At 41.7% G+C, this 57,671-nt stretch carries 53 protein-coding genes, 7 tRNA genes and 1 pseudogene (2 of these 61 cut by a window edge); 11 read left to right on the forward strand and 50 right to left on the reverse strand.

The annotated features are described in order from the left end of the window. The 3 genes from FTU80_RS04650 to FTU80_RS04660 form a co-directional block, all read right to left on the reverse strand. Positions 1 to 220 carry the 5' end (the start) of an OmpW family protein gene (locus FTU80_RS04650; RefSeq protein ID WP_180035020.1) on the reverse strand. Its footprint begins 389 nt before the window's first position, so the window shows 220 of its 609 coding nt (coding positions 1–220); its start codon is at positions 218 to 220; its stop codon lies off the left edge, out of view. A gap of 306 nt (positions 221 to 526) precedes the next feature. Then, entirely contained in the window at positions 527 to 1,894 is a 1,368-nt protein-coding gene (locus tag FTU80_RS04655) for a Na+/H+ antiporter family protein (RefSeq protein ID WP_180007047.1), read from the reverse strand. Between the two features lie 96 nt (positions 1,895 to 1,990). Next, the gene (locus tag FTU80_RS04660) at positions 1,991 to 2,866 is read right to left on the reverse strand and encodes an alpha/beta fold hydrolase (RefSeq protein WP_180084373.1); all 876 of its coding nucleotides are present in this window, start codon (positions 2,864 to 2,866) and stop codon (positions 1,991 to 1,993) included. A gap of 128 nt (positions 2,867 to 2,994) precedes the next feature. Between FTU80_RS04660 and FTU80_RS04665 the strand changes: the two genes are divergently transcribed. Beyond that, the gene (locus FTU80_RS04665; RefSeq protein ID WP_180054258.1) at positions 2,995 to 3,477 is read left to right on the forward strand and encodes a DUF4442 domain-containing protein; all 483 of its coding nucleotides are present in this window, start codon (positions 2,995 to 2,997) and stop codon (positions 3,475 to 3,477) included. 50 nt (positions 3,478 to 3,527) lie between these two features. On the opposite strand, the gene FTU80_RS04670 is transcribed toward FTU80_RS04665, so the two are convergent. The 30 genes and pseudogenes from FTU80_RS04670 to FTU80_RS04815 form a co-directional block, all read right to left on the reverse strand. Next, positions 3,528 to 3,884: a DNA transfer protein p32 gene (locus FTU80_RS04670; RefSeq protein ID WP_078192840.1), complete on the reverse strand. Its 357-nt coding sequence runs from the start codon at positions 3,882 to 3,884 to the stop codon at positions 3,528 to 3,530. Between the two features lie 130 nt (positions 3,885 to 4,014). Further along, on the reverse strand, positions 4,015 to 4,557 hold the full coding sequence (locus FTU80_RS04675; RefSeq protein ID WP_180084374.1) for a hypothetical protein: 543 nt from the start codon (positions 4,555 to 4,557) through the stop codon (positions 4,015 to 4,017). 159 nt (positions 4,558 to 4,716) lie between these two features. After that, positions 4,717 to 8,916, reverse strand: coding sequence for a DNA-directed RNA polymerase subunit beta' (gene rpoC, locus FTU80_RS04680; protein WP_078192842.1), 4,200 nt, complete (start codon positions 8,914 to 8,916; stop codon positions 4,717 to 4,719). A 155-nt stretch (positions 8,917 to 9,071) separates the two neighbouring features. After that, entirely contained in the window at positions 9,072 to 13,160 is a 4,089-nt protein-coding gene (rpoB, locus tag FTU80_RS04685; RefSeq protein ID WP_180024736.1) for a DNA-directed RNA polymerase subunit beta, read from the reverse strand. 303 nt (positions 13,161 to 13,463) lie between these two features. Next, the gene (rplL, locus tag FTU80_RS04690) at positions 13,464 to 13,835 is read right to left on the reverse strand and encodes a 50S ribosomal protein L7/L12 (protein WP_078189828.1); all 372 of its coding nucleotides are present in this window, start codon (positions 13,833 to 13,835) and stop codon (positions 13,464 to 13,466) included. 48 nt (positions 13,836 to 13,883) lie between these two features. Continuing rightward, a complete protein-coding gene (rplJ, locus tag FTU80_RS04695; protein WP_111885844.1) occupies positions 13,884 to 14,390 on the reverse strand; it encodes a 50S ribosomal protein L10 in 507 nt (168 codons plus the stop codon). A 301-nt stretch (positions 14,391 to 14,691) separates the two neighbouring features. Next, the gene (gene rplA / locus FTU80_RS04700; protein WP_078189830.1) at positions 14,692 to 15,387 is read right to left on the reverse strand and encodes a 50S ribosomal protein L1; all 696 of its coding nucleotides are present in this window, start codon (positions 15,385 to 15,387) and stop codon (positions 14,692 to 14,694) included. Between the two features lie 3 nt (positions 15,388 to 15,390). Next, on the reverse strand, positions 15,391 to 15,819 hold the full coding sequence (gene rplK, locus FTU80_RS04705; RefSeq protein ID WP_004868049.1) for a 50S ribosomal protein L11: 429 nt from the start codon (positions 15,817 to 15,819) through the stop codon (positions 15,391 to 15,393). 115 nt (positions 15,820 to 15,934) lie between these two features. Next, positions 15,935 to 16,468, reverse strand: a complete 534-nt coding sequence (nusG, locus tag FTU80_RS04710; protein ID WP_078189831.1) for a transcription termination/antitermination protein NusG — start codon at positions 16,466 to 16,468, stop codon at positions 15,935 to 15,937. A gap of 7 nt (positions 16,469 to 16,475) precedes the next feature. Beyond that, positions 16,476 to 16,916: a preprotein translocase subunit SecE gene (gene secE / locus FTU80_RS04715; RefSeq protein WP_078189832.1), complete on the reverse strand. Its 441-nt coding sequence runs from the start codon at positions 16,914 to 16,916 to the stop codon at positions 16,476 to 16,478. 76 nt (positions 16,917 to 16,992) lie between these two features. Then, positions 16,993 to 17,068, reverse strand: a tRNA-Trp gene (locus FTU80_RS04720). Positions 17,069 to 17,123: 55 nt separating this feature from the next. Continuing rightward, on the reverse strand, positions 17,124 to 18,314 hold the full coding sequence (gene tuf, locus FTU80_RS04725; protein ID WP_180084375.1) for an elongation factor Tu: 1,191 nt from the start codon (positions 18,312 to 18,314) through the stop codon (positions 17,124 to 17,126). Positions 18,315 to 18,468: 154 nt separating this feature from the next. Beyond that, positions 18,469 to 18,543: transfer RNA gene (locus FTU80_RS04730), tRNA-Thr, on the reverse strand. Between the two features lie 23 nt (positions 18,544 to 18,566). Beyond that, positions 18,567 to 18,642 (reverse strand) — tRNA-Gly (locus tag FTU80_RS04735). A gap of 38 nt (positions 18,643 to 18,680) precedes the next feature. Continuing rightward, positions 18,681 to 18,764 (reverse strand) — tRNA-Tyr (locus FTU80_RS04740). 54 nt (positions 18,765 to 18,818) lie between these two features. Then, positions 18,819 to 18,894: transfer RNA gene (locus FTU80_RS04745), tRNA-Thr, on the reverse strand. A gap of 98 nt (positions 18,895 to 18,992) precedes the next feature. After that, complete coding sequence (gene trpE / locus FTU80_RS04750) at positions 18,993 to 20,486, reverse strand: anthranilate synthase component I (protein ID WP_180084491.1); 1,494 nt, start codon at positions 20,484 to 20,486, stop codon at positions 18,993 to 18,995. 117 nt (positions 20,487 to 20,603) lie between these two features. Beyond that, on the reverse strand, positions 20,604 to 21,272 hold the full coding sequence (gene gph / locus FTU80_RS04755) for a phosphoglycolate phosphatase (RefSeq protein ID WP_111886013.1): 669 nt from the start codon (positions 21,270 to 21,272) through the stop codon (positions 20,604 to 20,606). Between the two features lie 77 nt (positions 21,273 to 21,349). Further along, positions 21,350 to 22,099 carry an FHA domain-containing protein gene (locus FTU80_RS04760; protein ID WP_180084376.1) on the reverse strand — a complete coding sequence of 250 codons (750 nt, stop codon included), beginning with the start codon at positions 22,097 to 22,099 and terminating at the stop codon, positions 21,350 to 21,352. Positions 22,100 to 22,176: 77 nt separating this feature from the next. Beyond that, on the reverse strand, positions 22,177 to 24,408 hold the full coding sequence (gene gspD, locus FTU80_RS04765; protein ID WP_180084377.1) for a type II secretion system secretin GspD: 2,232 nt from the start codon (positions 24,406 to 24,408) through the stop codon (positions 22,177 to 22,179). 42 nt (positions 24,409 to 24,450) lie between these two features. Then, positions 24,451 to 25,317 carry a type II secretion system protein N gene (locus FTU80_RS04770; RefSeq protein WP_180084378.1) on the reverse strand — a complete coding sequence of 289 codons (867 nt, stop codon included), beginning with the start codon at positions 25,315 to 25,317 and terminating at the stop codon, positions 24,451 to 24,453. Next, a complete protein-coding gene (gene gspN, locus FTU80_RS04775) occupies positions 25,317 to 26,060 on the reverse strand; it encodes a type II secretion system protein N (RefSeq protein ID WP_180078023.1) in 744 nt (247 codons plus the stop codon). Before gspN ends, FTU80_RS04770 begins: the two co-directional genes overlap by 1 nt. A 167-nt stretch (positions 26,061 to 26,227) precedes the next feature. Next, entirely contained in the window at positions 26,228 to 26,554 is a 327-nt protein-coding gene (locus FTU80_RS04780) for an H-NS family nucleoid-associated regulatory protein (protein ID WP_078190459.1), read from the reverse strand. Between the two features lie 142 nt (positions 26,555 to 26,696). Then, positions 26,697 to 27,128, reverse strand: coding sequence for a thioesterase family protein (locus FTU80_RS04785; protein WP_180036137.1), 432 nt, complete (start codon positions 27,126 to 27,128; stop codon positions 26,697 to 26,699). Positions 27,129 to 27,137: 9 nt separating this feature from the next. Then, positions 27,138 to 28,331, reverse strand: a complete 1,194-nt coding sequence (locus tag FTU80_RS04790; RefSeq protein ID WP_180084379.1) for a heme biosynthesis protein HemY — start codon at positions 28,329 to 28,331, stop codon at positions 27,138 to 27,140. Between the two features lie 6 nt (positions 28,332 to 28,337). After that, a complete protein-coding gene (locus tag FTU80_RS04795) occupies positions 28,338 to 29,180 on the reverse strand; it encodes a hypothetical protein (protein WP_180084380.1) in 843 nt (280 codons plus the stop codon). After that, positions 29,177 to 29,956: a uroporphyrinogen-III synthase gene (locus FTU80_RS04800; protein WP_180084381.1), complete on the reverse strand. Its 780-nt coding sequence runs from the start codon at positions 29,954 to 29,956 to the stop codon at positions 29,177 to 29,179. The genes FTU80_RS04795 and FTU80_RS04800 overlap by 4 nt, the downstream gene beginning before the upstream one ends. Positions 29,957 to 29,959: 3 nt before the next feature. After that, positions 29,960 to 30,877, reverse strand: coding sequence for a hydroxymethylbilane synthase (hemC, locus tag FTU80_RS04805; protein WP_078193127.1), 918 nt, complete (start codon positions 30,875 to 30,877; stop codon positions 29,960 to 29,962). 95 nt (positions 30,878 to 30,972) lie between these two features. Continuing rightward, on the reverse strand, positions 30,973 to 31,713 hold the full coding sequence (locus tag FTU80_RS04810) for a LytTR family DNA-binding domain-containing protein (protein WP_078190465.1): 741 nt from the start codon (positions 31,711 to 31,713) through the stop codon (positions 30,973 to 30,975). Between the two features lie 53 nt (positions 31,714 to 31,766). Next, positions 31,767 to 32,920 (reverse strand): annotated as a pseudogene (locus tag FTU80_RS04815) (sensor histidine kinase). On the opposite strand from FTU80_RS04815, the gene argH reads away from it, so the two are divergent. Both argH and FTU80_RS04825 read left to right on the forward strand, forming a co-directional pair. Next, positions 32,911 to 34,341, forward strand: a complete 1,431-nt coding sequence (argH, locus tag FTU80_RS04820) for an argininosuccinate lyase (protein WP_180084383.1) — start codon at positions 32,911 to 32,913, stop codon at positions 34,339 to 34,341. The pseudogene FTU80_RS04815 and the gene argH sit on opposite strands and share 10 nt — an antisense overlap. 27 nt (positions 34,342 to 34,368) lie before the next feature. After that, a complete protein-coding gene (locus FTU80_RS04825; RefSeq protein WP_180084384.1) occupies positions 34,369 to 34,641 on the forward strand; it encodes an oxidative damage protection protein in 273 nt (90 codons plus the stop codon). A gap of 911 nt (positions 34,642 to 35,552) precedes the next feature. Here the strand turns inward: FTU80_RS04825 and pgsA are convergent. The 3 genes from pgsA to uvrC all read right to left on the reverse strand — a co-directional run bounded on the left by pgsA (position 35,553) and on the right by uvrC (position 38,976). Further along, entirely contained in the window at positions 35,553 to 36,140 is a 588-nt protein-coding gene (pgsA, locus tag FTU80_RS04830) for a CDP-diacylglycerol--glycerol-3-phosphate 3-phosphatidyltransferase (protein ID WP_078190467.1), read from the reverse strand. 104 nt (positions 36,141 to 36,244) lie between these two features. Continuing rightward, complete coding sequence (locus FTU80_RS04835; RefSeq protein ID WP_180084492.1) at positions 36,245 to 37,039, reverse strand: thioesterase family protein; 795 nt, start codon at positions 37,037 to 37,039, stop codon at positions 36,245 to 36,247. Between the two features lie 137 nt (positions 37,040 to 37,176). Next, positions 37,177 to 38,976, reverse strand: a complete 1,800-nt coding sequence (gene uvrC / locus FTU80_RS04840; RefSeq protein ID WP_180084385.1) for an excinuclease ABC subunit UvrC — start codon at positions 38,974 to 38,976, stop codon at positions 37,177 to 37,179. Positions 38,977 to 39,154: 178 nt separating this feature from the next. On the opposite strand from uvrC, the gene FTU80_RS04845 reads away from it, so the two are divergent. Next, positions 39,155 to 40,201: an AAA family ATPase gene (locus FTU80_RS04845; RefSeq protein ID WP_180084386.1), complete on the forward strand. Its 1,047-nt coding sequence runs from the start codon at positions 39,155 to 39,157 to the stop codon at positions 40,199 to 40,201. Between the two features lie 53 nt (positions 40,202 to 40,254). On the opposite strand, the gene FTU80_RS04850 is transcribed toward FTU80_RS04845, so the two are convergent. Together FTU80_RS04850 and FTU80_RS04855 are read right to left on the reverse strand one after the other, a co-directional pair. Then, positions 40,255 to 40,668 (reverse strand): PH domain-containing protein, encoded by a 414-nt coding sequence (locus FTU80_RS04850; RefSeq protein ID WP_168379012.1) that lies wholly within the window; start codon positions 40,666 to 40,668, stop codon positions 40,255 to 40,257. Positions 40,669 to 40,848: 180 nt separating this feature from the next. Beyond that, positions 40,849 to 41,931 (reverse strand): diguanylate cyclase domain-containing protein, encoded by a 1,083-nt coding sequence (locus tag FTU80_RS04855; RefSeq protein ID WP_180084387.1) that lies wholly within the window; start codon positions 41,929 to 41,931, stop codon positions 40,849 to 40,851. Here FTU80_RS04855 and FTU80_RS04860 point away from each other — a divergent pair. Continuing rightward, on the forward strand, positions 41,930 to 42,229 hold the full coding sequence (locus tag FTU80_RS04860; RefSeq protein WP_180084388.1) for a hypothetical protein: 300 nt from the start codon (positions 41,930 to 41,932) through the stop codon (positions 42,227 to 42,229). The genes FTU80_RS04855 and FTU80_RS04860 overlap by 2 nt on opposite strands. Before the next feature lie 71 nt (positions 42,230 to 42,300). Here the strand turns inward: FTU80_RS04860 and lpxO are convergent, their stop codons facing one another. Next, on the reverse strand, positions 42,301 to 43,215 hold the full coding sequence (gene lpxO, locus FTU80_RS04865) for a lipid A hydroxylase LpxO (protein WP_078190472.1): 915 nt from the start codon (positions 43,213 to 43,215) through the stop codon (positions 42,301 to 42,303). 471 nt (positions 43,216 to 43,686) lie between these two features. On the opposite strand from lpxO, the gene fadB reads away from it, so the two are divergent. The 3 genes from fadB (at position 43,687) to FTU80_RS04880 (ending at position 48,000) form a co-directional block, all read left to right on the forward strand. Beyond that, the gene (gene fadB / locus FTU80_RS04870) at positions 43,687 to 45,840 is read left to right on the forward strand and encodes a fatty acid oxidation complex subunit alpha FadB (protein ID WP_180078002.1); all 2,154 of its coding nucleotides are present in this window, start codon (positions 43,687 to 43,689) and stop codon (positions 45,838 to 45,840) included. Between the two features lie 12 nt (positions 45,841 to 45,852). Continuing rightward, the gene (gene fadA / locus FTU80_RS04875; protein WP_180084389.1) at positions 45,853 to 47,025 is read left to right on the forward strand and encodes an acetyl-CoA C-acyltransferase FadA; all 1,173 of its coding nucleotides are present in this window, start codon (positions 45,853 to 45,855) and stop codon (positions 47,023 to 47,025) included. Positions 47,026 to 47,151: 126 nt separating this feature from the next. Further along, the gene (locus tag FTU80_RS04880; RefSeq protein ID WP_078193137.1) at positions 47,152 to 48,000 is read left to right on the forward strand and encodes a hypothetical protein; all 849 of its coding nucleotides are present in this window, start codon (positions 47,152 to 47,154) and stop codon (positions 47,998 to 48,000) included. Positions 48,001 to 48,337: 337 nt separating this feature from the next. Here FTU80_RS04880 and tehB read toward each other — a convergent pair whose 3' ends face one another. Continuing rightward, the gene (gene tehB / locus FTU80_RS04885; RefSeq protein ID WP_180084390.1) at positions 48,338 to 49,210 is read right to left on the reverse strand and encodes an SAM-dependent methyltransferase TehB; all 873 of its coding nucleotides are present in this window, start codon (positions 49,208 to 49,210) and stop codon (positions 48,338 to 48,340) included. Between the two features lie 297 nt (positions 49,211 to 49,507). Here tehB and FTU80_RS04890 point away from each other — a divergent pair, with 297 nt between their 5' ends. Continuing rightward, positions 49,508 to 50,101: a hypothetical protein gene (locus FTU80_RS04890; protein ID WP_180084391.1), complete on the forward strand. Its 594-nt coding sequence runs from the start codon at positions 49,508 to 49,510 to the stop codon at positions 50,099 to 50,101. Positions 50,102 to 50,153: 52 nt separating this feature from the next. Here FTU80_RS04890 and FTU80_RS04895 read toward each other — a convergent pair whose 3' ends face one another. From FTU80_RS04895 to FTU80_RS04940, 10 genes are all read right to left on the reverse strand, one after another. Continuing rightward, positions 50,154 to 51,515 carry a GGDEF domain-containing protein gene (locus tag FTU80_RS04895; protein ID WP_180084392.1) on the reverse strand — a complete coding sequence of 454 codons (1,362 nt, stop codon included), beginning with the start codon at positions 51,513 to 51,515 and terminating at the stop codon, positions 50,154 to 50,156. A 376-nt stretch (positions 51,516 to 51,891) separates the two neighbouring features. Continuing rightward, entirely contained in the window at positions 51,892 to 52,170 is a 279-nt protein-coding gene (locus FTU80_RS04900) for a hypothetical protein (RefSeq protein WP_078190480.1), read from the reverse strand. Positions 52,171 to 52,249: 79 nt separating this feature from the next. Then, entirely contained in the window at positions 52,250 to 52,999 is a 750-nt protein-coding gene (locus FTU80_RS04905) for a hypothetical protein (protein WP_180084393.1), read from the reverse strand. A 192-nt stretch (positions 53,000 to 53,191) separates the two neighbouring features. Beyond that, on the reverse strand, positions 53,192 to 53,719 hold the full coding sequence (locus tag FTU80_RS04910; RefSeq protein WP_257221434.1) for a hypothetical protein: 528 nt from the start codon (positions 53,717 to 53,719) through the stop codon (positions 53,192 to 53,194). 193 nt (positions 53,720 to 53,912) lie between these two features. Then, entirely contained in the window at positions 53,913 to 54,647 is a 735-nt protein-coding gene (locus tag FTU80_RS04915; protein ID WP_180084394.1) for a class I SAM-dependent methyltransferase, read from the reverse strand. A gap of 106 nt (positions 54,648 to 54,753) precedes the next feature. Then, complete coding sequence (locus FTU80_RS04920) at positions 54,754 to 55,479, reverse strand: hypothetical protein (RefSeq protein WP_180084395.1); 726 nt, start codon at positions 55,477 to 55,479, stop codon at positions 54,754 to 54,756. A 30-nt stretch (positions 55,480 to 55,509) separates the two neighbouring features. After that, positions 55,510 to 55,950 (reverse strand): hypothetical protein, encoded by a 441-nt coding sequence (locus FTU80_RS04925; protein ID WP_180084396.1) that lies wholly within the window; start codon positions 55,948 to 55,950, stop codon positions 55,510 to 55,512. A gap of 151 nt (positions 55,951 to 56,101) precedes the next feature. Next, positions 56,102 to 56,177: transfer RNA gene (locus FTU80_RS04930), tRNA-Phe, on the reverse strand. Between the two features lie 137 nt (positions 56,178 to 56,314). Next, positions 56,315 to 56,390: transfer RNA gene (locus tag FTU80_RS04935), tRNA-Phe, on the reverse strand. 193 nt (positions 56,391 to 56,583) lie between these two features. After that, positions 56,584 to 56,973, reverse strand: coding sequence for a GNAT family N-acetyltransferase (locus tag FTU80_RS04940; RefSeq protein ID WP_180084397.1), 390 nt, complete (start codon positions 56,971 to 56,973; stop codon positions 56,584 to 56,586). 97 nt (positions 56,974 to 57,070) lie between these two features. Here FTU80_RS04940 and hisB point away from each other — a divergent pair, with 97 nt between their 5' ends. Further along, positions 57,071 to 57,664 (forward strand): imidazoleglycerol-phosphate dehydratase HisB, encoded by a 594-nt coding sequence (hisB, locus tag FTU80_RS04945; protein WP_078190487.1) that lies wholly within the window; start codon positions 57,071 to 57,073, stop codon positions 57,662 to 57,664. Continuing rightward, a protein-coding gene (hisH, locus tag FTU80_RS04950) for an imidazole glycerol phosphate synthase subunit HisH (RefSeq protein ID WP_078193147.1) crosses the window boundary here: on the forward strand, positions 57,664 to 57,671 show its beginning. 610 nt of this gene lie beyond the right edge of the window; the window shows 8 of its 618 coding nt (coding positions 1–8); the start codon lies at positions 57,664 to 57,666; the stop codon falls past the right edge of the window. Before hisB ends, hisH begins: the two co-directional genes overlap by 1 nt.

Raw genomic sequence — 57,671 nt, forward strand, 5'->3', positions numbered from 1 at the left:
TTGCCAAAAGTAATTCAGCTGAAATGTTGTCATTAAAGAAATATTCAATTGATGGTGTAAATGCATATTCATGATCTGCTTCAACATTTACTGCGCCGTTTAAAATACTTGTGTCAGAAGTAGGGGCTACCACAGAACCACCAACTTTCACTTGCCATTGACCAGCCATCGCTGATGCAGACATACCCAATAATGCAATAAGAGCAGCTTGTTTTAACATTTTTAAACAACCTTCTAGAATGAATAATTAATATTAAACATTAGTATTAAAATTATGCAATAACATTATTTAATAATTCATTACATTATTATATAAGTTATTATTAATTAAATATATTTATTTTAATCATAGTGCAATGCTTGGTTTTATATTTTCACCGTTATAATTAATTTATTATTCATAATATACCAACCTTTTTAATCAGAATTAATAAAATGAATTATTTTAATCCAACCAAAATCCTCAGAATTAAATAACAAAAAAGGCGATTATATAATCGCCTTTTTATTTATCTTTGAAAATCTTTTAGAGTACCATTGCGGCAATCCAACCAAAGATCATTAATGGAATATTGTAGTGAATGAAGGTCGGTACCACACTATCTTTCATGTGGTCATGCTGACCATCCATATTAAGACCTGATGTTGGCCCTAAAGTTGAGTCTGATGCTGGAGAACCTGCATCTCCCAAAGCTGCTGCTGTACCAATAATGGCAATCGTTGCCGCTGGGCTAAAACCAAATTGAATACAAAGTGGTACATAAATAATGGCCAAAATTGGGATTGTTGAGAATGAAGAACCAATACCTAAGGTAATTAATAGCCCTATCAATAGCATCCAAAATGCAGCTAAACCTCGGCTGTTTCCAATCCATTCAACCGAAGCTTGTACCAGTATTGGTACTTGATTCGTAGCCTCAATCACAGATGCAAAGCCCTGCGCAGAAATCATAATGAAACCCACCAGTGCCATCATGCGCATACCACTGATAATGACATCATCGGCTTCTTTCCACTTAAAGATACCTGCACAGCTTAAGATCGCAACACCAACGAGACCGGCCAAAATCATCGACTCAGATATGACTTGAACAGAAAGCGTAGCAACCACTGCAACCGCAGCCATAATCAAAGTAAATTTAGCGACTTGTGGTTTACCATTTTCATCTGCTTTTACATCAGATGAGATGGTGTGCTGTGATTCCTTAACCTGAACGTCAGCATACTCTCGTGGTTTACGGTAGCTATAAAAAACAGCAATTAATAAGCCAACAAACATCCCAAATACTGGAATTGCCATAGCAGTTGGAATTTGATCATAGCTGATGTTGAAACCGTATGGCTTACCAAAGGTATTGATGTTTTGACCTAAAATATCATTAAGGAAAATAGCACCAAAACCAAAAGGTACCAGCATATAAGTCGCCACAAGACCAAAAGTCAGAACACAAGCAATCAAACGACGGTCAAGTTTTAAATGATTAAATACGCTGAGTAATGGTGGAATTAATACTGGAATAAACGCAATGTGCACTGGAATCACGTTTTGTGAACATACGGCGGCTAAAGCGATAGTAGCGAAAATTACGTATTTCACGCGATTCTGGGCTTTCACATTACTGTTACCTTTGAGTTTGGTAATGAGTTGATAAGCCAGTAAATCTGGCAAACCTGAACGCGCAAGTGCCAAAGCAAATGCCCCCAACACGCCATAAGCAAGTGCGATTTGAGCACCGTTGCCTAAGCCACTATTAAACGCTTCGATGGTACCATGAATACCAAGGCCAGCTAACAAGCCACCTGTTACTGCACCAATGATCAGCGCAAATACAACAGGCACGCGTGCCAGCGACAGTCCAAACATGACTGTAATTGCGGCAAGAATAGCAAACATAAGAAAAAAGGGAGTCTGACAAAAAACCGTATTTTATCAGAATTTGCTCGCTATTTAGCCCCCTATCGATGAAACTGCCACTGTTGAACGATTTACTTAAAGCTGCTGTGATTGCGCAAATTGAGCGATGTAACCTGCAATTTTTTCGGGTTGGCTCAGCACGGCCCAATGATTGGCATTGACTTCAACTACAGATAAATCTTCAACCCAATTAGGTAATTCTTTAATGTAATCTGGACTGACAAAATTATCATGTTTCAACACAATCGCTTGTACAGGACAGACGGCATGACGTTGTCTAGGCTGAGTTAAGCGGGGAATAAAATTAGCACGGTAAAGCGCAATACCGTGTTTACCATCATGCTGAATATTATGATTCAAAGGCAATTCTTGAGTACGTTCTAAATCATTCACAATTTTTCCCCAACGTTCAGCATTCAAAAAATGCCACGCGGTCGGTGCCAAAAATGGTAATTGGAATACCCCGATGTACCATGACTTACTTAATAATTTGAGTAATTTTTTCTGCTGATGCTTAAAGCTATTTCTGAGCAAAAATGCCGCATGATCCAAACATGGCCCAGAAATAGTTGAATAAGACAAAATACGTGAGCGAAATTTTGGCTCAGTCACCGATTCCCAAGATTGGATAGAGCCCCAATCATGCGCGGCCAAATGAAAACTACGTTCGCCTAATACCGCTTGCGTTACACTATCCAAATCAAGTGATAATTGCTCCAAACGATAATCTCGTACTTTACGGGGCACAGATGACTGCCCTGCACCTCGCACGTCATAGCTCACAATATAAAATTTAGAACCAAGATGTTCAATAACCGGTTCCCATACTTCCTGATTATCAGGATAACCATGAACCAAAACCAATGCTGGCTTTGTTTCATCACCCCATGTCTTCACATAGAGCCGTTGTTGATCTGTGGTATTCACCCATTGCGTATTTAGTGGTTGCATTCTTCTTGTCCTTTTATCGATACCATCGAATTGACGTTTTATTTGTGAACATGGGCAATGTGATCAATGCCACAGTTTTGAAACTCATTTAGTATGCAAAGTTCAGCATAAAAAAAAATTGACCCAGTATGAGCATAATCCAGAAAATAATGACAATGCCTATTGTCTCTAAATTCTTACTCAATCATTATGCCCCTTATAAAGGTGCTGGCATTTCGATTGATAAAATTGATCTCGCCAATTATCACATTCGCGTCAAAATGCCATTAACTCGTAAAAATCAAAATATCGTCGGTGTACATTTTGGCGGTAGTCTTTATTCAATGGTTGACCCATTTTATATGTTGATTTTGATGCATCACCTTGGCTCACGTTATATCGTGTGGGACAAAGCTGCAAATATCCAATTTTTATCTCCCGGGCGTGGAACGGTATACGCTGACATCCAGCTCGACCCAAATGAAATCAATCATATTAAAAACTTAGCAGATAACCACGCACCTGTTTTACGGAACTATAGCTTAAATATTTTTGATGAAGCAGGCTTACGTATCGCTGAAATTCAAAAAACGCTATACATTCGTCGCAAACAACCCCGTCCACGCAAATAAAAAAGGCGCTTATCTTTAAGCGCCTTTTCATTCAATTTTATCGGATTGGATTAGCGATTTTGCTCAATTGCAGCACCTGCACCACCACCGATTGCACCACCAATCGCAGCACCAGTGTTACCACCAAAGATACTTTTACCTACTGCAGAACCAATCGCACCACCTACACCACTATATGTAGCATTTCGGTTTGAACCGTTTTGAGTTTTACTACCTACAGCTGCACCAGCGCCACCACCAACGGCTGCACCTACACCACCACCGACATTATTACCCACACCACCACCAATGGCACCACCTAAAGCTGCAGCACCAATACGCTGTTCATTAGGTGACATGCTTTCACAACCAGCAAGCATTAGGGTCGACATCATTGCGACTGCGCATACGCTCATTACTTTTTTCATTGTGATGTTCCTTGTCTTCTTCAATACCTATGATTCTAAAACCATTGTATGAAACAATTAAACATAGCTTGTTACGGCTTGGAGCATAAATGCTGCATTTTGTAAAAAATCACGCCTAATCGCTCACGAATCACTCAGGGTTTTCATCCAAAATCATCAAATCTTTTGTGGTTTCACCATTTTCAGTCAGCACAGCATGAGAGAGTTTAGCTTTGCTTTCTGGATCAGTTGCCTGATCTAGTTTTAGCGTGCGTTTAATCGGGTCTTGCCCTTTCTTAAACTCTACGCCTTCTGCATCAATATTGGTGTTTTGACGAATAATCTGACCGTCCTGTTTCACCGTCGTCTTGGTTTCAATTTTAGAGGTCGGGACGATGACGCCACCACGTTGTAGTACTGGAATCGATAATTTCTTTTCAGAAAAATCACTTTGATGATCTGAAAGTTCAATTTCACGTGCCACGATATCCTGACCTTTATTGGTCATTTCTAACACTGTTGCAGTCACTTGGCGTACAGGTTCTTGACCTGCAACACGGCGAATCACTTCTGTTTTTAATACCGGAACTACAGCTTTATCTTCTACCACAATTGAATTGGGCATAGGTGCAGCAATCGCTGTCAATGAGCTGAATAATGCAGAAACTGCGAATACTTGCTGTGCGAATTTCATCAAAAGACCCCGTTATGTTTAAGTTTAAAAATCAAGAGATTTGTTATGTTCTATTTTTACTATAGGAAATAATTCAATATTAGGAAAGCTTTAATTTTCAATTCATCCGCATAAAAAAAGCCACCCAAAGGTGGCTTTTTTGAATAATTTAAGGGCTAATTAAAGACCGTTAAATTCATCGCTAAATGCTTGGCTTAATGCTTGATCTACATCAGAGAAATCATTGTGAAGCTCAAGCTCTGCAGCTTCAGACTCTTGACGACGACGTTCTAAGTGATAAGCCAAACCTGTACCCGCTGGGATCAGACGACCTACAACTACGTTTTCTTTCAGACCACGTAATTCATCTTCTTTACCTGTTACAGCAGCTTCAGTTAACACACGAGTTGTTTCCTGGAACGATGCAGCAGAAATGAACGAGTCAGTAGAAAGCGACGCTTTGGTAATACCCATCAATTGACGTTCAAACTTCGCTGGGAACTTGTTCTGAGCTGCCACAGCTTGGTTTTCTTGAACAACGCGGATGTATTCCACTTGCTCGCCTTTGATGAAGCTTGTATCACCACCGTCAGTGATTTCAACTTTACGAAGCATTTGACGTACGATCACTTCAATGTGCTTGTCGTTGATTTTTACACCTTGCAGACGGTATACGTCCTGAACTTCGTTCACGATGTAGTTTGTCAGTGCAACTTCGCCTTTCAAACGTAAGATGTCGTGTGGGTTTTGCGGGCCATCAGAAATGGTTTCACCACGGTTCACATGCTCGCCTTCGAACACGTTAATCGTACGCCATTTCGGAATTAGCTCTTCGTAAATCTCAGAGCCATCATCCGGAGTAATCACAAGACGGTTCTTACCTTTGGTCTCTTTACCGAAGCTTACGATACCTGAAATTTCAGCAAGGATCGCATGTTCTTTCGGTTTACGTGCTTCGAACAAGTCAGCTACACGCGGTAGACCACCGGTAATATCACGTGTACGTGAAGATTCTTGTGGTACACGACCAATAACGTCACCGACACCAATTGTTTCGCCGTCGCGCACAGTCAGAATCGTGTTTTGTGGTAGGAAGTAGAACTGTTCGCCGCCATCTGTTGTATCCAATACAACAGCTGGACGCATATCTTTACCAGATGCTGGACGTGAAGTTACTGGAAGTACCTCAATAGTCGTCATACCTGTTGCATCATCAGTTTTCGATGTCACAGTTACGCCATCAGCGATTTGGCTGAAACGCACTTTACCTGCAACTTCGGTAACAAGTGGATGTGTATGCGGATCCCAAGTCGCTACGATACCGCCAGCTTCCACAGCTTCGCCATCTTTAATGATGATTGAAGCACCGTATGGAATTTTGTAACGTTCGCGTTCACGGCCGATGTCATCTGCGATACCGATTTCACCTGAACGTGAAGTTGATACCAAGTGACCTTTAGCGTGTTGTACTGTTTTCACATTGTGGAAACGTACTGTACCTTTGTTACGAACTTGTACGCTGTTAGCAGCAGAAGTTCGGCTCGCAGCACCACCTACGTGGAACGTACGCATTGTTAACTGTGTACCTGGCTCACCAATTGATTGAGCAGCCATTACACCCACAGATTCACCTGGATTCACCAAGTGACCGCGAGCAAGGTCACGACCGTAACATTTCGCACATACACCGAAAGTAGATTCACAGTTTACAACTGAACGTACTTTCACTTCATCGACACCTTGCTCTTCTAAGTAGTTTGCAAGTTTTTCGTCGATTAAAGTATTACGTGGAAGAATCACATCATCCGAACCTGGTTTCTTCGCATCTTCAGCAAGTACACGACCCAATACTCGAGTACCTAAGTTCTCGATGACATCGCCACCTTGAATGAACGGAGTCATTACAAGACCGTCGAAAGTACCACAATCTGGCTCAGTAATTACCAAGTCTTGTGCAACGTCAACCAAACGACGAGTCAAGTAACCTGAGTTCGCAGTTTTCAATGCAGTATCGGCCAAACCTTTACGTGCACCGTGTGTTGAAATGAAGTACTGAAGTACGGTCAAACCTTCACGGAAGTTCGCTTTAATTGGTGTTTCAATGATCGAACCATCTGGTTTCGCCATCAAACCACGCATACCCGCTAACTGACGAATCTGAGCTGCCGAACCACGGGCACCTGAGTCAGACATCATGTAGATCGAGTTGAATGATTTTTGTTTCTCGTCTTCACCCTGTTTGTTTTTAACAGTTGTGAAAGACAAGTTGTCCATCATCGCTTTCGCTACTTGGTCGTTTGTACGCGCCCAAATATCGACAACTTTGTTATAACGTTCGCCGGCAGTTACGAAACCTTGCTCAAACTGTTGTTCGATTTCACGAACTTCAACTTCAGCTTTTTCGATAATTGCTTGTTTTTGTGGCGGAATTAACATGTCTTCCATACCAACAGACACACCTGAGTGAGTCGCTTGACGGAAGCCCAAGTACATTAATTGGTCAGCAAAGATAACAGTATCTTTTAGACCCAATTTACGGTAGCAAGAGTTGATCAATTTAGAGATGTTCTTTTTAGTCATCTCAACGTTGATTTGTTGGAAATCCATACCTTCAGGTACAACTTCCCAAAGTAAACAACGACCTGGAGTTGTGTCTACAACAATGGTTTGTTGTTCACGGTTACCATTTTCGTCAATGACAGTTTGGTGTACACGTGCTTTTACGCGAGCGTGTAAATCAACTTGACCTGTTGCAAGTGCACGGTTTACTTCGTCAGTATCCGCAAACACCATGCCTTCACCTTTGGCATTGATCGCATCACGAGTGATGTAGTACAAGCCTAAGACAACGTCCTGAGAAGGTACGATGATTGGCTCACCGTTCGCAGGAGAAAGAATGTTGTTTGTTGACATCATTAACGCACGAGCTTCTAACTGAGCTTCAAGTGTTAATGGTACGTGTACCGCCATTTGGTCACCGTCGAAGTCGGCGTTGAACGCAGCACATACGAGTGGGTGAAGACGGATCGCTTTACCTTCAATCAGGGTTGGTTCAAATGCTTGAAGACCCAAACGGTGAAGTGTAGGCGCACGGTTCAACATCACTGGATGTTGACGAATTACGTGAGCAAGTACGTCCCAAACTTCTGGAGTTTCACGCTCAACCATTTTCTTCGCAGCTTTAATGGTTGTCGCTTGGCCAGATGCTTGTAGTTTCGCAAAAATGAATGGTTTGAATAATTCAAGCGCCATTTTTTTCGGAAGACCACATTGGTGAAGACGTAAAGTCGGACCTACGGTAATTACCGAACGACCAGAGTAATCGACACGTTTACCCAATAAGTTTTGACGGAAACGACCTTGTTTACCTTTGATCATGTCTGCCAAAGATTTAAGAGGACGTTTATTCGAACCAGTAATTGCACGACCACGACGACCGTTATCAAGCAATGCATCAACAGACTCTTGTAACATACGTTTTTCGTTACGTACGATAATGTCTGGTGCTGCAAGGTCTAGAAGACGTTTCAAACGGTTGTTACGGTTGATCACACGACGGTAAAGATCGTTCAAGTCAGAAGTCGCAAAACGACCACCTTCTAGAGGAACCAACGGACGAAGATCAGGTGGAAGTACTGGAAGTACATTCATCACCATCCATTCTGGTTTGTTGTTCGACTCTTTGAACGCTTCCATCAATTTCAGACGTTTAGAGGCTTTCTTAAGCTTCGTTTCTGAAGTCGTATTTGGAATTTCTTCACGAAGACGTGAAATTTCAGCTTCAAGATCGATGTCTTTCAACAAATCTTGAACTGCTTCCGCACCCATTTTCGCAGTGAATTCATCACCGTGTTCTTCCAAAGCAGTGAAGTATTCTTCATCGTTTAGAAGTTGGTATTTCTCAAGTGGAGTCATACCTGGGTCAGTTACAACGTATGATTCGAAATACAATACACGTTCGATATCACGTAAAGTCATGTCTAAAAGCAGACCGATACGGCTAGGAAGTGATTTTAAAAACCAAATATGTGCAACTGGAGAAGCAAGGTCAATATGACCCATACGCTCACGACGTACTTTTGCAGTTGTTACTTCAACGCCACATTTTTCACAAATGACGCCTTTGTATTTCATACGCTTGTATTTACCACACAAGCATTCGTAATCTTTTACTGGACCAAAGATTTTGGCACAGAATAAACCATCACGTTCAGGTTTGAACGTACGGTAGTTAATGGTTTCAGGCTTTTTAACTTCACCATGAGACCACGACTTAATCATTTCTGGTGACGCAAGACCAATACGGATGCGATCAAACTCTACAGGAGCATGACCGTCTGAATCCGTCTTTTTGCGCATGATATCGAGCAAGTCTTTCAATTTTTTTCTCCGTGTGTTGTGGAGATTTTCACTTCACAACTGGGTCACAAATATTGTTTTTTAACTGAATTTTAATCCCCCTTAATCCCCCTTTTCCAAAGGGGGAAAAGTCCCTCTTTTGCAAAGAGGGATTTAGGGAGATTTAATGGAGATTCTTAGTCACCATTTTTCAGTTCAATGTTGATACCTAAAGAACGGATCTCTTTGGTCAATACGTTGAACGATTCAGGCATACCTGGGTCCATGTAATGGTTACCATCTACAATGTTCTTATAGATACGGGTACGACCTTCAACGTCATCCGACTTCACAGTAAGCATTTCTTGAAGTGTATATGCTGCACCGTAAGCTTCGAGTGCCCATACTTCCATCTCACCGAAACGCTGACCACCGAATTGTGCTTTACCACCAAGCGGCTGTTGAGTTACTAGAGAGTAAGAACCAGTAGAACGCGCATGCATCTTGTCGTCAACCAAGTGGTTCAATTTCAACATGTACATGTAACCTACAGTTACTGGACGGTCAAAACGCTCACCTGTACGACCATCATACAATACTGTTTGACCAGTACGTGAAATGCCACCAAGTTCTAACAATTCTTTGATTTGTGATTCTTCAGCACCATCAAATACTGGTGTTGCTAAAGGAACACCTTTACGTAAGTTACCTGAAAGCACCAAGATTTCTTCATCAGTCAAGCTATCAAGATCTTCTTGTTCGCCACCAACTTTGTTGTAAATCTTGTCTAAGAAATCACGAAGCTCAAGTACAGTACGTTGCTCTTTCATCATCTTGTCGATTTGATCGCCAAGACCTTTAGCCGCCATACCTAAGTGAGTTTCAAGAATCTGACCCACGTTCATACGTGATGGTACACCCAGTGGGTTAAGTACAACATCAACTGGAACACCGTTTGCATCGTGTGGCATGTCTTCTACAGGTAGGATGTTTGATACAACACCTTTGTTACCGTGACGACCCGCCATTTTATCACCCGGTTGGATGCGACGTTTTACAGCCAAGTAAACTTTAACAACTTTCAATACGCCAGTTGTCAGTTCATCGCCTGTAGACAATTTACGTTTTTTCTCTGCAAATTTCTCGTCAATTTCAAGGCTCTTCTCTTTCAAGAACACTTGAATTTGAGTTAAACGCTCAGCAATCGCTTCGTCAACTGGTTGGATTTCAATAAGATCAACCAACTCAAGACCAGACAATAACTCTTCAGTTAATTTGTCACCGCGTTTAGTTGTACCGCCACCATTCGATTCTTGACCTTTCAACAAACGAACAATACGTTCACGAGCTGCTTCTTCAAAGATTTTGAATTCTTCTTTCAAATCTTTACGGTAAGCATCTAATTGAGCTTTTTCAATTGCTTGAGCACGTTCGTCTTTTTCAAGACCATCACGTGTAAACACTTGAACGTCAATAACAGTACCTTTAACACCAGAAGATACACGTAAAGATGAATCTTTAACGTCAGCCGCTTTTTCGCCGAAGATTGCACGAAGAAGTTTTTCTTCCGGAGTAAGTTGGGTTTCACCCTTAGGTGTTACTTTACCTACAAGGATATCGCCCGCTGTTACTTCTGCACCGATGTAAACAATACCTGACTCATCAAGTTTAGAAAGTGCTGCTTCACCCACGTTCGGGATATCGGCAGTAATTTCTTCCGCACCCAATTTAGTATCACGTGCTACACATGACAATTCTTGAATGTGGATTGATGTTAAACGATCTTCTTGAAGCACACGCTCAGATAATAAGATCGAGTCTTCATAGTTGTAACCGTTCCAAGTCATGAATGCTACGCGCATGTTTTGACCCAATGCCAATTCACCGCCATCTGTAGATGGACCATCAGCTAATACGTCACCACGACCCACTTGATCACCAAGGCTTACAAGCACTTTTTGGTTAATACAAGTGTTTTGGTTAGAACGTGTATATTTGATCAGGTTGTAGATATCTACACCTGCTTCACCCGCGATCATTTCGTCTTCGTTTACACGAATAACAACACGAGACGCGTCGACGAATTCAATACGGCCACCACGTTTCGCAAGAACACATACACCTGAGTCGTGCGCTACGTTTGCTTCCATACCTGTACCAACAAGCGGCTTGTCAGCGATTAACGTAGGTACTGCCTGACGTTGCATGTTTGAACCCATCAATGCACGGTTGGCATCATCGTGTTCAAGGAATGGAATAAGTGATGCAGCAACAGATACAACCTGCTGTGCAGATACGTCCATATGCGTCACTTTTTCAGGAGGCATACGTACGAAATCACCTTGGTGACGTACAGAAACAAATTCTTCTGTTAAATTACCGTCTTTATCTACACCTGAATCGGCCTGTGCAATCACAGTACCTACTTCTTCAATCGCAGAAAGGTATTCAACGTCATCCGTTACACGACCATCAACAACTTTACGGTAAGGCGTTTCTAAGAAACCAAAATCATTCGCTTTCGCATAAACAGAAAGTGAGTTGATCAAACCAATGTTTGGACCCTCAGGAGTCTCAATTGGACATACACGACCATAATGAGTTTGATGTACGTCACGTACTTCGAAGCCCGCACGCTCACGAGTCAAACCACCTGGGCCCAATGCTGATACACGACGTTTGTGTGTAATTTCAGACAACGGGTTGTTTTGGTCCATGAACTGAGACAACTGGCTTGAACCAAAGAATTCTTTGATTGCAGCAGCAACTGGTTTCGCATTGATTAAATCTTGCGGAGACAAGTTATCAGTTTCAGCTTGAGATAAACGTTCTTTAACAGCACGTTCAACACGAACTAGACCAACACGGAATTGGTTTTCTGTCATTTCACCAACAGAACGAACACGACGGTTACCCAAGTGATCGATATCATCGACTTCACCTTTACCGTTACGGATTTCAACTAATGTTTTCAATACATCAGTGATGTCTTCGTTCGAAAGAATACCTTCAACTTCACGAGACTTCTGATCCGTACCCACTTCGTAAGGACGACCCAAACGACGGTTGAACTTCATACGACCTACTGGTGATAAGTCATAACGTTCAGAAGAGAAGAACAAATTGTTGAATAAGTTTTCAGCAGCTTCTTTTGTTGGTGGCTCACCCGGACGCATCACTTTGTAGATTTCTACAAGTGCTTCTTCACGACCAGTTGTAGTATCTGCACGTAAAGAGTCCGCAATGAATGGGCCACGGTCGATGTCATTGGTATAAAGTACGTTGAATTGTTTAACGCCGCCTTCAGCCAATTTCACCATAATTTCATGGCTTAGTACTGTATTTGCAGCAATTACTTCGCCATCACGTAACGTTACATCTTCAGCAACAATACGTTCATATAGGTATTCATCAGGAACAGAAAGTTTTTCAAGACCTGCTGCTTCCATTTGACGAACATGGCGCGCGTTAATACGTTTACCTTGTTCAACAATTGTTTTACCGTCTGTACCCACGATATCAAACTGTGCCATTTCGCCACGTAGACGTTCTGGAACCAAGTCAATTTGATAGCTACCCATATCAAGATATACAGGTACTTTTTCGTAGAACATGTCTAGGATTTGTTCGTTGTTATACCCCAAGGCACGAAGCACAACAGTCGCAAGTAATTTACGACGACGGTCAATACGAACATATACAAGATCTTTTGCATCAAATTCAAAGTCTAACCATGAACCACGGTAAGGAATGATACGAGCAGAGTAAAGAACTTTACCGCTAGAGTGAGTTTTGCCTTTATCGTGGTCAAAGAATACACCTGGTGAACGGTGTAATTGAGATACGATTACACGCTCAGTACCATTGATCACAAAGGTACCGTTGTCTGTCATAAGTGGCATTTCACCCATGTAGACTTCTTGCTCACGCACATCTTTGATTGTTTTAGTTTCGCGATCTTTAATGATCAGACGAATTTTTACACGCATTGGCGCCGCATAAGTTGAGCCACGAAGAATACATTCGCGCACATCAAATTCAGGCTTACCAAGACTATACTCAACAAATTCTAAAGCAGCATTGCCAGAATAACTTTCAATAGGAAAAACTGAACGAAATGCGGCTTGGAGACCGATATCTTCGCGGTTTTTTGGAGTTTTGCCGTCTTGAAGGAAAGTTCGGTACGAGTCGACTTGAATCGCGAGCAAGTACGGAACATCCATTACCTTGGGCAATTTACCAAAATTCTTACGGATCCGTTTCTTTTCGGTATATGAGTATGCCATCTGGAGTCCTCGGAAAGTAAACTAAGTCCGCCTGCAGAACGAACTTAGAAGGAATTACGCAGGCCGATATGGCCACCACTTTCACAAATGCTGCAATTTTTAGTGGTATTAAAACGCTTAACAATATTTTTTACTGAAAAATATTGGTAAGCGTTTGGTTTTATAAATTATTTTTAATTTGTATGATTTTTATATCATGCAAACAAAAATCGAGCCGATTATTGTAACGCAAAAAGGCTGATGACCCAAGGGCCACCAGCCATTTTTTGGAGCCGATTATAAAAAAATCGACTCCCCTTAAGATTACTTAAGTGTAACTGTAGCACCAGCTTCTTCAAGTTTTTTCTTAAGTTCTTCGCCTTCTTCTTTAGAAACGCCTTCTTTAAGAACTGAAGGAGCGCTTTCAACAAGATCTTTAGCTTCTTTAAGACCAAGGCCAGTAGCTTCACGAACTGCTTTAATTACAGCAACTTTGTTAGCACCGAAAGAAGTCAACTCAACGTTGAATTCTGATTGTTCTTCAGCAGCAGCACCAGCAGCGCCAGGAGCAGCAGCAACTGCTACAGCAGCAGCAGATACGTTGAATTTTTCTTCGAAAGCAGAAATAAGTTCAACAAGTTCAAGAACAGTTTTTTCAGCAACTGCGTTTAAGATTTCTTCGTTTGTTAAAGCCATGAGAGTAACTCCAAATGGGTATTGAATGGTGTGTAAATTGATTTAAGCTTAAGCAGCTTCTGACTCGTTTTTCTCTTTGAGCGCAGTAATAAGGCGACCCAATTTCGAAATAGGAGCTTGAAGAACGTTTGCAAGCATAGTAAGCGCTTTCTCTTGGTTTGGAAGGTTCGCGATAACGCTAACTTCAGCACCTTGATAAACCTTACCGTCAAATGCAGCAGCTTTAAGTTCAAATGCTTTATTAGTTTTAGCAAATTCTTCGAACAAACGAGCAGCTGCGCCCATGTCGTCTTCAGAAGTTGAGAAAGCTAAGATTGTTGGGCCAACAAGGTTGTCGCTCAAGATATTGAATTGAGTATCTTGAAGAGCACGTTTAGCCAAAGTGTTACGAACTACACGAGTAGCAACACCTAGTTTACGAGCTTCAACACGTAGAGCAGTTAATTGCTCAACAGTTAAACCTTGATAGTCAGCAACAACAGCAGCATACGCAGTAGAAGCAACTTCAGTTACTTCAGCTACGATCTGTTTTTTGCCTTCGATAAGAAGAGCCATTGTAAAACCTCCTAACGGTGATTTATGCACCTATACAGATGCACTCCCAATTCGTTAGCTCATCACTGAACCAACACGCGGAGGAGGAACAAATCACACCACCGCGTCTACTCAGGCTGGGCTATTAAGAAGAAAGCATAAAACTCCCCTCGCCTGAGGTCTTTGACGCTGATAAATCTAAATTTATCAATTCAAAGTTTGCCTGAATCACGCAATATACGACGGAACGTTTCTTGCGTAATATTTAAAGCGGTGCTTCAAATATTACTCAGGGCTTTAAAATTCTGTAATAAGTCGAAACTTATTTAGAAACGTTTGCCACATCAACAACAAGACCAGGACCCATAGTAGAGCTTAGAGTGATCTTTTGGATGTAAACACCTTTAGAAGTAGCAGGTTTTGCTTTCTTAAGGTCTGCTACAAGAGCTTCAACGTTTGAACGAACAGCTTCAGCAGTGAAACCTACTTGACCGATCGCAGCGTGGATGATACCTGCTTTGTCTACACGGTAACGTGCTTGACCAGCTTTCGCATTTTTAACAGCAGAAGCTACGTCAGGAGTTACAGTACCCACTTTAGGGTTTGGCATTAAGCCACGTGGACCAAGAATCGTACCTAACTTACCAACAACGCGCATTGCATCCGGAGCTGCAATTACTACGTCAAAGTCAAGGTTACCCGCTTGGATGCTTTCAGCAAGATCATCAAAACCAACAACGTCCGCACCTTCAGCTTTAGCAGCTTCAGCAGCAGCGCCTTGAGCAAACACAGCTACACGTACAGTTTTACCAGTACCTGCAGGAAGTGTAGTCGCGCCACGAACAACTTGGTCAGATTTACGAGGATCAACACCTAGGTTTACAGCAACATCCAAAGATTCTTTGAATTTTACTGCTGGAAGGCCGTTAAGAACTGCAACTGCTTCTTCCAAAGTGTAAACTTTGTTAGCTTCAACAGCAGCAACAATGGCTTTTTGACGTTTAGTTAATTTAGCCATGTCTTATAGCTCCACTTCCAAGCCCATAGAACGCGCAGAACCAGCAATGGTACGTACACGTGCGTCTAAATCAGCACCAGTAAGATCTGGTTCTTTAGTAGTCGCAATTTCTTCTAATTGAGCGCGAGTCAACTTACCAACTTTAGTTTTGTTAGGTACAGCTGAACCCTTTTGGATGCCCGCAGCTTTCTTAAGAAGAATCGCAGCAGGAGGAGTTTTCATGATGAATGTGAACGACTTGTCGTTGTACACAGTGATCACTACTGGAATTGGAAGACCAGCTTCAACTTTTTGTGTCGCAGCATTGAATTCTTTACAGAATGCCATGATGTTAACACCACGTTGACCTAGTGCAGGACCAATCGGTGGAGATGGATTTGCTTTACCAGCTGGAACTTGCAGCTTGATATAGCCGTCAATCTTCTTAGCCATTTCAATTACCTCTGGGTACTAACGCCGCTAGGCTCCCCATACATATAAGTAACGATACCGTTACAACAACAATGCCCGACTCATAACAAATCGGGCGTTTATCAACCAAGTTAAATTAAACCGATTTTTCGACTTGGCGAAATTCCAGCTCAACCTGAGTTGGTCGATTAAATACATTAATCGTCAACGTTAAACGTGACTTATCGTATAGAACTTCTTCCACCACGCCTTTAAAATCGGTGAATGGACCGTCAATTACGAGTAATTCTTCACCTGGTTCAAACATCGTCTTAGGACGAGGTGCTTCGCCAGTATTGCGTACACGTGCAAGAATCGCATCAGCTTCTTTTTGCGTAATTGGTGCAGGTTTTTCTGCAGTACCACCAATGAAACCTAATACTTTTGGACATTCTTTAACTATGTGCCAAGTTTCATCATTCATTTCCATTTCGACTAACACATAGCCTGGAAAGAATTTACGCTCAGATTTACGTTTCTTACCATCCTTCATTTCCACTACTTCTTCAGTAGGGACAAGGACTTCACCAAAGCTATCAGCTACAGCGCTACGCTGGATTCGATCATTAAGTGAGCGTAACACTTGTTTTTCATAACCAGAATAGGCATGAATAATGTACCAACGTTTCATAGCTCTCTTACCCGATAATAAACTTCATTAACCAGCTCAAAGCATAGTCAAAGCACCATAATAAAATAGATGCCACTAAGACTACCGCAAGTACCTGCCAAGATGTGGTCATGGTCTCTTGCTTGGTTGGCCAAGTCACTCGACGTAACTCAATTCGAGCATCTTTCAACAATCGAACAAAGCCTTTGCCTTGATGGGTGGCGTATAATAAACCTAAAGCCACGATGATACAAGCCAAAATTACCCCAACACGGACCCAAACATCATTCGCTGGTGCCCAGTATGCTGGCAAATGTTGATTCACCATCATAGAACTACCGAGTAAAATCAACGCGATAACCCACAGAACATAGTCTAAAGGGGAACCAGAATTAACAACTTCAGCAGGATTATTTCTTTGAGGAATTGGCGCGTCGCTTAATGCGTCACGCGATTTATCATTCGACATTTTTGTACTCGTCGTAGGATTCGCGACTTATTATATGACCAGTTGAGCCAGCATCAAGCTTCTTTTTAAAAAAATTTGGCAGGCCAGGAGGGACTCGAACCCCCAACATTCGGTTTTGGAGACCGACGCTCTACCAATTGAACTACTGACCTGCAGAGCAAATCGAGAGTCGAAACTCTCGATCTGTACAAAGATAACTGTATTATATTATGCAGTTACTTTAGAAACAACACCCGCACCAACTGTACGGCCACCTTCACGGATCGCAAAGCGTAAGCCAGCGTCCATTGCGATTGGGTGGATTAATTCTACTGACATTTCTACGTTGTCACCAGGCATAACCATTTCAACGCCTTCTTTAAGCGCGATCGCACCAGTTACGTCAGTTGTACGGAAGTAGAACTGTGGACGGTAACCGTTAAGGAATGGAGTATGACGGCCACCTTCGTCTTTAGAAAGTACGTATACTTCTGCGTCGAATTTAGTATGCGGTTTGATTGTACCTGGTTTAGCAAGTACTTGACCACGTTGAACATCTTCACGTTTAGTACCACGTAGAAGAACACCACAGTTCTCGCCCGCACGACCTTCGTCAAGAAGTTTACGGAACATTTCTACGCCAGTTACAGTTGTTTTAACTGTATCTTTAATACCAACGATTTCAACTTCTTCGCCTACTTTCACGATACCAGTTTCAACACGGCCAGTTACTACTGTACCACGACCTGAAATTGAGAATACGTCTTCGATTGGCATAAGGAATGCTTGGTCGATAGCACGTTCTGGTTCTGGGATGTAAGAGTCAAGAGCTTCAACAAGAGCAACTACAGCATCTTCGCCGTATTGACCAGCTTCACCATTAAGCGCTGCAAGAGCAGAACCACGGATTACTGGAGTGTCGTCGCCTGGGAAGTCATAAGTAGAAAGAAGTTCACGAACTTCCATTTCTACTAATTCAATTAATTCTTCGTCGTCTACGATATCGCATTTGTTTAGGAATACAACGATATAAGGTACACCTACCTGACGAGAAAGGAGAATGTGTTCACGAGTTTGTGGCATTGGACCATCAGTCGCCGAACAAACAAGGATCGCACCATCCATTTGCGCAGCACCAGTAATCATGTTTTTAACATAATCGGCGTGACCTGGGCAGTCTACGTGAGCGTAGTGACGGATTGGAGAATCGTATTCTACGTGTGAAGTATTAATTGTAATACCACGTGCTTTTTCTTCTGGTGCAGAGTCGATTGCAGCGTAATCTTTCGCTTCACCACCGAATTTTTTTGCACACACAGTTGCAATCGCAGCTGTTAAAGTCGTTTTACCATGGTCAACGTGACCGATTGTGCCCACGTTAACGTGCGGCTTATTACGTTCAAACTTAGCCTTAGCCATGCTTTTCTTCCTCGTTTACGTCGAACACAATTCTGAGTAAAACCCAGCTCCGACATATCGCCTAAAAAAATAAACACCCAATACTTGAAAAGCAGACTAAAAAGCCTGCTTCTGGAATCTTGCGCAATATTTAAAGTTGCTAAACTGTAAAATCTGGAGCTCTTATCGAGATTTGAACTCGAGACCTCTCCCTTACCAAGGGAGTGCTCTACCACTGAGCTATAAGAGCAAATATAAGCACTTCAATAGATATGGAGCGGGAGACGAGGGTCGAACTCGCGACATGTAGCTTGGAAGGCTACCGCTCTACCAACTGAGCTACTCCCGCACGATGTTGGTACAAACCACTTATTGAAGTCTTAAAATTGGTGGTGAGGGAAGGATTCGAACCTTCGAAACTTTCGTAGCGGAGTTACAGTCCGCCCCCTTTGACCGCTCGGGAACCTCACCATTTTACACTTACTTCAGTGTTGTTCTTTCTACTCACTCTCAAACTTTCTAAGATGGTGCCGGCACACGGATTCGAACTGTGGACCTACTGATTACAAGTCAGTTGCTCTACCAACTGAGCTATGCCGGCGTTTCCTAGTGTTTCGTACGTTTCGTATCGGAACGGTGTGCAGTTTAGCAAATCTTGAAATCCTTGCAAGTGTTTTTTCTAAAAAAAACGTGAAAAACTCATAAAATCAATCCATTTGATGATAATTCAACCGCTTTGATCACTGCGCGAGCTTTTATTTGGGTTTCATTCCACTCTGATTCAGGATTAGAGTCATACACCACCCCTGCTCCAGCTTGAACATAGACCTTATTTTCACGAATTACACAGGTACGAATCGCAATCGACATGTCCATTTCACCATGCCAGCCTAAATAACCAACAGCACCACCAAAAATTCCACGTTTTACTGGTTCAACTTCGTCAATAATTTCCATAGCGCGGATTTTTGGTGCGCCTGAAAGTGTGCCCGCAGGGAATGTTGCTTTAAAAACATCCAAAGCATCGACATCATCACGTACTTCACCTTGCACATTTGACACAATGTGCATGACATGCGAATAACGTTCGATCACCATTTGATCAGTCACGTGAACTTTACCGATTTTAGAAACGCGTCCAACATCATTTCGCCCCAAATCGATCAACATCAAATGCTCTGCAATTTCTTTTTCATCAGATAGCAAATCTTTTTCTAGCGCTAAATCTTCTTCTTTTGTTTTACCTCGTGGTCGCGTTCCCGCCAAAGGACGAACTGTTGCCACACCATTTTCTAAACGGGACAAAATTTCAGGTGATGAACCGACGATATGAAAAGGAATGTCATTTTCTAGTGTCTGCCCTTGCACCAAGAACAAATATGGCGATGGATTGAGGTGACGTAGTGCACGATAGACCTGTAAAGGCTCACCATCAAAATCGGATACCATACGATGACCTGGCACAACCTGCATCACATCACCTGCTTTAATGTACTCTTTTACTTTTGCAATAGAGTCAATAAAGTTATCGTGTCCGGTGATGGATTCAAACTGTGGTGCAGTATGCTTATTTGCTTTGAGTGCAATTGGGGTTGCCAAAAGTTCTTCTAGCTCATCCAATTGTTGCTGCGCCTTGGTATAAGCCTCAGCATCATTTACATCGGCATGCACAATTAAGAATAAGGTATCCTTAAGGTTATCAAAGACGATGACGGTTTTTGATAGCATCATCCAAATATCCGGAATCCCGACTGGGTCAGCTTCTGGAACGTTATTGAGCTTTGGTTCGATATAACGTACAGCATCATAACCAAAGTATCCAACCAATCCACCGGTAAAGCTTGGTAATGCAGGCAAATCTTGCTGTGTAGGCACTTTATATTGTGCTTGGAAGTCACGAATGTATTGAAATGGGTCAGTGCATTGTTGTTTTTCAACCGAGCCATCAGCATGTTGAACGGTCAACTGCCCTTCATTACACGAAAATACGGTGGACTCGCCCAAGCCAATAATGGAGTAACGCGCCCAGTTTTCGCCACCCTCTACAGATTCAAATAAATAGGCTTGTTTATGTTGTTTTAATCGCGCAAAGACAGAAAGTGGAGTTTCTGTATCTGCCAAGCGCTGACGATATACTGGAATCAAGTTATATCCAGCAGTTTTCAGTTGTTCAAATTGAGTTTGTGTAGTCATTTGGGTTTCTCTATATTTCGCGTGGTCAATTTCAGTTAATTTCTTCTCATGCTGATTGAGTGACGCCATCGAAAACCTACACACTTGCTCATTTTCACTTCCTTAACCCTACTTATTTCAACCCAATAATTCTTTTAAGTTATCAACCACGTGCTGCGGCTGACAATCTCGAATATTTTCACCATGATTATAGCCATAGCTGACCACAATACAATCAATACCCGCACGACGTGCTGCCTCTACATCATTGACAGAATCACCCACCATCAAAATTTGCTGTTTCGGCAAGGCATAATGCTCCGCACAATACTCTAGCTGCTTGGGATGTGGTTTACGCTCTTCAAAACGATCTCCGCCAATCACATCATCAAAGTATTCATGCATACCTAGTGCCTGCACAATACTGCGTGCCGGTTGCTCTGGTTTATTGGTCACACAAATCAGAATTTTCTCTTCTGCTTTTGCCCAATCCAAGAACGCTAGAATGCCGTCAAAGGGCTGCGTCAAAACACAAGGATCTGCATTGTAAATCTTTAGAAAAGTTTCCAGTAAAAGATGGTGCTGTGCGGCATCCACCTTCCCGGTCAAGTATTCAAGTACGCTATGACAAAACAATGAAGTTCCTTTCCCAATCCAGTTTCGCACCTGCGCTTCTGTGACCAACGGTAATTGCAACGCATTTAAACTCATATTCATCGCACGATGTAAGTCAGATGCTGAATCGACTAGCGTTCCATCCAGATCAAATAAAATCATTTGGCGTTCTGCTAAACGAACTTCAAACATAATGTCCCTCTATTTTTTTGTAAATTTTCCCCATAAAAAAGGCATGCCCATGCATGCCTTTTGAGGAATGTCTCGGTTTATTTAAACAAGACCCATGCAATAATTGCAAGAATGATTAAAACAATAACTGAGATTAAGCCCACAGAGGCATTTTTTTGCGCTTCACGCTCTTGCTCTACACATGTCGCTGGAATTTCTACATCACATGCTTCATTTTTCGGAACAGCAGTTACGTCAATTCCCTCAGGAATTGGTGCAGGTTTAGGCACATCTACATTGGTCGGCATACCATCACGAGTCAATTGAACTGAGCTATCTCGCTCTTTCAACTCTGGCATACCTTGATCATTCATTTGTTGTGCTGCGGTTTTAACGACAGGCTCTTGTGCCTTAGTCTCAGACGTGTTTGCTACAGACTCTTGTGCCACATTTTCAGAAACTGCAACAGCTTCAGACGGCTGCTGAACAGGTGTAATTTCTTCTGTTTGCAATGCTTCAACGCTTTGTTCGATATCCGCTGGAATCTGAACAGCTTTAGCTGGAGCCAATAAACTAAACTTCACACTGGAAAACTGTACAATATCACCTTCTTTTAAAAGTGATTCACCAGTCAAACGGACATCATTAATAAACGTCCCATTGGATGAATTGAGATCTTGCAACCAGAGTGCCTGATCTTTCAGTACAAAGGCAGCATGTTTACGCGATACATCAGATTCTTGCAAAACAATATCTGCTTGTTGATGACGACCCACCAACATATCTCGCTCAATACTAATTTCTTGTCCTGTTAAATCACCAGAAATTGCTTGAATTTTCCAAGTCATGAAGTTAATTCTCTATTGCTCGTTTTTTTCATCATAGCATGCAGTGGTTTCAAAGCTAAACCACTCTGCTGTCTAACCTAAGGCATGCCCGCCACTTTGCCATTCGGTACGGTAATGGTTTGGCGCTTCACCGCAGGTTCAATGGCGACTGGCGTGGAGACCACTGCCGCTGGCTGTGTCATTTGTGGTGCTGTCGGTACCGTCTTATACACAGGGGCTGGCGCTGTACCTTTTGAAACAGGTATGCGCTGTTGATACACATCGTCCACATTTTCAGGTAATTTCGCAAAATTACCCTCATTATCCAATGCCAGTTGCAGACTATAGAGCTGACTGTAGCGCTGCTGAGACATTTTCTTCACATCGGCAGAATTTCCAACAATGGTCGGATGAATAAAGATCAGCAAATTGCGTTTACTGTTGGATTTTCCTTCCGAGCTAAAGAGTTTACCGAGTACAGGAATAGCCCCTAGCCCCGGAACCGATTGACGCCCATGCAATGTATTGTCAGAGATCAAACCACCCAACACAATCGTTTGACCATGCTCTGCCAAGATCGAGGTTTTGATCGCACGTTTAGTCGTAACCAAGTCCGACGCTTGACCTTTATTGTCTTTTACATCAGAAACTTCTTGCTCGACCTCTAAACGCACCGAACCACCGTCGCCAATATGCGGCACAACTTTCAAAGTAACACCGACATCTTTACGCTCAATCGATGTGTATGGATTGGCTGTGCCACCATTGGTGGTGACCGAACCTGTCACAAATGGAACGTTTTCACCCACCACAATATAGGCTTCTTCATTGTCCATCGTCACAATCGACGGTGTAGATAATAGATTCGATTTGGTTTTTTCTTTTAGGGCCTGAATCATCGCACCATAGAGTTTACGTGAACCATCACTGCCTTCACGATAGTCACCAAGGACCAAAGAAGTACCCGCACTCACCGCGCTACCCGCACCCGCAGCGCCACCAGTTAAATAACCTGCGGCAATATTCTTTAAACTAGAACCAAAGTTATCAAAGTTAATTAAGCCGATACCACTACTGATATCACCCAACGCCCATTGCACACCGAGTTGATCGGTATCCGTGCCTTCGACTTCAATAATCGCCGCTTCGATCAGCACTTGCTGACGACGAATATCGAGCTGCTGAATCGCAGATTCAATTTCTCGCATGAGCTGCGGATCTGCTTTTACAATCAGTGCATTTTGTGTTGCATCAGCAATAATACTCACGCCATTGGCGTTAAAACTTGAGATACCGTTTTGCGTATTATTGGAAGAGTTATTGCTGTTGAGGTTAATGCCAGAACTGGTGTTGTTTTGTGAACTGAATGACTGTGAATTTGAACTGTTACTATCATTCATTAAACTGTTCATCGTGCTGCTATTTGAGCTATTCGATGAATTCGTACTCGAAACGGCCTGCCCCGTGACCAAGCCTTGTAAGATTTCCGACAAGTTTTTTGCACTTGCATACTTTAGACGAAAAACTTTCAATCCACCCAATCGATCTGCCGCAGGCACATCTAAGGTCTCAATAATCTTACGAATACGCTTACGTGTCGCTGTATCACCTTTAATGATAATACGATTGGTTCGATTGTCTGCGATGATACGAATTCGTGACCCTTTTGGGTCTTTTGATGCGCCGGTCGAACTCATCGACTCTAACAGCCCAATCATTTCTTCGGCCTGACTCGATTGCAGCGTCACGGCTTCGATATCATTTTGACCCGTTCCATCTAAATTACGAATAATCGTTTCGAGCTGGTAAATATTACTTGCGCGATCTGACACAATCAGCGCATTGGTCCCTGCCACTGCTGACAAATGTGCAAATTGCGGCATCAATGGACGTAGGGCTGGAATTAAGTCGTTGGCATTGGTGTTATCAAGCCAAATCACTCGGGTGACAATTTGGTCTCCAGATGCACGGTGGCGCGCATCATAAGCAATGCCCGAGCTTTTTACATTACTGTCTGGAACCAGTTTAATGGTGTTGCCTGATGGAATCGCTACCACGCCATTGACATTCAATACACCGAGAAACAGGTCATAGACTTCATTTTTATTTAAAGGCTTATTGGAAATAACCGTTACATTTCCTCGTACCCGTGGATCAACTGCAAAATTTTTCCCCGTGATATCTGCGACTTCATTAATGAATGCCGTAAGATCTGCATCACGTAAATTGATTTTCCATGTTTGTGCATAACTTGCTGTGCTGACCATAGCAACCAAGGGCACCATGGCATAGACAGCTAAAGTTGAACGGTTATTATTAAATAAAGCCATATACGCCTGTGTTTCCTAACCCTATAAAGTGATGAAACATCACTAAAAATCCTGTTGTATGGTCATCACTTGATCACCACGTTTGACTTCAAGTTTCACCTGCCCTTCACGGCGGGCTTGTTCTAATAATTGCGCCTCAGATTGTCCTGCACCGACTGCCTGCCCATTTAAAGACATGATGCGGTCACCCGGTTGCAAACCCAATTTATTTCTCAAGGCAGCAGGTGTTCGATTTGAAATCTCAAACCCACCATTACCTGATGGATTCACCCCCATTTCCTGCAGATATTGCTCACGATTTTCTGTCATGCGTTGTACGGCCTGACCAATCGCGGACTGCGTCGTGCCTTGCCCTGAATTTGCAGGATTAGCTGCATTTTGCATGCTGTTATTTTGCAAAGATCCGCCTGATGTTGCATTGGCTGTAGGGACAATCGGTTGATCTAATCCGTTTTCAATACCTTGGAACGCTAATTCACGCCGTGCACCATTACCCTGCGTTAAAATCACCTTATCCCAATAAACTTCAGCCAGTTGATATGATGAACCTTGAATGGTTTCTCCAACCAAGTAGCGATCTGAACTCTCATTGACCTTAATCACTGCCGACGAGTAGCGACTTGGCTGTCCAACCACCACACCTTGTAACACCATATTTAACTGCGCGTCAGCTGCTGAACTGCGGTTTTCCTGAAACAAAGCAAAAGAGCTAATATTAGGAACTTGCGTTTGCTGTGAACCCAATTCAACTCGGTCTAACTGCATGGCTTGTGGCGGTGCAATCAATAACCAAAATAAAGCGGCTAACTTCCAGCACAGGTACAAAATTATTAAAGCCAAGACCATAGATGCAAGACGATCTGTTTGCTTCCAATTGATCTCGCGGATTTTTTCTAAATAGTCAGCCATCAGTTCACCCCACTCAATAGGGGTTGACGCGAACTAATCACATACGTATCTAATCCTGCCTTACCTTCATAGGAAGCAACATTCATCAAAAAGCGCTGGGTTAATTGCACATCCAACATGAGGTCTGGCTCAAGTGACAAATTCATCATTTTTTGTTCACGTTGATCTCGAACATCAATCGACAATTTGCCATTATCATCTTTTAATTGGGCCAACATGGCAGGCACATTCATTGACTCTTGACGCTGTGCAAAGCTAAAGGATAAATCCCCGCCTGCCCACTGCATCTCACCTGATGACTGACTAAATCCCTGTTGTGGCTTATATTTAAACTGCACATCTTTTAATTGAATGGCATTCGTTGGCCATTGCCAATCGGCAAAACTTTTTAAGGTTTCAGGGGCTATTTGACCCTCTAAGTTTTTAATACTAATACTTTTACCAAAACCATACCCCATCACACCTTGTAGTTTGGTATTGCCACTATGAATTTCAACATTTGCACCCAAGCGTAATAAAATCAAATCCCACGGGCGTGTGTTCCAGTTTAACGAGCCTTTCAAATTTCCTCGTGTCCAATCTGCTTGCCCATGCCAAATATTGCCACTGACGTTATGTAGCATTTGGTTATTTTTATAAAACTTTGTAATGAGCCACGCTGCTGGCACTTGCAGCATAACGAAAATTAAAAAACTGATCGCAGCAAAAATGAGCCACCGAATATTATTAGTTTTATTGATCATCCCACCACAACCGATCCATCAATTTTTTTCCATCATTTAAACATTTTTCTTTATAGACACATTATGCATACTTTTTCTGCATAGCCAATTCAAAGAGATAAAAAAACCAGGCATTTGCCTGGTTTAATTATCCTGAACTCAGGATATGACGATTTCATGAATTATTCTTAAATTAAGAAATCTTCTAGTTTCGCGCCTTTTTCCAACTCAGCCACTAACCAACGTGGTTGCTTACCACGACCAGTCCAAGTGTCATCTGCATTGGTTTTGCTACGGTAACGTGGCTCAACCGCTTTACGAGTTGATTTTTTACGTTTGCTTGAACCAAATTCAAGGATTTGTTCAACGCTTAAATCTAAATTTTCTGCAATTTCAACAATACGGTTGTACGCATCTTCAATCGCTTGATCTTTTTTAGATGCAATCAATGCTTCAGCTTCTACTTGAAGCTTCTTTAACTCTTCAACTGATAAATTACTAATATCAGGCATAATCTTTAACTCCGAAATTTCATTTTAATAATGCTTATGAAAACTCGCTCATAATATTATAATAAAATTTTTATTCAATAAATAATTTTCATTTTACTACAATATTTTAACACGACTCCTTAAAATATATAAAGTTAAATTGTATTTAAATATTATTTCCCACTGAAATCTCTAAAGCTTTTATTTTTGTCTTTATACTTTCTGGAATTGAAGTTTTTTGTAGGGTAGTTTTATCCACGCACACAATAACCGCATCGCCTGTAGCAACGATTTTTTGTTGCTGTTCACTCCATAATATATAACTCATACGAAATGCACTATTTCTTAATTCTTCAACGCGCGTTGCCACTTTTAAAATATCAGGATAAACCACGGGGCTTAAATATTTACATTGGCTTGAAGCCACAACCGTAACCACAGACTGATTAAATATATCCAACTGATCTAAATAACCAATCCGCGCACTTTCCATATAACGATAATAATGCACGTTATTTACATGACCAAAAGCATCCATATCCCCCCAAGCGACGTGTTGAGTATGAACCAATGAATATTGAGCTAAATCTTCTTGCATATAATGTCCTTATATTCGAATTTCCATAAAATTGGCATTATTTTCAAATATTAAATTTAATTGTTTGATCAAGTCATCCTGCTGATTTAAGGCTGACTTGATGCGTAAATAACTCATTAATACATCATTTGGATATAATTCTAACAATGTATCTGCTTCAGCTTGGCGTGCTGTCGCTTGGTAAATATTCCATTTTGCAAAACTAAAAACAGGCAGCGCAGGATACTTTTCTTCCCAACGTTGAATCTGCTGTTCTACAGCCACATAATCAGGGTTTTGCTTCAGCATTTTTTGCTGGAACCACAAAAAGAACACTTCTTTGTTAAATTGCTGTTCCAGCAAATGAATAGCCAATTGCTCATGCTCCTGACTCATCTCTGGCATACGAGACAAGACTTTCAACCATAGCACCTTGACCGCATATTTACGCTCTGTAATTTGATCTTGCAAATCCAAATAACGCTGCTTTAAATGCTGTAAGTCATCGACATCAGCTTGATCAAATGCAGATAATAATTGTTCCAACCAAGCTTGTTTTGTCAGCTCATCTAAATGTCCATAACGTGTCGAACGCAAATACAACCAAGGAAACTGCAACGCAAACATGCCCCATAGCGTGGTTAGGCGCTGCTCATAGGCACTACTGACTTTTTGCAACCATGGCGATAGTTCATGTTGATTTAAAAATTCAAGATGCGTTAAAGCCTTTTCACCCTGCTGTTGAGACAAATAAATTTCAATCCGTTGCAATTCTGCAAGCTCAAAAGCCATTGGGTTGGTCTGAGTTAATGCATTTAATGCTGTTTCATATTGTTGCTGAATCCAATATAAACGCGCATCGATCACCCCTTTTAATAATCCAGACTCAGTAAAAGCTTGCTGAATAAAGTTTTTTTGATCTTGTGCAGCATTTAAAAGCCAAATGACAGCCAATTGCTCATAGGGATGTAGTTTATTAAAACTAAAGACCGTTTCAGATTTACGTTGTTCTCGACTTAAATAGCGTTTAACCGCATACCAAAGCATTTGCACGACTAAACTCAGTAATGCTAGCAATAATGCTAAAAACCAAATATTGGATTGAACTTGCCATTCACGCCAGTATAAATACACATAACCTGCACCATGTCCAAAACTCAGCAAACTAATAATAGCGACAACCAATAAACTAATAAATAAATAGGCCAATAAAATATGTTTCATAGTCGATTATCCTATGAGTTCCCGAGTATTTAACAGCGGTGCAGAAATAACCGGAATGTCCTTTAATTGTTCTAAACGTTGGCGTATCAGTTTTAATGAAGCATCTGGCAATTGCTGCATAATTTTAATAATTTCAGTGATTTCTTGTTGAAATTGAGGATATTGTCCTTGATTTAAAACTTGCTGAGCCAAAATTAAACGTAACTGCATTTCTTTTAATACCAAGCTACGCTGCATTAATACGGGACTTGGTTGTTCGACTGATTCGACTTGAATCCATTTTTGCCAAAAAGAAAGACCTTTTTGCTGCTCTTTAGAACTATAGGGCTTTAATATTTCTTTTTCTAACAATTGATCGATCGATTGCAGAGTATTTTTCACTTTATCAGACTGCAACTGACGCTCTGTCACATATTGCTTTAAGGTCTCACGGTCTTTTTGAATCACCTGATGCAAACTCATACGCAATGCAGGTGCCAAGCTCAACTGATCTAATTGTTGATCTAATTGGTTTAATTTTTCCAAAGCAACAGCAAATTGTTGTTGCTGCATGGCAAATTCAACCAAATCAAGTTGCTGACCCACCACAATCATTGGCTCAATACTATGGGTCGCCTCAGCAGCAATCGAAGCATTCGATGTCGTTGCAGCCGACATCTCGGTCGCTGTGCCATTCAACTGGCGTTTCAAAGCTACGACCTGATCATTCAAACCTGCATTGCGCTGTTGCAATAAAGTTTGTTGTTGCATCAGTTCGGTTTGTTGAGCATTGACCTGAAACAAGTCAAAACTGAGTTTAGCCAACCAAAGTACGGCGACAATGACCACAACGACAAACAACTTCTTCATGTATTTCCCTGCACGACTTGCACATGCTGCAATATGTGTGTCGCGTTTAAATCTTCGAGTTGAATAATTTTAAAATCTTTGTTCAGTGTTATACGACTTTGCTCAAGTAGCTCGAACAACCTTACACCTAAAACTAAAAAATGTGCATGACTCAGCACTGATAAATGCGACTGAATCAAGTCAAGCCAATTGAGCCAACTAGCCTCACTGGTGATCAACATACAATATGGAGATGACAACTGATGTTCAGAAATGAGTGTTTTTACTTTTTGAATGGTCTCTTCCGGTAGATGCCGTTCATATAGCACAAAATTGAGAATCTGAATGCCACGTGCTAGCAACTGCTGCATCATAAATTGACGACCACCTTCACCGCGCCAAAACGCAACACAAGCCCCGGCCTCTAATTGTTCTAAATGGCTTAAGGTGAGCATTCCCTCCGAGGTTTCCACCTGCGGTACGACACTGTGAATGCCATAATCAACCAGCTTTGCTGCGGTTGCGTCACCAACTGCAACCCATTGAATATGTTCGAGCTGCTCAAGTGAGATGCCTGCTTTACGCAAACCTTGCATACCAAAGGTGACCGCAGAGGGGCTTACTACAACCAATACATCCGCAGCACTCAACTGGGCGTAGCACGCTGCCAATGCTTCTGACCATGCCCGTGGCTTGAGCTCAAGTAATGGAAGCTCAGCCACAGCAACACCCGCAGAGCGCAGCGTCAAGCTAAGCTGCGTTGCACGATCTGCTGGACGTGTATTGATAAAAAGCATGTATTAATACAGTGCCTTTAAAATTTCACCTGCACCTTGGGCTAACAAGTCTTGTGCCAATTTGACACCGAGCTGTTCAGCTTGTTCAGGAAGACCTACTTGCTGTGCTTTCAACAAGGTTTGACCGTCAACACTACCGACACGACCTTCCAAATGAATCTGACCATTTTCTAAGGTTGCATAACCTGCAATCGGTACTTGGCAGCCACCTTCTAGATATGCATTAAATGCACGTTCTGCGCGTACACAGGCATTGGTCTCTGTATGCATTAAGGGCAAAATTAAATCCAATACAGTTTGATCTTGGCTACGACATTCTAGGCCCAATGCACCTTGTCCAACTGCAGGTAAACTCACAACAGGCTCAAGAGTATGACGAATACGCTCTGCTAAACCCAGACGCTTCAACCCTGCACTGGCCAAAATAATCGCATCATAGTTACCCGCATCGAGTTTAGATAAACGCGTACCCACATTGCCACGCAGATCAATAATCTCAAGGTCTGGACGTTGTTTTAAAATTTGGCATTTGCGGCGCAAGCTCGACGTTCCCACCTTCGCACCCTGTGGCAACTCATCAAAACTGTTATAGGTATTTGAAACGAAAGCATCTAATGGGTCTTCACGCTCACAAATCACGGCCAAGCTTAAACCTTCAGGCAAGGCCATTGGCACATCTTTCATCGAATGAACTGCCAAGTCTGCACGACCATCCAACAATGCCGCTTCTAATTCTTTTACAAATAATCCTTTTCCCCCAATTTTGGCTAAGGGGGTATCTAGAATCTTGTCACCTTGAGTCACAAAGGTCACCAACTCAACTTTCAAATTTGCATGAAGTGCTTCTAAGCGTGCACGAATATGTTCCGCCTGCCAAAGTGCAAGCGGGCTTTGTCGAGTTGCGATCTTAAGGATATTCATAAATTTTAAAATACAGTCTATAGGGCTATTATTCTAAACTTAACTTGCTCAGTTGAAAATGCAAGCTTAATTCGCAATGTGCTTTAACCCTTGCCCTATAATTTTTGTATTCGCTCGCGTAAATTCGGTAAATGCCGACGGCTGACCGCCAAACGTTCTTCTAAATCTCGACAACGCACCTGATATTGCCCTGAGCTTACGACTTCTAAACCATCTAAAAAGCTCACAGACACCAAGGCATTGCGATGAATGCGTATAAAACGATCACCAAATTCATGCTCTAAATCTTTCAGCGTTTCATCAATGAGTACGCTGCCATTTTTGTGCCGAACAGTGACATATTTCTGATCTGCAAGAAAATAGTAAATATTTTCCACAGGTACCAACTCTACACCACGATAGGTCTTTGCCGCGATTTGATGGCGGCTGATTTTAATTTCGTCCATATTTTCTTTTTGTTTTATCGTGCTCAATTGAGCTTGGGTTAATTTAGTTAAATGATCTAAAACCTGCTGCAATTCCTGTTGCATAACCGGTTTTAGTAAATATCCCTCTGCATTCGATTTAAATGCATCAAGTGCATGATGATCATATGCAGTGCAAAAAATAATAGCGGGCATGGGGTCTAATTCACGCAACAATTTCGCGCAAGTCAACCCATCCATTTCAGGCATTTGTATATCTAGTAAGATGACATCAGGCTCGAGGCTTTGAGCCAAGTCAATCGCTTGTTGACCATGTGAGGCTTTCGCAACCACTTGATGTCCAAGTTGAGTGACTAAACGTGACAATCGCTCTACTGCTAGAGGCTCATCATCACAGATTAGGATGTCCATTTCTCCTCCTTATCTCGTTAACGTCATTTATTTTTATTGGTCAACTGAGATTTCTATTTATATTGATATTGCACCACAGTCGTATACATTCCCTCGCCTGCGTAGGTTTGAAAAGTGACATGCTGACCATAATATGCCTCAAGTCTCTGTTTCACGTTTTCGATGGCAATACCATTCCCCTGACGTAATTTAATTGTATCCTGTGTATAGGGATTTGTAATAACGATATTAATTTGATTTTGTAATATTTCAATCAATATATTTATCGTACTCTTTGTCAAAATCTTTTCAACTCCATGAAAAATACTATTTTCTAATAAAGGTTGTAAAGTTAATAGTGGAATTTGTACTTGAGCGTACTGTTCAATACCTTCTAGTTTCCACTCCACCTTAAGCCGATCACCTAAACGCATTTGTTCAATGGCCAAATAACGCTGACACAGATCGATCTCATCTTTGAGACTTACCAACTTCAATTCTTGAAAACTTGCACGGAACAATCGAGATAAATTCAGTAGCATTTGCTCCGCTTTATCTGGGTCAATCGCAATCAAGCTAATCACATTGTTTAAGCTATTAAATAAAAAATGTGGATGAATCCGAGCTTGCATAGCCTGAATGCGTGAGTTTAATTCACTATGATGTTGTCGACCCCACTGTTCTCTTAAATATAAATATCGAAAACAAAATGCCCCAAGCAACACCCCATAGCTCAGATTTAAAACCACACCAGCAGTTAAAACATCTGCACTCAAACCAGCTAAACTGAAATTTTCACCAAAATAGATCAAAACATTTAAAATTAAGGTGGTGAATAACACCAAAGCTTGCAATAAAACAAACCCGCTAAACATGAGCATTTTCATGCTTAAACCACGCGTCTTACTCTGCAATAGCTCTGAAAATGCTGCAAATGCCAATAATATCCAGTTAATAAACAACACATGCTGCATGACACTGGAAACACTTAAAGCATGCCACGATTGAGCTTGGGCCAAGGCCAAGACCAACGCCACGATATTGCCCGCAAGAAACAGCTCCCACAGATAGTGCCAGCGGCCCATTTTTCCTGAAAATACAGAAATTGTCATAGACCTAAACCCTGTCTAAAAGTTTGATCAACTTGCCCTTCGGCAACTGGGTTCGAATTTGCTATACTCTTGCTCAGTTCTATGCTTTTTATCTTATTGAGCCGACATGACCACATCTTCTAATTCCTCAAATCCGTCACAAGCCCAAACTTCAGGCATGTGGGGCGGTCGTTTTTCCGAAGCTACTGACGCTTTTGTTGCTGAATTTACAGCATCTGTACAGTTTGACCAACGCTTTTATAAACAAGATATTGCAGGTTCAATTGCACATGCAACCATGCTTGCAAAAGTTGGCGTTCTAACTGAACAAGAGCGTGACGATATTATTAATGGCTTAAACACCATTAAAGCAGAAATTGAAGCGGGTCAATTTGAATGGCGCATCGACCTTGAAGATGTGCATATGAATATCGAGTCACGCTTGACTCAACGTATCGGTATTACAGGTAAAAAACTACACACCGGTCGTAGTCGTAATGACCAAGTTGCAACCGATATCCGTCTGTATGTTCGCGACGAAATCGATGCGATTTTAGAATTATTGAAAAAATTACAAAAAGGCATCCTAGGCTTAGCGGCGAAAAATACCAATACCATCATGCCGGGCTTCACGCATTTACAAACTGCACAGCCAGTGACTTTTGGTCACCATTTAATGGCATGGTTTGAAATGCTGGTACGTGACTCAGAACGTTTAATTGACTGCCGTAAACGTGTAAATCGCCTACCTTTAGGCTCTGCTGCACTTGCAGGAACAACTTACCCGATCGACCGCGCATTCACTGCAGAATTACTAGGTTTCGAAGCTGTCGCTGAAAACTCTTTGGACGCTGTATCTGACCGTGATTTTGGTATTGAATTCAATGCTGCAGCATCACTCATCATGATGCATTTATCACGTATGTCAGAAGAAATGATTCTTTGGACATCGGCTCAGTTCAAATTTGTGAACATTCCTGACCGTTTCTGCACTGGCTCTTCAATCATGCCGCAAAAGAAAAACCCAGACGTTCCTGAGTTGATTCGTGGTAAAACTGGCCGTGTATATGGTGACTTGATGAGCCTATTGACCCTAATGAAAGGTCAACCTTTGGCATACAACAAAGACAACCAAGAAGATAAAGAACCACTATTCGATGCAATTGATACTGTTCGTGGCTCACTCATGGCATTTGCCGACATGATCCCTGCACTAGTGCCAAACATTGACATCATGCGTGAAGCAGCGCTGCGTGGCTTCTCAACTGCAACTGACCTTGCCGACTACCTCGTTAAAAATGGCGTGGCATTCCGTGATGCACATGAGATTGTGGGTAAAGCAGTTGCTCTCGGTGTTCAAGAAGGCAAAGATCTTTCAGAATTAACCCTTGAGCAACTTCAACAGTTCTCTGACTTGATTCAGGCCGATGTCTTCGAAAAAGCATTAACACTTGAAGCATCTGTCAATGCACGTAACCACATTGGTGGTACTGCACCTGCTCAAGTTGAAGCAGCAATTGAACGCGCACACGCACGTTTAGAAAAACTTTACGCATAACTTTTTCAAGTTAAATGGAGTATTGATATGTCTCGACAAGTTTTTTGCCGTAAATATCAGGCTGAAATGGAAGGTTTAGACTTTGCACCATTCCCGGGTGCGAAGGGACAAGAATTGTTTGATACGGTATCTAAACAAGCTTGGCAAGAATGGCTAAAACACCAAACAACATTAATCAACGAAAAGCGTTTGAATGTGTTTGAACCAGATGCAAAAAAGTTTCTTGAAGAACAGCGTGAAAAATTCTTCAGCAATGATGAATCTTTAGAAAAAGCCGAAGGCCTAAAGCCTGAGGCGTGATAAAGCGGAGCACTGCTCCGCCACGCCGCAAGACAAGCAGCTATGCTGTGCGTAGGCTTTAATTGAAAAGAATCTCCAATCTTGGGGATTCTTTTTTATTGCTCTAAAAATTACGCAAGACAAGCGAAGCGCGTAGCTTCAAATGTCATGAAGGAGTCCAAAGGGGCTCCTTTTTTTGTGCTTAGGAGTACTGCCACGCCGCAAGACAAGCAGCTATGCTGCGCGTAGGCTTTAATTGAAAAGAATCTCCAAATTTGGGGATTTTTTTTACTACTCTATAGATTACGCAAGACAAGCGAAGTGCGTAATTTCAAAATAAAGTCTGAAAGGACTCCTTTTTTTGCTTCGGAGCACTGCTATTTTCGCAAAACAAAGATGACGTCTGTGTAAGCTTTCATTCAGAAATGATCTTCATCATTGCTGGAAAATCTTTTATCCATTGATCAATTTTATTTAAACTTAAATAAATGAATTTATTATTTAAATAATGTTAATTGTATTTTTATCATTACATATATCGATTTTTATTGTTTAAATCCAAACAAAACCTACCAAAGTTATTGGCCAATTTGTATCAAAAATTATTAATGTAAATTTGTGATACATTTCTCAATAAAACACAACATTACACTACAAGAAACTCCATGTATTTCTAAACCTGCTTTCCTATAATAGCAATCAAGGAGATGGAAACATCTTCCATAATAGCGATAAGTAACCCCGATTTTCCTTCCCAGATTTCCCCCAAAATCTGGGAATTTTTTTATCCAAAATTTGCGCTAACATCTCACATTTAACTTCAAGCTCTAATCAAATGAAGCGCTATTCAAACTAGTCAACCCCTCAATTTTTTCTAAAAACTCGGCAATAAAAAAGCCCCGATCACGGAGCTTTTAATAACTTACTTTAAATCAAGGTTGCTTTAAATACGGCCATGCGGCTTTTAAATAAATAAACATCGACCATAACGTTAAAACTACGGCTGTATAGAGCAATCCATACGCCAACATTTCTAGGGGTTGCCAATTTAGCAAGAACACTGAAATCGCAATCATCTGAAATGCTGTTTTATATTTACCAACGGTTGAAACCGCAACACTGGTACGCGCGCCTAATTCAGCCATCCACTCACGTAGGGCAGACACCGTGATTTCACGTGAAATAATTACAATCGCTGCAAAGGCCATCGAAATGGTCGGTTGCCATTGCACCAAAACGATCAACGCTGTTGCAACCATCAATTTATCTGCAACAGGATCGAGAAAACGTCCAAATGCTGAAGTCTGATTTAAACTTCTTGCAAGGTAGCCATCAAACCAGTCAGTGACAGCTGCGATCACAAAAATAGCAGTCAGCAATATATGACGTGACATGCTTGCAGCATGCTCACCCACGCCCATTGCAGGTGGCCAGTACGCCACCAACAAAAACACAGGAATTAAAGCAATTCGTGCCAATGTTAAAATATTAGGAATATTCAGGATTCGACCTGTTGTCATAGACACCCCAGTTTTCCCCTCATGCACGATGAAAATGCAAAATAATTTGAGGATTTATCCATCGTTAGTTGCACTCACTTTATACGAAATGCCCCGCAGTGTCACTAGGCAAACACCGTAACAGTCTGTCGCGCAATCGCTATCAACTGGTTATTTTCATCCCATAAATGAGCATATTCTGTAGCGTATCCATCCGCTGCATAATCGGTAAATACTTTATATTTAAACCAATTATGTAAGTTTGATTGCAAGGGATGTACATAGGTCAATGTCCACGTTAAAGAACTCGCAGGTGCCATGGTTTTGTACATAGGCAGTACACCGGGCGGCCACATATCCATCGAGACCATTAGGTCAGCAACAGTCATCTTACGGTTATCATGACGTTCTGGGTTAAAACGCATCCAACCACTAAAGTCAGGCTTTTTGCTTGCAGTACACGGATACTGCCCATCTACCCAGGCCAAATCCATTTGCTGAAAGCACTGGGGTGCAAGTGGATGATGTCCGGCAATCTTTAAGCTGTTCACTTCAGGAAAATCAGGTGCTTGACGCTCCTGATTGACGGCAATGCTTGATTCACGTGGAACACCAAAGCTCGCCAATAAAATGCTTTGTACGGCATCATCTTGCCAAAGTCGAACTTCGATAGTGGTGACGGATTTGCCCTGTCTTAAAATTTCAGCACTTAAACGCACGGGCGCCAATTGTACTGGCCCAACAAAGGTCACATTACAACTGAGTAAACGTCGCTGCGGATCGGCAATGGTGACAACGGCTTTGTGCATCATCATGCCAGCCACTAAGCCGCCATAGATCGTACGTCCTTGCAACCATCCTTCTGGAATCTCAACCCATTCATTGTGTTCAATATGTTGATACAACTGTGCGAGTGACATCATCATCCCTGATCATATTTTTGATTTTTATATCATTGTATAAAAATTAAATAATGTGAATGATCAGTGACTCATGCGTCAATGAGCATTTTGGCAAATTCAGAATTGACCCCGTCATCGATTGGGGCTAGTTCGCTCTATTCATGCAGAATTTTATAAATGGTGCGCGCCATCACATCGCCTAAGCCCGGCACTAGTTTTAAATCATTTTCAGAAGCCTTCAACACCCCTTGAATGCCACCAAAATGGGTCAAAAGATCCCGACGACGTTTTGGCCCTAAGCCCGGAATCACCTCAAGTACCGATGAGCCGCGCTTTTTATCTCTTTTCGCTCGGTGTTTAGTTATGGCAAATCGGTGGGCTTCATCACGAACCTGTTGAATCAAATGCAGGGCTTTATGGTCTTCCGGCAATTGGATTTTTTCACCATCGGTAAAGTGCAAGGTTTCCAGACCTGGTTTACGCCCCTCGCCTTTGGACACCCCGACCATAAAGGCATCGAGATCGAGCTCCTGCATGACTTCCATCGCCATGTGTAATTGACCTTTACCCCCGTCAATTAATAGCAAATCGGGCAGCATATGCTTTTTATAGCGGCGGGTCAGCGCTTGACGCATGGCAGCATAATCATCTCCTTCGGTAATGTCATTGATGGAAAATTGGCGATAGTCGCGCTTTCTTGCACCGCCAGCATCAAAGACCACACAAGACGCGATAGTTGCCTCACCCATAGTGTGAGAAATATCAAAACACTCAATACTATCAATCGGCCGCCCAACGACTTGCTCTAACTGATGAAAGCGCTCATTCAATTCAAAATGATCGGCCAATTTACCTTTAATGGCGTGCTGCACATTCATTTGTGCAAGCTCTTGCCATTCGGCACGGGTTTCTCGCACCTTATGTTTGATTTGAATTTTTTTATCAAAGTGCTGATGTAGTGCATCTTCCATGTCTTTGCGATCTGGAATATCGACATTGATGATGAGTTCAGTTGGAATCTCATCTGCAACTTGAAAGTAGAAATTGGCAATGAAGTCCGAGAGCATTTGACCTAGATCATCACCCTGCATATCAGGGAAATAACTCTTTCCGCCGAGCATTTTGCCATTGCGCACATGCATGATTTGCACACAGGTCACACCGGCTTGATAAGCAATGGCAATGATATCTGCCTCGCCTTTGACTTTATAAATCGCTTGCTGAGTTTGCACATCACGTAGCAGTGCCATACGATCACGATAAAACACTGCCTTTTCAAACTCCAAAGCTTCTGCCGCAGCTTCCATTTTCCCAATCAGCTCTTGATTGAGCTCTTTGGTGTCGCCTTGTAAGAACCGAATCGAGTTATTGACATCTTCTTTGTAATCTTCGGGTGAGATCAACCCCACACAAGGCGCGGAACAGCGCTTAATTTGGTATTGCAAGCATGGTCGTTTACGCTGCGAAAAATAGCTATTTTCACACTGACGCACATTAAACAATTTTTGCAGCACCACCAAAGTATCACGCGCGTTATAAGCACTCGGATATGGCCCAAAAAACTTACCGGCCTGATGCTTCGCTTTACCTCGCCCTGCGGCAATTCGTGGATAGGGTTTATCGGCAGAGATAAAAATATAAACATAAGACTTATCATCACGCAGCATGATGTTATACGGTGGACGATGCAGCTTAATCAGGTTTTGTTCGAGCAATAGGGCTTCCGTTTCAGAACGCACCACCAAGGTTTCAATATCATAAATACGGGCGACCAAGGCTTGCGTCTTGGGATGCTCAATGGTTTTCACAAAATAACTCGACACACGATTTTTTAAATTCTTTGCTTTACCCACGTACAGCAACTCACCATCTTTACCCAGCATGCGGTAAACACCGGGTAGAGTCGTCATATTGGCAAGAATTTTTTCAATATGTTCGCGTGCGTTTTCGTTCACTTTTGCCTTGTTCCGTCTTCGATATTGCTCTTTGACATGATGTGATGCTTTTACCTACATTTTCAAGCAATCCCGCAAATTTATTGTTGCTCATAGCAATGATCTGATTGCTAAAAGCTATTAATGCAAAATTCTAAATTTGCTATGCTCGAAACATCACGCTTTAGGAACATGATGCATGACGAACGCCAATCCCGCCATCCATGTCGTACACCCGACAACTTCGACGCAGAGCACTGCTGAAAAAAACCGTTTGATGGGTAAGCCGCGTTTTCATTTTGAACCGCATGACGTTATGCAACGCCTAAAGCAACGGATCATTGGACAAGAAGCAGCATTAGACGAAATTGAAAAAATGCTGCATGTGGTCAAGGCTGATTTTTCCAGTCCTGAACGACCGCTCTCCGTAACCTTAATGCTTGGACCGACAGGTGTTGGTAAAACCGAAACTGTGCGTTTAATCAGTGAAGTGATTTATGGCCGACCTGATGCCTTTTGCCGTATTGATATGAACACGCTCGCACAGGAACATTATGCGGCTGCCATTACTGGTGCGCCTCCGGGCTATGTCGGCTCGAAAGAAGGCCATAGTTTATTTGATGAAGTTGCCATTGCAGGTAGTCATACCCGACCGGGCATCGTGCTTTTTGATGAACTGGAAAAAGCGTCAACCGAAGTTCTTCGCGGCTTAATGAATGTGCTGGATAGCGGAAAATTAACCCTAACCTCAGGTACAAAAACCATCGACTTTCGTAATTGTATGATCTTTATGACCAGCAATGTCGGTGCACAAGCGGCACAGCAATATCTAGATAAGTTAAATTTTTTACCCGAAAAAATACAGAAGGTTTGTCTCAAAAGCGTGCCGGTCAGCAGCATTATTGAAAAAGTCATGCAACGTAAATTCGACCCTGAATTTATTAACCGTATTGATCGTGTATTGCAATATCAACCCGTTCAAGATGATGCCTTGCCCCGTTTGGTGGAGATTGAACTGGAAAAACTTAATCAACGCCTACAACATCAAAAACGCAGTATCAAACTCACAGATGCAGCCAAAGCACATTTTTATCAGAACCATGATATTCGTTATGGCGCACGACATTTAGCACGAAAAATGCGGGTCGAGCTTGAGCCTATTTTGGCGGTGTATTTTTTGAATCATCCCGAACAAACTAAAATACACCTAGATGCACAACTTGGACAATTGGTTATTATTAAATAATTCACTGGTCTTTAAAAGGCATGCTCACATACCTTTATTCAGCATTCTTATATTTATTGGATTGGAACACCAATCGCTTTAGCAAAAGCTTGCGGATCTTTCGGTGAAACCATGACAAATTTGGTTTTGCCATCTCGAAGATATTCAATTTTTAAACGTTTAATGGAAAGCGCAGGTGCCGCAGACAAATCCTGACTTGCACTGATGCGTTGGATATCCTGCAAAGGAATCTGCCAACGTAGAAACATGCTACGGATGTTTAATTCTGTAGCGGAAATTTGATAACGTGTATTGAATATTGGCCACCACAGCAGTAATACCGTTAAAATATACACCGCGGTATGAAGAGGATATTGCTGCATCGTGCCTTTGGCTTGCATGGTGAGTAATAATTGAATGAGTAAACCGCTCATACAAACAATAAACGCCACCACCCACCAATCTTTTTTTGAACGAAAAACTTGCATCTTATCCCCCATCAACTGCTTTTATTCTATACAACATTTTGCAGGATGCATCTGCTATTTCAGCTTTATTTTTGCAGGAAATAAGCATACTTATCACATTATTTTCAAGAATATGGAGATCCATTTAGCTCAAGTTTCGCTAGTCATCTATTGTTATTTTTGGCGTTCTTTACGCTCGAATCACGCTTCTTTCGACATAGGTTGTTCCTGCAAACGTTTATAATTCTTTTTCTCTTGATACATTTTAGCATCGGCTTGTTGTACCAAACTCATGGCATCTACATAGCCTTGCTGATGGTCTGTTTGACACAGCCCAATACTTAAACTTAAGCCTGCTTCCATTTCAGCCACCGCTTCTAATAAACGCGGGATAAAACTCCCTTCCACATGCTTTTCACTGCAACCAGGCAAGACCAAACAAAATTCGTCTCCGCCATAACGGAAGCAATGATCATCTAAACGTGCAACCGACTTTATGGCCGCAGCAACCGTTTGTAGTACCTGATCTCCACGTGGATGACCTTGTTCATCATTGATCTTTTTAAAATCATTGATATCAATAAACACTACTGTTACAGGTTCATGATTACGCTGTGCGGTATATAAAATACTGGTCAATAAGGTCGATAAATGCCGGACATTTAACAGTCCTGTTAATGGATCACGCTGTGAAAGTTCTTCCATTTCTTGTGCACGAAACTCTAGCGCATGCGCATACTGTTCCATTTTTTCACGGGAGATCTTCACCTCATTAATCAAACTCCACACATAGGTTTCAACCACCAATGTAGTGTCGAACATAAAGAGCTTTTCCAAGGTGTTAATAATCCGCTGATATTGTTCCGTATCATTAAAGGTACGCTGAATTAAGCGAAACAACATGGTCTTTAGGGTATGCACCGCAGAGAGATACAACTTCGGCTCCACACCTATGCGCTTATGAACCAAACCAATCCGTAAACGGTTATTCACATACGCGCTGTCATAGCGTCCCGAAAATAAGTCCAATAAATACTGGTGCTGCGCGCGTTGCAAACGCTTCAAGGTATCAAGATCACCAATCAAAGTGGCAATTTCTGGAATTGAGGTCTGATTTTCATAAAATTCATCGACCATACTGTCGAGTATTGGCGCCACAATTCCACCAATCGAAGCCAGTTCCGCCAGCTCTAAATCAGTCAAGCCAAGCAACTGTTTACGTCGTTCTATATCTTGCATCGAAATATGCATTTGATGCATCAATGTTTGGTTGGTTGCTTTCATGAATCGGATCCCCTTCCCGCCAAATCCTTCCCTTCAGGCGTTTACACAGGGTTTCTATGCAGTAGGTCTGCAATGTTTCCACCGTTTTCACCTTTGGGTTTTGGCTATCATTGATGATGACGCTTTTCTTTCAGCTCAATGGTTTGGCATGGGCTTAAGTTTGGACGTCAACATCATATTCCTCGTCTATTGGCTCACTTTTTCTGGCTTATTCTGGTTCTGGCTTATTCTGGCTAAAGCTATTCCTGCTTTTGCTGATTTGCTCTGCATGATTATTTTTATTCTGCTTGCACGATAACTGATATTTCGCTGACTGTCAGCATAAAAAAACGCCCCTAAGGGCGCATTTTTTCAATATTTATTCTACTTTTAAAATAAATATGGACGTACAAAAATCAGGAAGAACAGCCCCAACATCAGGAACCACTTTAAAAAGTAATACAGTGAACGATTGGTTTTTTTCAAGGCTTTGGCTTTTATGCGAATTTGATAGACATAGCCAAACACTTTATTTAAACCACCCGTTTTATCACCACTTTCATTGGGTGAACTCGCAGCAGTCATGACATTTTTACCAAACCAATGGTTAAAAGCTTCCATCCACTTCGACTTTAATGGCCGTTCAACATCTGCAAAGAAAATGATCCGGTTCTGATCCGTTTTATTTTCAGCATAGTGAATATAGGTTTCATCAAACACCACACTCTCGCCGTCACGCCATGAGTACCGCTGACCATCGACATCAATAAAACAACGGTCATCATTGGGCGTCAGTAAGCCCAAGTGATAACGCAATGAACCAGCATAGGGATCTCGATGACGGACTAAACGACTGTCTGGCGCCAACTCAGTAAACATCGCGGCTTTAATAGTGGGTAAATTTTTTAACAAGGCCGTAGTTTTTGGGCAAAGTTCAGCAGCCGAAGGATGAGCTGAGTCATACCATTTTAAATAAAAGCGTTTCCAACCTGTTTTAAAGAACGAGTTAAATCCAAGGTCATCATAAGTACTCGATGCTTTGATGCCCCCTTTTTCATACAAGGCCTTGGCTTCATCACGAATCATTTCCCAGTTTTCATCTAAGACTTTTAAATCTTTAAAATGCTGCGTGTCGATATAGGGTTGACTCGGCACTTTTGAAAACATGTACATGAGAAAATTGATCGGTGCGAGCAATGTCGAATGATCAAAAAACTGACGATAAAATGAATGACGGACTTTACCGCGTTGCTGGATATAAAACGCAGAAATGACAAAGACCGCCAGGATAATCCACTTAATCATATGAGGGCCTGGTGCTAATAAGCATTGTGCTTAATGAAAATTTAACTTTTGAGAACGCGGCGAGTATAGCATAGTGCTCAGTGACGCTTAAATAAGCAGCATAGAACACTGTGTCTCACCAAAAATGAATGACCGTGGCAAAATTGAATTGACCATTCTGCCGAAAAATACACTTGCTTTTTTCTTGAATTTTTCTTTCGCATCTCAATCTATTGCTTACATTTATAAAAAAATGTGAACTGAAACATAAGCTTCAACATATTTAATTAGAGCGATAGCGATTAAAGGCAGATCCAAAGGCTATTTCCAAAAGAAATTTTGATGACCCTAGCGTCACGGCTTGATACAACTTGTTATGTTCTTTTTAGATATAGTTATCGTAAGATTAGCGAGGCATAAAGTGTACGCAGGAACCGCGTACTCGCTTCACAACATCAACTTAGAAGTCCTCCAAAATAAAGGAGATCAGGCATGATCCACGCTGGCAATGCCATTACCGTCCAAATGCTTTCGGACGGAATTGCAGAATTCCGCTTTGACTTACAAGGTGAGTCGGTCAACAAGTTTAACCGCGCAACAATTGAAGATTTTAAAGCTGCAATTGACGCTGTTAAAGCAAACGGTGACATCAAAGGTTTAATCGTTACTTCAGGTAAATCTACATTTATCGTGGGTGCAGATATCACTGAATTCGGTGACAACTTCGCTCAAGGCGAACAAGCGATTGTGGATTGGGCATTGCCTGTTCACGACATCTTCAATGCATTTGAAGATCTAAACGTTCCTAAAGTTGCTGCAATCAATGGTATGGCATTGGGCGGCGGTTTTGAAATGTGCTTAGTGTGTGACTATCGTGTGATGTCAGAAGCCGCACAAGTTGGCCTTCCAGAAATCAAACTAGGTATCTACCCTGGTTTTGGTGGTACGGTTCGTTTAAGCCGTGTGATTGGTATCGACAATGCGGTTGAATGGATGGCAATGGCTGCACCGAAAAAGCCGGCTGCTGCGCTCAAAGACGGTGCTGTTGATGCAGTTGTTGCTGCAGACAAACTACAAGACGCTGCAATTGACCTTGTGAAACAAGCAATTGCTGGCCGTGTAGACTGGAAAGCAAAACGTCAAGAAAAATTAGATCCTGTTAAATTGAACATGCTTGAACAAATGATGGCATTCAATACAGCGAAAGGTGCAGTTCTTGCTAAAGCAAACCCTGCTCAATACCCAGCGCCAAAACTTCTTCTAGACTCATTACAAGCAGGTGCAAGCCTTCCACGTGATGAAGCATTGAAAATCGAAGCGCAAGGTTTTGCTAAAGCAGCTGTGACTCCACAAGCAGGTGCGTTAATTGGTTTATTCCTTAACGACCAAATTGTGAAGAAAACTTCGAAGAAATATGAAAAAGGTGCTCACCCTGTCAACCAAGCTGCTGTACTAGGCGCAGGTATCATGGGTGGTGGTATTGCTTACCAAGCGGCAAGCAAAGGCACACCAATCATCATGAAAGACATTGGTAACCCACAATTGGCGTTAGGTATGTCTGAAGCGAACAAATTGTTGACTAAACAAGTTGATCGCAAAAAAATGACTGCGGCGAAAATGGGTGAAACTCTTGCGCGCATCCGTCCGACTTTAAGCTATGACGAGTTTAAAGAAGTGGACATCGTGATTGAGGCAGTAACAGAGAACCCGAAAGTTAAGGGTATCGTACTTGCTGAAACTGAAAAGAATGTTCGTGAAAACACGATCATTGCGTCTAACACATCAACCATTTCAATCACACGTTTGGCTGAAAACCTACAACGTCCTGAAAACTTTGTTGGTATGCACTTCTTTAACCCAGTTCACATGATGCCATTGGTTGAAGTGATCCGTGGTGAGAAAACATCTGCTGAGGCAATCGCAACGACTGTGGTTCTTGCTCAGAAAATGGGTAAAACACCAATCGTGGTTAACGACTGCCCAGGCTTCTTGGTGAACCGCGTATTGTTCCCTTACTTTGGTGCATTTGACCTTCTATTGAAAGACGGTGCTGACTTCCAACAAGTCGACAAAGTCATGGAAAAATTCGGCTGGCCAATGGGTCCTGCTTACCTCATCGACGTTGTGGGTATCGACACAGGCGTACACGGTGCGGAAGTAATGGCAGAAGGTTTCCCTGACCGCATGAAGCCTGACTTCAAAGGTTCAATTCAAACAATGTACGAAGCAAAACGTTTGGGTCAAAAGAATGACGTTGGTTTCTACAAATACGAACTTGACCGTAAAGGTAAGAAAGCCAAAGTGGTTGATCCAGTGGCTTACGAACTTGTGGCTTCTGTTGCAACTGCGGAAAAACGTGAATTTGATGCTCAAGAAATCATTGACCGTATGATGCTGACGTTCTGTAACGAAACTGTTCGTTGCCTAGAAGACAATATCGTAGCGACTGCTGCTGAAGCAGATATGGCGATGATCATGGGTGTAGGTTTCCCTCCATTCCGTGGTGGTCCATGCCGTTACATCGACCAAACAGGTGTCGCTGAATACGTAGCGCTTTGCGACAAATATGCGTATTTAGGTAAGGCTTATGAAGCGCCACAAATGTTGCGTGACATGGCTGCTAACAACAAAAAATTCTACGGTTAAGGAGCAACGTGAATGGCTACTTTAAATCCACGTGACGTTGTCATCGTTGATAGCGTACGTTCAGCAATGGGTAAAACCAAAAATGGTATGTTCCGTAACGTACGTGCTGACAGCTTATCTGCTGAATTAGTACGCGCGCTTGTTGCTCGTAACCAGTTTGATACCAATGAAGTTGAAGACGTAATTTGGGGCTGTGTAAACCAAACCCTAGAGCAAGGTATGAACATTGGTCGTAACATTGCGTTATTGGCTGATCTTCCAAAGACTGTTGCAGGTCAAACAGTGAACCGTCTTTGTGGTTCTTCTATGCAAGCAATCCACACAGCGGCTGCGCAAATTGCAACCAACCAAGGTGATATCTTCATCATTGGTGGTGTAGAGCACATGGGTCACGTTGGCATGATGCACGGCATCGACATCAACCCAGAAGCGTCTAAGCATTATGCAAAAGCGTCTAACATGATGGGCTTAACGGCTGAAATGTTAGGTCGTATGAACGGTATATCGCGTGAAGAACAAGATGCGTTTGGTGTTGAATCACACCGCCGTGCTTGGGCTGCAACACAAGAAGGTCGTTTCAAAAATGAAATCGTGGGCGTTGAAGGTCACGATGCGAATGGCTTCAAAATTCTGTGCGATATCGATGAAGTGATTCGTCCTGATGCAAACCTTGAAGCATTCCAAGCTTTACGCCCAGTATTCGACCCGAAAGGCGGTACAGTAACTGCTGCAACATCTTCAGCATTGTCTGATGGTGCTTCTGCAATGTTGCTGATGTCTGCGGAACGTGCTCAAGCTTTAGGTCTTAAGCCACGTGCTGTGATTCGTTCTATGGCGGTTGCAGGCTGTGATGCTGCGATCATGGGTTATGGTCCTGTACCAGCAACTCAAAAAGCGTTGAAACGTGCTGGCTTGTCAATTTCTGACATCCAAACGTTTGAATTGAACGAAGCGTTCGCAGCACAAGGTTTGTCTGTTCTTAAAGGCTTAGGCATTTATGACCAACAAGACCGTGTGAACTTGAACGGTGGTGCGATTGCATTGGGTCACCCATTGGGTTGTTCTGGTGCACGTATCACAACGACTTTGCTGAACGTCATGGAACAGCAAGATACACAAATTGGTCTTGCGACCATGTGTATTGGTCTAGGTCAAGGTATCGCAACAGTGATTGAACGTGTTTAATTCTTAAATACGTGACTAAAAAGAACCCCGCTTTTGCGGGGTTTTTTAATAAAGATTTAATTAGATTATTAACACAATTTATGCATAATACGCATAGAAATCAAACAAAACCAAACAAGAGTTTCTATGAAAAATATTGTGTTACCACTGATCGCCAGTCTTGCATTTACAGGTTGTGCAACAACAAAAATCTCCGAAGAGTCGCGCCAAAAATTAAATCAGACCCAAGCTGCAATCCAAGTAAAACCTGTAGCGATTTTTGTGAACTCATGCCTTTTAACCAATGAATTAGGGAAAGATTTAGTACTCATCGAGCCTACTAAACTTACAAGTGAGAAGTTTATTCAAACTTTTACACAACAGTTAAACCAACATAATGTCACTGTTAGTACCTCTGCTACGCCGTTTATTTGTGGTTCAATGCCTGAAGAACAGCTTAAAAAATACGAATTTCAGGTTGATAGCAATTCTAAAAGAGCGCCTATCAGCACATATCCTCTTCTAAATCAAAATAGCAATATGACTGATGATCAACGTGCAGCAGCATTTGCACTTACTCAGTTTATAGCCAAAACAGATGCTGTAAATTTATCAAATGTTCGAAATAGAAATGCAAAACTAGATATGCCTCAGCTTGATGAAACAACTGTCAAGACTTTAAAAGAATGGGCAAACTCAAACTATATTTTTTTAGTTTCGCTTGATGGATTGAATGCATCTGTAGGAAGTAAATTTGCAATGGGTGCCTTAAGTGTAGGTGTAACACTAGCAACTATGGGTGCAGGTGCTGGAATAGTTACAGCATACATGCCTAAGGAGGGTCAGCAATACTCAGTTCGTTTATTAGACTTAGATAAGCAAACATTCGAATGGCATAAAGCTGACTTACTTAAGGGTAGAATCTACTCTACTAATAACCATAATTTACAAGCAGACCAAATCCTTAATCCATTGTTTGAAACTAAAGTAAATTAAGTTCAGGCTCAGATATAAAGTTGCATGCTGAGTACAACGCTTTTCAGCATGCAACAACAGAGATTAAGTGTTCAAATTTACCACATTTAGGCTTAACAAGGGTCAGCTCTAAATAAGTTTAAAAATTCATTTCGTTAAAATATTCTATGACCACTAAAAAATAATCAACATCATTTATTAACCTAAATTACTCATTTGGTTACATTTTATTAAATTACTCGACCTAAATATAAATACTGCCAAACTAACTCAAAAATGTTTCCATTATTTCAGTTTAAGTAAAGTAAGTGTTGAGTTGATCCCCAACTCTTCAACTCAACATCCTAAAATACTAGGCTTAAATTTTCTGCGCCAACAAGGTCGCAAAATGCTGTTTAATCCGCTTTCCTGCAGCATCCACCCGATGCAGCTCACCGACATTTTCATTGTATTTCACAATATTCCAGCCCTCATACAAAGCATTTAACTCCCCTGCTTTAAACGTAAATGGAAAGTCAGGCTGTGCAGGCAGATCAGGCGTATCCATCGCACAGACGATCAGGTTATAGCCATTAACATTGGTGGCTTGCTGCATCTGCTGAATCAGTGGCTTCACTGTCTTGGCTTCTAAAAACATCATCACTACGGTACAGCAAATAAAATCATATTTCCCCGTAATGCTTTGGTCTGCATTTAAATCACGCTGCTGCACATGAATATTTTCAATACCTTCCGCAGCGATTACCTCTTGCAGCTTGTGCAAACTGTGTGGATTGACATCCCATGCATCCACCTCAAAACGCTGCTCAGACAGCTGACTTAAGTACAGCGAATTACGCCCCTGCCCACAGCCGACATCCAAAGCACGACCACCTTGCAAATATGGTGTTGCTACCAAAATCTCTGAATGTGTTGGACTGAGCTGATACTTCTTATAAAAATAATCCTGTGCTAAGCAATAAAAACTTAACTGACATTGCACATCGTCACTCGCAGAGACAATCTTGTGCCACGCCTGCGGTTCTATAAACGGTGGTAGCTGGTCTGGACTAAATACATGCGTGGAAAGGATATTTCCAGACGCATCTAACATGGCAAAATTTACTTCACCTTGCAGCACGGTGAGTTTTGCCCATGTGCCTGCTTTGGTATTGTGCTGTTGTTTAAAACCGTGTGGAATCGACTGCTGCGTCCACACAGGGAGTTGTTTATAACAAATAAGCTGCTGCATCTGACGTTATCCCTCATGCGACGTTATTTTTATGACATACCAATGGCGCAAATGTATATTCACCATAACGGCTTTAACAGTGATTTTAAATTAGCTTTGAATTAAAAATTTAGAATGCTGTGCAATGTACGCTGTTCTTGTTTGTTTTTCTGCGTAACACCATGTTATCCGTTTGTAACATTGGTGGAATATTCACACAATCAAATCCCTCACTCTGTGCCGTGTAACCTAAGCGCTGTTGATAAGGCATAAAATTTACAATGCCTTATTTTAACTAAGTTTTATAGAGTGATGACTATGAACGCGATCAAAACTACTTTAGCTGCTGCTTTAGTTGCTGCTACAACTTCTGCTATGGCAACTACTGCTGTAGAACAAAAACCTGCGACTGCTGTTGAAGCTGTAAAAGCTCAAGCTGCACAAGCGAAAACTGCAACTGTAGCTGCTGCTCAAGCAACTAAAGATGCTGCTAAAACTCAAGTGGCTGTTGCAGAAAAAGCGACTCAAACTAAAACTTTAACAGTGAAAGAAACCACTAAAGCAAAAACTGCTGACATGAAAAAAGCAGTGGTAGAAAAAGCAGCAGCAACTAAAGAAACTGCAGTTGCAGCAAAAGATGCAACTGTAGGAAAAACTGTAGCGGCTAAAGACGCTGTTGTTGCGAACACTGTTGCAGCAAAAGACGCGACTGTAGCAAAAACTGTAGCAACTAAAGATGCTGTCGTTGCAAAAACTGTTGAAGCAAAAGATGCAGCTGTAGAAAAAGCAACTGATGCAAAAGAAGCTGTTGAAACTAAAACTGAAGAAGTAAAAGCTGAAGCGAAAAAAGACTGCGCTAAAAAATGTGCAGAGAAAAAAGGTTTCTTTTCTTGGTTCAAAAAAGCAGCTTAATCATTGATTAAATGCTAAAAAAAGATGCCTTCACGGCATCTTTTTTTCCCATTTAGACCGCAATACTGCTTTCTGCTAACGGAATAATCTTTTGATAAACAAACTGATTTTTCCCCTGTGATTTCGCCTGATATAGGCAGGCATCGACATGCTGTAGAGTCGTGGAGTAATTAGACAAACTCAACTGTTGAAACTCGGCCAAGCCCATACTAAAGCTGACATCTAGCCTTAATTGATCTTTTCGAAACGGTACATGTTCGCAGCGTTCCAAAATTGTTTCACACAACATTTTACCCTGCTCCAAATCGGCACCTTCGAGCAAAATTAAAAATTCTTCACCGCCCCAGCGACTGATAAAACTCGCGCGTGGACTACAATTTTTTAAGATTTTTGCCAAATGCACCAAAACACAGTCCCCCATTTGGTGCCCATATTGGTCATTAATTTTTTTAAAATTATCGACATCGAGCAAAATGACACAGCCTTTATCAACCGCACCCTCTATAAATATTTGTTCTTTAAAGGCATGGCGATTTTTCAGCCCCGTCAACTCATCGCAAAAACTTACACGTTGCAAAGCCAAATACAGGCGTTTATTTCGTGCATACAGCTCACAAATAAACAGAAAAATAATCAGATAAATACCCAATGCCAAACGATAAGAACTGATCCGCGAGAGCATATGTACCTGTGCATCCGACCAATATTCCCCAGCCAATGGCATGGCACCATACCAACCACAGATCAGCGTCATTAAGCCAATCAGCCAGCAAAAGGTTTTGAGGTCGTATTTGATCGCGTAGTAACACATCAATAAAGGCAAAACCATGCAGGCATAGAAGATTTGATCATTTGAGATCACATATTGCACTGCCAGTGCCACGATCAGATAGCCATAATCCATCCACGGTACATTCATCCAGCGCTGAACACCAAATAATAAACACACCACAGCCAAACTTGTTGCAAATTGCTCTAGAAAATAATCAACAAAGGCAAAGTATTGGTTGTCCATCTGAAAGCACGCCACGAACAATAGACTGCCTGCAAAAGCACTCACGATACTCGGAACAGCCAACATCAGGGTTCGCTTAAAGCGTCGTTTTTTTAAATGGCTCAGTGCCAAATAGGCTTTAATAAATACCCAAATCTGAAATGCTGAAATCGCACACAGGAGAAATTTATCTTCTAAGGTTTTGGCGGGATCGACCATCAGCGAAGCCACAAAGATCGCACTAAAAGCATAGAGCACGATCAGTAAATCGTGGCTTAAATGCTTCCGCACTAAAATCATGCCATAGGCCGCGAATACATTTACCACCCAAACAGGGCTAATGAATAATTCATAGGTATAGCCTATCGACACCAATGAAACCGCACATATGGCAAGCCATAGCAGTATTAATTTTTTCATACGCTAAAAAAATCGTCTCTAAAAATGGCGATAAACCTTTCATTCAAAGCCAATCGGTCTAAGGTTAGAATGTTTGCAAGTTCAATACAGCTCAGCTTCTTATGCGTTATGGGCTGCTGGCTAAAAATTTATGTTTAAATTTTCGGCGTATTTTAAGTGATTTAAGTCGCACTATTGATTAATAGTTGTATTAAATTTGCAATTTAAACAATCGAAGACTGTTTTAAAGCCAATGTTTTTTGCGTTATTCATGCTAGTTCGGAACTCAGTTCCCAAAATGATGCTCGATAGCAACAAAAAAGCCATCCGCTAAAGGATGGCTTTCAATTGCATAACATGTCTTGAAGCTGTGCTGAATAATTTGAATGAAAAGGACTTATTTTAATATTTGTAATTGTTCCATCAACCAAGCCATGTATTTATCTTGATCCATAAAGTCAGGCGCCGTCCCTGTATCCAAACTATAAAATTGTTGATTAAATTCAATCACAATCTGTTCAGTCAGATGCCAATCTTCAATCATGCGAAAATACTGACTGAAGAAAAAACGGTTCTTGCCCCAATTGTTTAAACTTTCCAAACGTGGATATTGGCGGTTCGCAATAAAGTCGATATAGACCTGCTGAATATCATCAAAAATCTGAATAGCTCGCATGAGCATGAACCTCTATATGATGTAAAACCCTGCTATAAGCCACTTTATCGCGCAAATTTGAAAGAGTGATGACAGTCAGTTAAAGCTTTTGTTTCAACTCTGAACGGTTCTTTTGGCGGATCTCATCCATTTGCGCATTGAGCGCCAACATCTCTGTATAAAGCTGATTAAACTGCTTTAAAGGCGCATCTTCATAGAACATAAATAATTTATTTTTCTTTTCCCATTTATTGGCTTTCAGCACAGCAAAGACCTCATCAGCCTTCGCCAAGCTTTGCTTTTCTAACTCAAATAAAGCATGCGACTCATCACTATCACGACTGTCTCTTAAACTCTGGGCAATTTGCTGACGAAACACCTGTTTGACCGCCAACTGTTTGGCCTGAGCTAAACCATTTTCCTCTTGTTGAGTGGTTTTTTGTTCATAAGCATCGACCACTGCATGCACCTGCTGCAGCATTTGCTCAGTCTCTTGATATTGGTTTTTTTTATCTTGCAACAAGCGATCGATGTCGAGAAATTTATCCCAATTCAGTGCTTTAAGATCACGAATATATTGATTTCGCGCTTCTGCACGCTGCAGCATTTGGCTCAAAATAAAATCCGACATGATTTTATAATCACCCGTTAGCCGTGCATCTGTCACATTAAGTTGTATCGGTTCTTCCCAGTGCTGAGCTTGCTGAAAAATTTGCTCGGTTTTTTCGCGCAAAACCGTTTCATAGGTCGAGAGTTGCACAGCTTCTTTTTGCTGTACTGAATATTGATAAAACATCCATCCAAAGACCAATACCGTAGCACTGGCTAAGACAACAAAGATACGCGGCATAATGAGCTCCGAATGCCCTTTTATTCAGTTTAACCAAAAGTTTGAAGATTGACGATAAAATAGCCATGCTTTTTAAGAAGGCTATTTGAAAACATCAATGTAAATAGACTTAAATTGCGCATGCCATCAAAACGAAAATTCATGGATAAAACATGAATTTTCGCCTTCAATTTGCTGTAGAGATGTATTCGATTATGGGGTCTTGATTGGATTGGTATTTAACTGACGGTCAATATTGCCAAGATTAATTTGATCACGACTGATTTGCACATTGGTTGCATTACGGTCGATCCCAAAGGGTTGCAACATAATATATAAACCATTGCGTGGGTCAGAAGACTGTAAACCTGCGGCAATATCTAAAACATGCTGCTGCATCAAAGGTGATAAATTCGACATATCAGGCACTGCTGTTGCAGGCAAGACATCTACATTTGACACGATTGTTGCATCGACACCTTTGTTTTGCGTATCGCGCTCAAGTTGCATCACCCGTTGCTGTAAGGCTTTACGGCGATCCACCTGCTCTTGATACTCAACAATGCCCGTCTCTGCACGCATTTCACGCTCTGCCATAATGGTTAAAGCAGGCATCTGAATAGCTTGTTGTTCGGTATCCTCAGCTTTTGTAGTGGCTTTTTCCGCAGCAAAAGTACTCATAGCCGTCATTGCTGCGCTAACAAAAACCAAAACGGAAACAGATTTAGGGAGATTCATCATGTTCATTCCGAGAGATTTAAAAATAGAAAATTGAAAAAATTTACACTGCTATTATTGTACAACAATTAATCAATTTACTAGATTGAACCCCGACAAACGGCACGAAAGTACAGCCGATTCAAACCTCACGTTGCTCATTCTAGACTTAAGATTTCATCCTTTATCTATCTATATTGCGGCTACTTTTTCTTTTTTATACGGTCCCGATTCTTAACAGCACAGGAAATGACAAAGCAAACTCTTGCTGCGGATGACGGCTAAAGAAGTCGTTCAAAGTTGCACACGGTTGATGTGTTGGATGTTGTTTTTGGTAGTGTTTTAACCCAGACCACGTTTGCAAATAGTCCAAAATTTGCTGTGCACTCCACCTATAATTTAAAAACAGCTGAGGTGTCGCTAACTCCTGAAATGGAAACGGAATACTGCGATATTCTTCGTCGATGTAACGACGTTCAGCATCCCAATAGCCTTTTAAGGTGACAAAATACAGATCCTGTAAAAGCTGGTTTAATTCCGCATGTTCAAATTGAATTAGACCATAGCCCACAATGGCGATGTGACCTTGAGGTTTTAATACGCGTCGTACTTCTGCATAAAAGGCAGTAAAATCAAACCAATGAATCGCTTGCGCGACTGTAATTAAATCCGCTGAATGGTCTGCAAGCGGACAATGTTCGGCGCTGGCTTGCTCATAACGCACATTGTCTAAATTGGGTGCTTGTGCCAATTGTTCGGCACTCAGATCTGTCGCTAAAATCTGTTGAAAATAGGGCGCCAAACCTTTGGTAAATTGACCTGAACCTGCACCACAGTCCCATGCCAATTCACGCACGGCAACATGCTGCAAAATGCTATCAACGACTTCAGCAGAATAACTTGGACGTGATTGTTGATACAGCGCACTCCCTGTAGAGAAAAGGTCTTTCATTGCGGGGATTCATTGGTTGTTTTTTTTATCAGTTTAATCGAATTTTTAGGGTCGGAAACTATCACTTAAGTCCTAGCTTCAGCGATAAAATTTGAGCTTCAAATATTTACTCAATCACGTGCTGTATATAAAAACTGGTCTGTGCAATCGGGCTTAATTGATCATTCATTTGATAATATTTCACATCATAATGACCAGTTTTCCATCCAGTCATAGGATAGAAACTCACCCAGTTTTGTTGCTGTTGCTCACTAACTTTGCGTGGCGTAAAGAGCAGCACTTCACCGCTATCACGATGCGTCCAACGCACCATAACTTGCGTATTGTTTGGAACTTTACCCATGGTATCAAAATGTGCATACAACGGCTGTGTGACATAGATTTCACGAGGTAAAACTTGATCTACATCTGTCTGTGATTGATCAGTCACATACGCTTGCCCTGCCAATCGCTGCTGCGGATCATTTTTGGCTTGTAGAAATTCGTCTAACATCTGCTGCGCAAACTGCTGCTTATTTTGAATCCCTGCAAAACTGTAATTGGGAAATGCCTGCTGTAAATATTGCCCCAATTGTTGATCTGAAGTCTGCTGAATAATGCTCTTTAGCTGAAGATGTTGGTCTTTGAGTTGTTGCTGTATATCTTTAGAATGAGGCTGATCCGAGGTATCTCGATCTAAAGCCAAGAGTGCCACAGGATTATTCGTCGCCAAAGAGACAAGCGAGTGCTCAGGTGGCGGCGACGTCAAGCTTGGTTGGTCATTCCACGATGCCGCAATATAGCCCAGTGCAAAACAGAGCAGTCCAAGCGCCGCATATTGAAGTCGCTTCAACTGTCACTCCACGAACCTATGTTCATTTGATTAAAAGCCACAGCGGAGCACTTCTGTGCCGACAATATACTCACCAGAGCTCATCGTCGTACCCGTATTAATCACCTGATTTAAGCTAAAGTTAGATCCAACTTTTAATTTAAGCAGACCATTATCACATGCTGCAGTTATTCTGCTGCCCGATTTCATATTGGATACACAGCCCGTTTTGGTCACGGCATAAATTGTTTGCCCTGCGGAAATACTGGTGCTGCATGATGCTGTGATTATTGTATCGAGCGATGATTCACAAGAAGAACAATTGCCATTATCACAAAGCGCTGCTGCATTTTCACTTTTACATTCATAGGTCACACCATTTTTAATAATGGTTTTAGAATAGGAAGAATCGACATTACTGCCGCCCCCGCCACCACATGCGCTCAGCAAGGCACTCATGCCGATCAAAACAGGAAATAATATTTTTTTCATAACCTTAACCCTTATTTTTTAATAATTTTCTTATAGCCATTGGGCTCATCATCTGGCATCGATTGTATCAGTTAAACCGTGCAAAATATCAACAACTAAAAAACAGCAGACGAAAAAAAACCTCAAACAATGGTTTGAGGTTTTTTGAATATGGTGGCGAGACCCAGGATCGAACTGGGGACACACGGATTTTCAATCCGTTGCTCTACCTACTGAGCTATCACGCCGATGCGGTGTATTAAGCCGTATCTTAGTTAATTAGTCAATCATATTTATAAAAATATTTTTTGTATGCATATTTTTTAAGCAAAAAAAATCCCTGATGGGATCAGGGATTGATAAACTGAAAAATCAGTTTTGAATATGGTGGCGAGACCCAGGATCGAACTGGGGACACACGGATTTTCAATCCGTTGCTCTACCTACTGAGCTATCACGCCGATGGGGCGTATTAAACAATTTAAGCTGAATGCCGTCAAGCATAAGCATGGGCTTTTTTCTCAAATGTTTATTTTTAAATCAATATTTCACACTAATCGCTTACTTTTTGTCTTATTTACATTTAAGTCTGAGTCAATTTAATTATTCAGACTTAAAAAGACAGCACGGAGACTGTCTTTTAAAAATTGAACTTTACTCAACTACGTCAATTTTACCAATGTGTGCTAAACAACGATGAATCGCGCCACAACCTGGCTCGAAAGTTTTCACCCCTTTTTCTTCCTCCATACGTGTCACTTCACTCACTAGACGTTCTGCAACACCACGCCCACGATTTGCTGGGTGTACCACAATATATTCAAGGGTTTTGCTTTCACCTTGGCCTGTACACCAAATCGCGCCAATCAATTTTGTATTAAATTCTGCAGTATAAACTAAGGTATACTGAGCTAAGTTCTGCTCAAGTTGTTCAATCGCATCGGAACCGTCGCTAAACTCAGGGCTGGTGTCATACAGTCGCTCAAGCTGGCTGCGCACTTCATCATTTTCCAAAGAAGTATAGGCATGTACGGTAATAGGCATTGATAAACCCTCCTGAGCAATCTAATATGCGGTGACTTTTCGTCACAGCGAAAATATTTTTACATCAATCATTTTGACGTATTTGAGGAACGTGTCTATGACAGATCGTATCAGTGAAGTGGTAAGAAACACCAACGAAACCAAAATTCGAGTTCGTGTGAATCTTGATGGTACTGGTCAAGGCACTTTAAACACTGGTGTTCCATTTTTAGATCATATGATTGATCAAATCAAGCGACATGGTCTGTTTGATATTGATATTCATTGTGATGGCGATCTTGAAATTGACGATCATCATACCGTAGAAGACTGTGGGATTACACTGGGCCAAGCCTTTGCTCAAGCACTGGGCAATAAAAAAGGCTTACGTCGCTACGGTCACTTCTATGCGCCACTTGATGAATCACTGAGTCGTGTTGTGGTGGATTTATCTGGCCGTCCGGGTCTTTGGATGGATATTCCATTCACTCGCGCGCGCATCGGGACTTTTGATGTTGATCTTTTCTCTGAATTTTTCCAAGGTTTTGTGAACCATGCGTTAATGACGCTGCACATCGACAACCTAAAAGGTAAAAACAGCCACCACCAAATTGAAAGCGTATTTAAAGCCTTTGCCCGTGCATTACGTATGGCGTGTGAAGTTGACCCTCGTGCCGAAAATACTGTTGCGTCTACCAAAGGAACATTGTAATGACCCG

This window comes from Acinetobacter sp. YH12145, from assembly GCF_013418335.1.
GTDB classification, from domain to species: Bacteria; Pseudomonadota; Gammaproteobacteria; order Pseudomonadales; family Moraxellaceae; genus Acinetobacter; species Acinetobacter amyesii.

Coding starts and splice junctions, on each gene's coding strand:
- FTU80_RS04655 (WP_180007047.1), bottom strand. CDS start 1,894: ATGTTTGCTATTCTTGCCGCAATTACAGTCATGTTTGGACTGTCGCTG.
- FTU80_RS04660 (WP_180084373.1), bottom strand. CDS start 2,866: ATGCAACCACTAAATACGCAATGGGTGAATACCACAGATCAACAACGG.
- FTU80_RS04665 (WP_180054258.1), top strand. CDS start 2,995: ATGAGCATAATCCAGAAAATAATGACAATGCCTATTGTCTCTAAATTC.
- FTU80_RS04670 (WP_078192840.1), bottom strand. CDS start 3,884: ATGAAAAAAGTAATGAGCGTATGCGCAGTCGCAATGATGTCGACCCTA.
- FTU80_RS04675 (WP_180084374.1), bottom strand. CDS start 4,557: ATGAAATTCGCACAGCAAGTATTCGCAGTTTCTGCATTATTCAGCTCA.
- rpoB (WP_180024736.1), bottom strand. CDS start 13,160: ATGGCATACTCATATACCGAAAAGAAACGGATCCGTAAGAATTTTGGT.
- rplL (WP_078189828.1), bottom strand. CDS start 13,835: ATGGCTTTAACAAACGAAGAAATCTTAAACGCAGTTGCTGAAAAAACT.
- rplJ (WP_111885844.1), bottom strand. CDS start 14,390: ATGGCTCTTCTTATCGAAGGCAAAAAACAGATCGTAGCTGAAGTAACT.
- rplA (WP_078189830.1), bottom strand. CDS start 15,387: ATGGCTAAATTAACTAAACGTCAAAAAGCCATTGTTGCTGCTGTTGAA.
- rplK (WP_004868049.1), bottom strand. CDS start 15,819: ATGGCTAAGAAGATTGACGGCTATATCAAGCTGCAAGTTCCAGCTGGT.
- nusG (WP_078189831.1), bottom strand. CDS start 16,468: ATGAAACGTTGGTACATTATTCATGCCTATTCTGGTTATGAAAAACAA.
- secE (WP_078189832.1), bottom strand. CDS start 16,916: ATGTCGAATGATAAATCGCGTGACGCATTAAGCGACGCGCCAATTCCT.
- tuf (WP_180084375.1), bottom strand. CDS start 18,314: ATGGCTAAGGCTAAGTTTGAACGTAATAAGCCGCACGTTAACGTGGGC.
- trpE (WP_180084491.1), bottom strand. CDS start 20,486: ATGACTACACAAACTCAATTTGAACAACTGAAAACTGCTGGATATAAC.
- gph (WP_111886013.1), bottom strand. CDS start 21,272: ATGTTTGAAGTTCGTTTAGCAGAACGCCAAATGATTTTATTTGATCTG.
- FTU80_RS04760 (WP_180084376.1), bottom strand. CDS start 22,099: ATGACTTGGAAAATTCAAGCAATTTCTGGTGATTTAACAGGACAAGAA.
- gspD (WP_180084377.1), bottom strand. CDS start 24,408: ATGGCTTTATTTAATAATAACCGTTCAACTTTAGCTGTCTATGCCATG.
- FTU80_RS04770 (WP_180084378.1), bottom strand. CDS start 25,317: ATGGCTGACTATTTAGAAAAAATCCGCGAGATCAATTGGAAGCAAACA.
- gspN (WP_180078023.1), bottom strand. CDS start 26,060: ATGATCAATAAAACTAATAATATTCGGTGGCTCATTTTTGCTGCGATC.
- FTU80_RS04785 (WP_180036137.1), bottom strand. CDS start 27,128: ATGCAAGAAGATTTAGCTCAATATTCATTGGTTCATACTCAACACGTC.
- FTU80_RS04790 (WP_180084379.1), bottom strand. CDS start 28,331: ATGAAACATATTTTATTGGCCTATTTATTTATTAGTTTATTGGTTGTC.
- FTU80_RS04795 (WP_180084380.1), bottom strand. CDS start 29,180: ATGAAGAAGTTGTTTGTCGTTGTGGTCATTGTCGCCGTACTTTGGTTG.
- FTU80_RS04800 (WP_180084381.1), bottom strand. CDS start 29,956: ATGCTTTTTATCAATACACGTCCAGCAGATCGTGCAACGCAGCTTAGC.
- hemC (WP_078193127.1), bottom strand. CDS start 30,877: ATGAATATCCTTAAGATCGCAACTCGACAAAGCCCGCTTGCACTTTGG.
- FTU80_RS04810 (WP_078190465.1), bottom strand. CDS start 31,713: ATGGACATCCTAATCTGTGATGATGAGCCTCTAGCAGTAGAGCGATTG.
- argH (WP_180084383.1), top strand. CDS start 32,911: ATGACCACATCTTCTAATTCCTCAAATCCGTCACAAGCCCAAACTTCA.
- FTU80_RS04825 (WP_180084384.1), top strand. CDS start 34,369: ATGTCTCGACAAGTTTTTTGCCGTAAATATCAGGCTGAAATGGAAGGT.
- pgsA (WP_078190467.1), bottom strand. CDS start 36,140: ATGACAACAGGTCGAATCCTGAATATTCCTAATATTTTAACATTGGCA.
- FTU80_RS04835 (WP_180084492.1), bottom strand. CDS start 37,039: ATGTCACTCGCACAGTTGTATCAACATATTGAACACAATGAATGGGTT.
- FTU80_RS04845 (WP_180084386.1), top strand. CDS start 39,155: ATGACGAACGCCAATCCCGCCATCCATGTCGTACACCCGACAACTTCG.
- FTU80_RS04850 (WP_168379012.1), bottom strand. CDS start 40,668: ATGCAAGTTTTTCGTTCAAAAAAAGATTGGTGGGTGGTGGCGTTTATT.
- FTU80_RS04860 (WP_180084388.1), top strand. CDS start 41,930: ATGAATCGGATCCCCTTCCCGCCAAATCCTTCCCTTCAGGCGTTTACA.
- FTU80_RS04855 (WP_180084387.1), bottom strand. CDS start 41,931: ATGAAAGCAACCAACCAAACATTGATGCATCAAATGCATATTTCGATG.
- lpxO (WP_078190472.1), bottom strand. CDS start 43,215: ATGATTAAGTGGATTATCCTGGCGGTCTTTGTCATTTCTGCGTTTTAT.
- fadB (WP_180078002.1), top strand. CDS start 43,687: ATGATCCACGCTGGCAATGCCATTACCGTCCAAATGCTTTCGGACGGA.
- fadA (WP_180084389.1), top strand. CDS start 45,853: ATGGCTACTTTAAATCCACGTGACGTTGTCATCGTTGATAGCGTACGT.
- FTU80_RS04880 (WP_078193137.1), top strand. CDS start 47,152: ATGAAAAATATTGTGTTACCACTGATCGCCAGTCTTGCATTTACAGGT.
- tehB (WP_180084390.1), bottom strand. CDS start 49,210: ATGCAGCAGCTTATTTGTTATAAACAACTCCCTGTGTGGACGCAGCAG.
- FTU80_RS04890 (WP_180084391.1), top strand. CDS start 49,508: ATGAACGCGATCAAAACTACTTTAGCTGCTGCTTTAGTTGCTGCTACA.
- FTU80_RS04895 (WP_180084392.1), bottom strand. CDS start 51,515: ATGAAAAAATTAATACTGCTATGGCTTGCCATATGTGCGGTTTCATTG.
- FTU80_RS04900 (WP_078190480.1), bottom strand. CDS start 52,170: ATGCGAGCTATTCAGATTTTTGATGATATTCAGCAGGTCTATATCGAC.
- FTU80_RS04905 (WP_180084393.1), bottom strand. CDS start 52,999: ATGCCGCGTATCTTTGTTGTCTTAGCCAGTGCTACGGTATTGGTCTTT.
- FTU80_RS04910 (WP_257221434.1), bottom strand. CDS start 53,719: ATGATGAATCTCCCTAAATCTGTTTCCGTTTTGGTTTTTGTTAGCGCA.
- FTU80_RS04915 (WP_180084394.1), bottom strand. CDS start 54,647: ATGAAAGACCTTTTCTCTACAGGGAGTGCGCTGTATCAACAATCACGT.
- FTU80_RS04925 (WP_180084396.1), bottom strand. CDS start 55,950: ATGAAAAAAATATTATTTCCTGTTTTGATCGGCATGAGTGCCTTGCTG.
- FTU80_RS04940 (WP_180084397.1), bottom strand. CDS start 56,973: ATGCCTATTACCGTACATGCCTATACTTCTTTGGAAAATGATGAAGTG.
- hisB (WP_078190487.1), top strand. CDS start 57,071: ATGACAGATCGTATCAGTGAAGTGGTAAGAAACACCAACGAAACCAAA.